Source organism: Pseudomonas sp. BIGb0164 (assembly GCF_024810135.1).
Taxonomy (GTDB): domain Bacteria; phylum Pseudomonadota; class Gammaproteobacteria; order Pseudomonadales; family Pseudomonadaceae; genus Aquipseudomonas.
Genome location: NZ_JANUEA010000002.1, coordinates 687754 through 744463 on the forward strand (window position 1 = coordinate 687754; position 56710 = coordinate 744463).

Genomic DNA, 56710 nt, shown 5'->3' on the forward strand with positions numbered 1-56710 from the left:
TCAATGGGGTGTCGTTCGAACTGGAAGCCGGCAAGACCCTCGCCGTGGTAGGCGAGTCGGGTTGCGGCAAATCCACCCTGGCCCGCGCGCTCACGCTGATTGAAGAGCCGTCGTCGGGCTCCTTGAAAATCGCCGGCCAGGAAGTGGCCGGCGCCGACAAGGCCCAGCGCAAGCAATTGCGCAAAGACGTGCAGATGGTGTTCCAGAGCCCGTACGCCTCGCTGAACCCACGGCAGAAAGTCGGTGATCAACTCGGCGAGCCGCTGCTGATCAACACCAACCTGTCCGCTGCCGAACGCCGCGAAAAAGTGCAGGCAATGATGAAGCAAGTGGGCCTGCGCCCCGAGCATTATCAGCGCTACCCGCACATGTTCTCCGGCGGTCAGCGCCAGCGCATCGCCCTGGCCCGCGCCATGATGCTGCAACCGAAGGTGTTGGTGGCGGATGAGCCGACCTCGGCACTCGATGTGTCGATCCAGGCCCAGGTGCTCAACCTGTTCATGGACCTGCAGCAGGAATTCAACACGGCCTACGTGTTCATCTCCCACAACCTGGCAGTGGTGCAGCACGTTGCCGACGACGTGATGGTGATGTACCTCGGCCGCCCGGTGGAAGTCGGTCCAAAGGAAGACATCTACGCGCGCCCGCTGCACCCGTACACCCAGGCGTTGCTGTCGGCCACCCCGACCATCCACCCGGACCCGAACAAGCCGAAGATCAAGATCGTCGGCGAGCTGCCCAACCCGCTGAACCCGCCGCCTGGCTGCGCCTTCCACAAGCGTTGCCCGTACGCGACCGCGCGTTGCAGCAGCGAAGAGCCGCAGTTGCGCGCTTTGGATAACCGCCAAGTGGCTTGCCACTACGCGGAGCAGTTCGTGGCCTGAACCGCCACAAAAATGCCCCGGGTGTTGAGCCCGGGGCATTGTATGAGTTCTACCGCCCCTCCCGTCGGATTGCGCATCAGTCCGGTAGGTGGGGCTTTTTTATAGCGCCTTATGTATCGCTGTCACCTTCGGTGTCATCGTCATCTGGCGGCGCTTGCTGGTCGTCATCATCCTTTGAGCCGCCCTGGTCTTCGTCACCGGGCTCCGACTCGCTCTTGGCCAGTTGCAAACCACCGGCCTGCGCCGTCTTCGCCGCCACAAAACCCGGCGCCTGGCTCTGCACGGCCGCATTGGCCCATGCAGACGAAACGCCCAGCGATAACATCACCAACACTTTCAGCAACAGCACTACACGTTGAAAGATAGTCATGGTCGATTTCCGTCCAGTCAGTGAATCACGTACGCCGGCATTCCGCCGTCGCTGTGGATTAAGCTAGTTCCGATCCCGGGTTTGCGCCAATCACGCCTCAGGTATCGCCATCATCGTAGGTTTCGCTGTCTTCCCCCTCGTTGTAAGGGTTTTCTGCATCCTCCTTCGGCGCCGGTTGAGCCTGGGGCTGCCAGCTGCCGGAGTTGACCTCGTTTTGTTTACGTTTGGTGACCGGGCCGGTGTCCTTCCACTGAGGGGTGCCTGCACCCGCCAGCGCCCAGGAGGCGGACAACCCCAAGACGCCCAGCAGCACCAGTTGAATGGCGCGTCGAGTTAAACGCATCAGGAACTCCTATTCCGTCGGTGAATCGGTGAAATATGTGAACGCTAGACCGGATGCGCGCTTAGCGCCAATGCTGCGGACTGAATGAAGATCAACATGTGGGAGCGGGCTTGCTCGCGAATAGGCCGTGTCAGTCACTGAATTTGCGCCTGATACACCGCATTCGCGAGCAAGCCCGCTCCCACAGTTTTGGGTTTGTGGTGGGCATGAAAAAGGGCGAAGCCATCACAGCTTCGCCCTTTTCTGTACCGCCCGGACCTTAGTGGTGCTCGCGGGTCGCGCGGAATTTCACATCCGGCCAGCGCTCTTCCATCAGCGCCAGGTTGACCCGGGTTGGCGCCAGGTAGGTCAGGTGACCACCGCCGTCGAGCGCGAGGTTTTCCACGGCCTTGTTGGAGAACTCTTCCAGCTTCTTCTTATCGCTGCACTCGATCCAGCGCGCGGAGTACACGGTGATCGGCTCGTAGGAGCATTCGACCTTGTATTCCTCTTTCAGGCGGCTGGCCACCACATCGAACTGCAGCACACCGACGGCACCGAGGATGATGTCGTTGCTGCGCTCAGGGAAGAACACCTGGGTAGCGCCCTCTTCCGCGAGCTGCTGCAAACCTTGGCGCAACTGCTTGGATTTGAGCGGATCACGCAGGCGTACGCGGCGGAACAGTTCCGGGGCGAAGTGCGGGATACCGGTGAAGCCCAGCGCTTCGCCTTCGGTGAAGGTGTCGCCGATCTGGATGGTGCCGTGGTTGTGCAGGCCGATGATGTCGCCGGCGTAGGCCTCTTCGAGCTGTTCACGCTCGGAAGAGAAGAACGTCAGGGCGTCGCCGATGCGCACGTCCTTGCCGGTGCGCACGTGGCGCATCTTCATGCCTTTTTCGTATTTGCCGGAGCAGATACGCATGAAGGCGATACGGTCGCGGTGCTTGGGGTCCATGTTCGCCTGGATCTTGAACACGAAACCCGAGAACTTCTCTTCCACCGGTTCCACGGTGCGCTCGTTGGCGACACGGGCCAATGGACGCGGCGCCCAGTCCACCACGGCGTCGAGCACGTGGTCGACGCCGAAGTTGCCCAGGGCGGTGCCGAAGAACACTGGAGTCAACTGGCCGTCGAGGAATTCCTGCTGGTTGAACTCATGGCAGGCGCCCTGCACCAGTTCCAGCTGGTCGACGAAACGATCGTACTCGTCACCCAGGTGGGCGCGGGCTTCGTCCGAGTCAAGTTTCTCGATGATCTTGGTTTCGGTGCGCTCGTGACCGTGGCCGGCGGTGTAGACAATGATGTAGTCGTCGGCCAGGTGGTACACGCCTTTGAAGTCGCGGTAGCAACCAATCGGCCAGGTGATCGGCGCGGCCTTGATCTTCAGGACGGCTTCGATTTCATCGAGCAGCTCGATCGGGTCGCGGATGTCGCGGTCGAGTTTGTTGATGAAGCTGACGATCGGCGTGTCACGCAGACGGCACACGTCCATCAGCGCGATGGTCCGTGGCTCGACACCTTTACCGCCGTCGAGGACCATCAATGCCGAGTCAACCGCAGTCAGGGTGCGGTAGGTGTCTTCGGAGAAGTCTTCGTGGCCCGGGGTGTCGAGCAGGTTGACCATGTGGTCGCGATACGGGAACTGCATGACCGACGTGGTAATGGAAATACCCCGTTGCTTTTCCATTTCCATCCAGTCGGAGGTGGCATGGCGGTCGGACTTGCGGGATTTCACCGTGCCGGCCACCGCGATTGCCTTGCCCATCAGCAACAGCTTCTCGGTGATGGTGGTTTTACCGGCATCGGGGTGGGAAATAATGGCGAAAGTGCGGCGTTTCGCGACTTCGGCGGCCTGGTGGGTCATGGGAAATCGCCTGGCAGGTGAGTCAAAAAAGGGCGGCGAGTATAGCGCAAACCCCGGGCGCCGGACCACCGCTCACCCGATTGGGGGTGGCTAAATGCTGCCAAGTATGGAACCTTTTAAAAGGTCGAGACGTCCACTCCCCTGCTACCGCACTCGGAACAGGGGCTGATAAATCAGCAAGTTAGCCTGACGAGGCTGCGCTCATGGCTCGATCGCATACCGCGTTGCCGGTATCGGCGAGCTGCTTTTCGCGAACCTATTCGCCGACAGCCAGGAATGGCATGTGGCGCGTGTGGCGAGTTTTGCGTGCCCAGATTCGAGCGTCAGAAGTTCATAGCCAAGGCGCTGTGACGAGTCATAGCCCGCTATGGCGAGGAACAGCAACGCAGGATATGAGCTTCTGGCGCCGAAGATGGGCGCGCAAAACTCGCCACACGCGCCACCTAGCTCGGGAATGTGTTCGCCGACAAAAGAAAAAAGGAGTCCGCCTGTGGCTATTCGCTATGGCAAAGGGCTGATAGGAGGCGTGGTTGTCGTCGCGCTCCTGGCCCTGCTGGTCCACTGGATCGGCATCAACACGATCGAACTGTACCGCGACGATTTGTTGTTTTACCTGCAAGCTCACCTGATCCTCGTTCTTGTCTCCATGCTGGCTGCCCTCGTTGTAGGGATCCCCGCCGGTATCCTGCTCAGCCGACCGAACATGGTCGGGCGCGCAGAACGCTTCATGCAGATCTTCAACATCGGCAACACCGTCCCTCCCCTGGCCGTACTGGCCATCGCCCTCGGCGTCCTCGGCATCGGCAGTGGCCCGGCCATCTTCGCGCTGTTCCTCGCCTCCCTCCTGCCCATCGTGCGCAACACCTACGAAGGCCTGAAAAACGTCCAGGGCTCCCTCAAAGAAGCCGCCACCGGCATCGGCATGACGCCGCGCCAGGTGCTGTTTCGCGTGGAACTGCCCAACGCCGTGCCGATCATCATCGGCGGTGTGCGCGTGGCCCTGGCGATCAACGTGGGTACCGCCCCCCTGGCGTTCCTGATTGGCGCCAACAGCCTGGGCAGCCTGATCTTCCCCGGCATCGCCCTGAACAATCAGCCGCAATTGCTGCTCGGCGCCGCGTGTACCGCGTTGCTGGCCTTGCTGCTCGACGGTCTGGTGACCCTGGCCAGCCGCCTCTGGCTGGAACGCGGGCTGCGGGCGTCTTAAGGAATCGACATGAAAAAACTGACCTTGATACTGAGCTGCGTCCTGCTGTGTGCAGGCTTTGCGCAAGCCGCTGAAAAACCGCTGATCCGCATCGGCGCCCGGGTGTTCACCGAACAGACCCTGCTGGCCGAAATCACCTCCCAGTACCTGCGTACCAAAGGCTACGACACCCGCGTGACCGGCGGCCTGGGCAGCAACCTGGCGCGCAGTGCCCAGGAAAGCGGGCAGCTGGATTTGATCTGGGAATACACCGGCGTGTCGCTGGTGGCCTACAACCATGTCGACGAGAAACTCGACAGTGAACAGTCTTACGCCCGAGTGAAAGAACTCGACGCGAAAAAAGGCCTGGTCTGGCTCTCTCCGTCGCGCTTCAGCAACACCTACGCCCTGGCGCTGCCGGAGAAGGTTGCCGAAGAGCATCCTGAAATCAGCAGCATCAGCGACCTGACGAAGGCCATGGCGGAAAACACCAAAGAAAACCGCCTGGTGGCGCTGGACACCGAGTTCGCCAACCGTTCCGACGGCCTGGCGGGCATGGTCAAGCTGTACGACATGAACCTGACCCGCAAGAACACCCGGCAGATGGACGCTGGCCTGGTCTACACCGCGCTGCGTAATGGCCAAGTGTTTGCTGGCTTGGTCTACACCACCGACGGTCGCCTGAACGCGTTCAAATTGAAGTTGCTGGAAGACGATAAGCACTACTTCCCGGACTACACCGCCGCGCCCGTGGTGCGTCAGGTGTATCTCGACGCCCACCCGGAATTGGCCGCCGACCTCAAGCCGCTGGCCGCGCTGTTCGATGACGAAACCATGCGTCAGTTGAACGCCCGGGTCGACGTCGACCACGAAAGCCCCTCCGCCGTGGCCGCCGATTTCCTGCGCCAGCATCCGATCAACTAACGAGGAGAAGACATGGAATTCCTGAACGCCTTTTCCCATCTTGATTGGGCCCAAGTCCTGCACCTGACCGGGCAGCACATCACCCTGGTCGGCATTGCCGTGATCCTCGCGATCCTCATCGGCGTGCCCCTGGGCATCCTGATGACGCGCTTCCCGACCTTGGCCGGGCCACTGCAAGCCAGCGCGACGGTGCTGCTGACCGTGCCGTCCATCGCCCTGTTCGGCCTGCTGCTGCCGTTCTACTCCAAGTTCGGCCAGGGCCTGGGGCCGATGCCGGCGATCACCGCCGTGTTCCTCTACTCCTTGTTGCCCATCATGCGTAACACCTACCTGGCCCTCACCGGCGTGGAACCGGGCATTCGCGAAGCCGCACGCGGCATCGGCATGACCTTCGGCCAGCGCCTGCGCATGGTCGAGCTGCCGATTGCCGTGCCGGTGATCCTCGCCGGTGTGCGCACCGCCGTGGTGATGAACATCGGCGTGATGACCATCGCCGCCACCATCGGCGCCGGTGGCCTGGGTGTACTGATTCTGGCTTCCATCAGCCGCAGCGACATGTCGATGCTGATCGTCGGCGCCGTGCTGGTCAGTCTCCTGGCCATCTTCGCCGACCTGCTCCTGCAATGGCTGCAACGCTCGCTGACTCCAAAAGGATTGCTCAAATGATCGAACTTCAAAACCTGTCCAAGACCTTTCAAAGCAACGGCAAGACCATCACCGCCGTCAACGATGTCAGCCTGACCGTCAACGAAGGCGAGATTTGCGTGTTCCTGGGGCCTTCGGGCTGCGGCAAGAGCACCACGCTGAAAATGATCAACCGCCTGATCAAGCCGACCTCGGGCAAGATCTTGATCAACGGCGAAGACACTACCGACCTGGACGAGGTGACCCTGCGTCGCAACATCGGCTACGTGATCCAGCAGATCGGCCTGTTCCCGAACATGACCATCGAGGAAAACATCGTGGTGGTGCCCAAGCTGCTGGGCTGGGACAAACAGAAATGCCACGACCGCGCCCGCGAGCTGATGAGCATGATCAAGCTGGAGCCCAAGCAGTACCTGCACCGCTACCCGCGTGAACTGTCGGGCGGCCAGCAACAGCGTATCGGCGTAATCCGCGCGCTGGCGGCCGATGCGCCGTTGTTGCTGATGGATGAGCCGTTCGGCGCAGTCGACCCGATCAACCGCGAGATGATCCAGAACGAATTCTTCGAGATGCAGCGCGCGCTGAACAAGACCGTGATCATGGTCAGCCACGACATCGACGAAGCCATCAAGCTGGGCGACAAGATTGCGATCTTCCGCGCCGGCAAGCTGCTGCAGATCGACCACCCGGACACGCTGCTGGCGCACCCGGCCGACGAGTTCGTCAGCAACTTCGTGGGCCAGGACAGTACCCTCAAGCGCCTGCTGCTGGTGAAGGCCGAAGACGCGGCGGATAACGCACCGTCGGTGAGCCCTGAGACGCCGGTGGCCGATGCCCTGGAACTGATGGATGAGCATGACCGCCGCTATGTGGTGGTCACGTGCGCAGAGAACAAGGCGCTGGGGTACGTAAGACGTCGCGACCTGCACCGTCAGACCGGCACCTGCGGCCAGTACCTGCGTGAGTTCAACGCCACGGCGGCGTATGACGAGCATTTGCGCATCCTGCTGTCGCGCATGTACGAGTTCAATCGCTCGTGGTTGCCGGTGATGGATGCTGAGCGGGTGTTCCTCGGTGAGGTGACGCAGGAGTCGATTGCCGAGTATTTGAGTTCTGGTAAGTCCCGTGGGGGCAAGACCAGTATTGTGTCGCCTGCTGAGACTGCCCTCGCCTGACCTGAAACCACGCGGTCAAAAATGTGGGAGCGGGCTTGCTCGCGAAAGCGGAGTGTCAGTCACTGAATATGTTGACTGATACACCGCTTTCGCGAGCAAGCCCGCTCCCACATTGGGTCTGTGGTGTATCAGGGAAATTCCATCGATTTACCCCATTCGGGGAACATCAATCCGTCACACCGGTCGGTTACATAAGTAGCTGCACGGGTTCCCGCGACGAACGCGTGCAAAAACGCGACATTTTTAGTTGATCTATGGCCCCTCACGTCCTAAAGTTCGCGCCGAACGTCCATGCTGGAAACGATCCATCCGGCTCAAGTACTGACGACGAGACAGCAAGGCCAAGGGAAGCGGTTGATCCCATGGCCTTTTTGCTTTCGGCGACATGCCTTGGGAAGTAGGCGAACCAAAGTGGGGATACGGAGGACGTTCATTTGCACCCATTGATCAATCTAGTTTGCCCTTAGGAGTTCCCAGCATGTCGATTAACGTCGAAGATTATTTCGCGCGCGCCACTTTTGACAAAATGAAGGCGTTCGCCGACACGCAAGAAACCCCGTTCGTGGTGATCGACACCGCGATGATCAGCCAGGCCTACGATGACCTGCGCGCCGGTTTCGAATTCGCCAAGGTCTATTACGCGGTCAAGGCCAACCCGGCCGTCGAGATCATCGACCTGTTGAAAGACAAAGGTTCGAGCTTCGACATCGCCTCGATCTACGAGCTGGACAAAGTACTGGGCCGTGGCGTCAGCCCGGACCGTATCAGCTACGGCAACACCATCAAGAAATCCAAGGACATCCGCTACTTCTTCGAGAAGGGCGTGCGCCTGTTCTCCACCGACTCCGAAGCCGACCTGCGCAACATCGCCAAGGCCGCGCCGGGCTCGAAAGTGTATGTGCGTATCCTCACCGAAGGCTCGACCACCGCTGACTGGCCTCTGTCGCGCAAATTCGGCTGCCAGACCGACATGGCCATGGACCTGCTGATCCTGGCCCGTGACCTGGGCCTGGTGCCTTACGGCATCTCCTTCCACGTGGGTTCGCAGCAGCGCGACATCAGCGTGTGGGACGCGGCGATCGCCAAGGTCAAAGTGATCTTCGAGCGCCTGAAAGAAGAAGACGGCATCCACCTGAAGCTGATCAACATGGGCGGTGGCTTCCCGGCCAACTACATCACCCGCACCAACAGCCTGGAAACCTACGCTGAAGAAATCATCCGCTTCCTCAAGGAAGACTTCGGCGACGACCTGCCGGAAATCATCCTGGAGCCAGGCCGTTCGTTGATCGCCAACGCCGGTATCCTGGTGAGCGAAGTGGTGCTGGTCGCGCGTAAATCCCGCACAGCAGTAGAACGTTGGGTGTACACGGATGTGGGCAAGTTCTCCGGCCTGATCGAAACCATGGACGAAGCCATCAAGTTCCCGATCTGGACCGAGAAGAAAGGCGAGATGGAAGAAGTGGTCATCGCCGGCCCAACCTGCGACAGCGCCGACATCATGTACGAGAACTACAAGTACGGCCTGCCGCTGAACCTGGCCATTGGTGACCGTCTGTACTGGTTGTCGACCGGTGCGTACACCACCAGCTACAGCGCAGTTGAATTCAACGGCTTCCCGCCGCTGAAATCCTTCTACGTCTGATCGTGTAAAAGCCGGCTCCCTGTGGCGAGGGAGCTTGCTCCCGCTGGAGTGCGCAGCACTCCCAGAAATCTTCGGGCCGCTACGCATCCCGACGGGAGCAAGCTCCCTCGCCACAGCCGGCGCCTACAGGTTTAGGTGTACAGCGCGTTCTTTGTAGGCCTCGGCCATCGCCCTAATCAGCGGATCATTCGCCGCTTCCAACGCCTTTTGCGCCGTACGCAAAAACTTCAGATTCCCGCCCGCCAACGCCTCTCGCAGCCACTCCAACGCCGCATCGATCTGGCCTCTGTCCGCCAGCACCGCCGCATAACTGAACTGCCCGCGAAAATCGCCGCCTTCGGCTGAACGTCGATACCACGCCTCGGCAGCGTCCAGATCCCTTGGGCAACTTTGCCCGTCTTCCAGATAACGCCCCAACAGGTTCATCGACTTGGCGTGCCCCTGCTCTGCGGCCTGGCGATAAAGCGCCAACGCCTGTTGCTGATCCTCGGCGACACCGCGCCCGGTCGCGAGCAAATTGGCAAGGTTGTATTGCGCCCAATCCAGGCCCGCCTCGGCCGCTTGCTGATACGCCCGAGCGGCCGCCGCTTCGTCGGCGGCGCAGCCCCAGCCATGTTCCAGGCAACGACCGGCCATGTTGCGCGCCATCAGGTGGCCGCCCTGTGCCGCGATCTGGAACCAGCGCAGTGCCAAGGCTTCGTCCCGCGCAATGCCACGGCCTTCCAGCAGGATTTGCCCGAGCAGCGCCTGGGCGTCCACCACGCCCTCCTTTGCCGCCACCAGGATCGCCTGGGCCGCACGGACCGGGGAGTCGTCGAGCATCGATTGCAGTTGCTCGACGTTGAGCACTTCTTCACGGCGTAATAAAAAGCCCATGTCAGACCTCGACCCAGCGGCGCAGCAGGTTGTGGTAGGTGCCGGTGAGCTGGATCAGGGCCGGGTGGTCGGGCACATCGCGGGACAGTTGCTGGATCGCGCCGTCCATCTCGAACAGCAAGGTGCGCTGGCTGTCTTCGCGCACCAGGCTTTGGGTCCAGAAGAACGAGGCGTAGCGCGCACCACGGGTCACGGCATTGACTTTGTGCAGGCTGGAGCCCGGGTACAGCACCATGTCGCCGGCTGGCAGCTTGACGCGCTGCAGGCCGAAGGTGTCCTGGATCTCCAGTTCGCCGCCGTCGTATTCGTCGGGGTCGCTGAAGAACAACGTGGAGGACAGGTCGGTGCGCACCCGCTCGTGGCTGCCCCGGGCCTGGCGTACAGCGTTGTCGATATGGAAGTCGAAGCTGCCACCGGCGGTGTAACAGTTGAGCAAGGGCGGGAAGACCTTGTGCGGTAACGCCGCTGACATAAACAGCGGGTTTTTCCACAGCCGCTCAAGCATCGCCGCGCCGATTTCCTTGGCCAGCGGGTGGCCTTCGGGTAGTTGCAGGTTGTGTTTGGCTTTGGCGGATTGGTGCCCGGCGGTGATTTTACCGTCGGCCCATTCGGTGGTTTCCAGGGCCTGGCGAATGCGCTGCACTTCCTCACGAGAGAACAGGCCGGGTATGTGCAGCAGCATGGGACAGTACCTGAAATCAGAGAGGCGCTAATGGTATTGATTCTTATCCGCTCTGTAAAACACAGCAGACGAACGAGTTCGTAAAAACCGTAAGCAAAAAGTGTAAAGAATGTAAATTCAGTGCAATTAGCAATGTATCGCAATTGATAGAAATACTTGTTCACCCTATATTCCGCGGCCTCACATCCTTGGGGAAAGGACACGTCATGCCGCGCACTACTCTAAAAACACCTGCCAGTTCACCACGCATGCTGGCCTCGGCCATCGGCGTTGCCCTCAGCGCCAGCTCTGCCGCCCAATTGGCGCAAGCGGCTGAAGACACCGAACAAAAAGGCGAGCGCAACAGCATCTCCCTCGGCGCCACCAGCATTACCGGCCAGGAGCAGGACAACACCTCCTACCAAGTGGAAAAAGCCTCATCGCAGAAGTACACCGCCCCGCTGGTGGACACCCCGCGCTCCGTCACCGTGGTGCCACAACAAGTGCTCAAAGACACCGCCGCCACCTCATTGCAGGATGCCTTGCGCACGGTGCCGGGCATCACGTTCGGCGCCGGTGAAGGCGGCAACCCTCAAGGCGATCGCCCGTTCATCCGTGGTTTCGACGCGCAGGGCGACACCTACCTGGACGGCGTGCGAGACACCGGTGGCCAGAGCCGTGAGATCTTCGACATCGAATCGATCGAAGTCAGCAAAGGCCCCAACTCCTCGTTCGGCGGGCGTGGCTCGGCCGGCGGCAGCATCAACCTGGTGAGCAAGACGCCACAAGCGCGGGACTTCACCAACGGCGGCTTCACCTACGGTTCCGACCAGACCCGCCGCTACGTGCTCGACGTGAACCGCCAGTTCCTCGACGACAGCGCCGCGTTCCGCCTGAACCTGATGAGCCACGAGCAAAACGTCGCCGGCCGCGACGCAATCGACTACGACCGTTGGGGCGTGGCCCCGTCGCTGACCTTTGGCCTGGGCACCCCGACCCGCGTCAACCTCAGCTACTACCACATGGAAAGCAATGACCTGCCCGACTCCGGGATCCCGTATGGCTACAGCAGCAGCGCCTCAAACGCCGCCCACGTCCACGACAAACCCACCGACGGTGGCGACAGCAACAACTTCTACGGTTTGAAAAGCCGTGACTTCCGCAAGACCCGCGCCGACATCAGCACGTTCTCCATCGAGCACGACCTGAACGACAACATGACGCTGAAAAACACCCTGCGCCATGGCAGTACAGGCCAGGACTACGTGCTCACCCAGCCGGACGACAGCCAGCACAACGTCAACCAGTTCGGCACCGTGTGGCGTCGTGCCAATACCCGCGTTTCCACCACCACGACCACCACCAATCAGACCGACCTGTTTGGCAGCTTCCAGGCCCTGGGCTTCAAGCACAGCTATTCCACCGGCCTGGAATTCACCGGTGAAGAGACCCGTGTCAGCGGCTACACCGTCAGCCCCAACACCAACCCGTCGTGCACCGTCATCAAGGGCTCTGCAAACGGCCAGTGCACCTCCTTGAGCAACCCGACCCCCGACGACGCCTGGACCGGCTCCATCGCACGCAACTATATGGGCACCAACACCAAGGCCACCAGCCGTGCCGCCTACGTGTTCGACACCATCGAACTGGACCCGAAATGGTTGCTGAACGTCGGCCTGCGCTACGACACCTTCGACACCGAAGCCAACACCAACGCCGTACCGACCTCCACCGTCAAGGCGCGCAGCAAGGTCAAGGACGACAGCCAGTTCTTCAACTGGCAGGCGGGCCTGGTCTGGAAGCCGCTGGATAACGGCAGCATCTACACCTCCTACGCGACGTCGGCTTCGCCGGCCGGTGGCCTGGTGGGCGAAGGCGTGGACAGCAACGCGATCCCGACCGGCATCAACACCAGCGACCTGAAGCCGGAAGAAACCGTCAACTACGAGCTGGGCACCAAGTGGGACCTGTTCCACAACCGCCTGTCCCTGTCGGCTGCGGTGTTCCGCACCGAGAAGAAAAACACGCGCATCCTGGTGGACTCCAACACCTACGAGACCGCAGGCGAATCGCGAGTGGACGGCCTGGAACTGTCGGCCAGCGGCAAGATCACCGATCAATGGCAAGTGTTCGCCGGCTACAGCTACCTGAAAGCCGAACTGGTTGACCCAGGCAAGAACGGCAACCGCACGGGTGCCGTCGTCGCGGGCTCCAACAAAGGCAACCAGATGCCTAACACGCCAGAAAACTCATTCAGCCTGTGGACCACGTATGACGTGACACCAAAACTGACCATCGGTGGTGGCGCGTTCTACGTCGATCAGGTCTATGGCGACCCGGCCAACACAGTGTACGTGCCGTCCTACACCCGCTACGACGCCATGGCCAGCTACAAGTTGACCAAGAACGTCGACCTGCAATTGAACGTACAGAACTTGACCGACAAGACCTATTACGACAAAGCCTACGCGGCCCACTTCGCCAACCAGGCAGCCGGTCGCACCGCCCTGTTGTCCACCAGCTTCCACTTCTAAACGCGGGCAACAAACGCGCAAAAGCCCCACGCATCGGATGCGTGGGGCTTTTGCGTGTTAAACAGAATATTTCTCGATAACCCACGGCATAATGCGCGCCGTGACAACAATATCCAGATGAGCGAGGCGGTCCGACGTGTTGAAGAAAACCCTGTTCCAGTTGCACTGGTTCTTCGGCATCACTGCCGGGCTGGTGCTGGCGTTGATGGGGATCACCGGGGCTGCGGTCTCGTTTCAGGATGAAATACTGCTGGCGCTCAACCCGACCGTGTTGAGTGTGCAAAAGCGCGAAGCCGGCGTACTGCCGCCTGCGGAGTTGGTGCGCAAGCTCGAAGCCACCGAAGGCAAGACCGTGTCGATGCTGTGGGTCGAAAGCGAAAGCGGCCACGCCGCGCGCGTGTTCTTCACCCCGCCAGCCGGTGAGCGTCGCGGCCAGATGCGCTACTTCGACCCCTACACCGGCGACTACATGGGCGACGCCGTCGGCCAGGACGTGTTCGGCTTTATCTTGCAGTTGCACCGCTTCCTCGTCATGGGGGATACCGGCCGCCAGATCACCGGTGCCTGCACACTGATCCTGGTGTTCTTCTGCCTGTCGGGCCTGTACCTGCGCTGGCCGCGCCAAGTGACAAGCTGGCGCGCCTGGCTGACCCTGGACTGGCGCAAAAAAGGCCGCAGTTTCAATTGGGACCTGCACTCGGTATTCGGCACCTGGTGCCTGCTGGCCTATCTGTTGGCCGCACTGACCGGCCTGTATTGGTCCTACGATTGGTACAACCAAGGCGTGACGAAGCTCTTGTCGGACGCGCCACAAAATGAACGCATGCGCAAACGCGGTCCTCCGCCCGCAGGCCCGGCGCCGGTGGCCAACTACGACGCCATCTGGAGCAGCATCTACAGCAATGCCGGCCCTGGCTTGAGCGCCTACAACATCCGCATGCCAGCGGTCGCCGGCCAGCCGGCCACCGTCTACTACCTGCTCAAAGACTCGCCCCATGACCGGGCGCTGAACCAGATCAACCTCGACCCGGCCAGCGGCGAGGTCAAATCCCACGACCGCTACGCCAGCAAGTCCCTGGGCTCCCGACTGCTGACCAGCGTCTATGCGCTGCACACCGGCAGCTACTTCGGTTTGATTGGGCGCATCATCCTCACCATCAGCGCGCTGTGCATGCCGCTGTTCTTCATTACCGGCTGGCTGCTCTACCTCGACCGCCGCCGCAAAAAGCGCCAGGTCCGCGATGCCCGCCAAGGCCTCGTCGCCAACAGCAGCGATGCGCCAGCCTGGTTGATCGGCTTCGCCAGCCAGAGCGGCTTTGCCGAGCAACTGGCCTGGCAGACCGCCGGGCAATTGCAGGCCGCCGGGCTACCGGTGAAGGTGCAGCCGTTGGGCAGCGTCAGCCGCGACGACCTGAGCCAGTCGCACCATGCGCTGTTCGTGGTCAGCACCTTCGGCGACGGCGAAGCCCCCGACAGCGCCCGTGGTTTCGAACGCAGCGTGCTCGGCCAGGACCTGTCCCTCAAGGGCCTGAACTACTCGGTACTGGCCCTGGGTGATCGCCAGTACGAACACTTCTGCGGCTTCGCCCGACGCCTGCATTTCTGGCTGACCCACCAAGGCGGCAACGCGTTGTTTGCGCCGGTGGAAGTCGACAGCGGTGACGCCGACGCCCTGCTCACCTGGCAACAGCAACTGGGCCAACTCACCGGCCAGGCGCCCGCCGCGACCTGGCAAGCGGCGCCGTTCGAGAACTGGTCACTGAGCCAGCGCACGCTGCTCAACCGCGACAGTGTGGGTTCGGACATCTACTTGCTGGGCCTCACACCGCCGTCGCCGCAAAACTGGTTGGCGGGTGACCTGGTGGAAGTCCTGCCACGCAACTGTCCGTGGGCCATCGAACACTTCCTCGAAGGCCTCGGCCTGGCGGGCAGTGACGGCGTGGTGATCGACGGGCTGGCGCAGTCCCTCAACCAGGCATTGGCGACCCGGCAACTGCCAGAGAACCGCACCCATCTGGTCGGCCTGCATGCCCAGGCGCTGGTAAACGCGCTGGTGCCGTTGGGCATGCGCGAATACTCCATCGCCTCGATTGCCAGCGACGGCGTGCTGGAGCTGATCGTGCGCCAGGAACGTCACCCCGACGGTAGCCTGGGCGTAGGTTCGGGCTGGCTGACGGAACACGCCGCGATCGGTTCGGGCATCAGCCTGCGCCTGCGCCGCAACAGTGGCTTCCACCTGCCAGAAGCACCGGTGCCGCTGATTCTGCTGGGTAACGGCACTGGCCTGGCGGGCCTGCGCAGCTTGCTCAAGGCGCGCATCGCCGAGGGCCATACACGCAACTGGCTGCTGTTTGGCGAACGCAATATCAAGCACGACTTCCTGTGCCAGGACGAACTGCAAGGCTGGCTGGCCAGCGGTGACCTGGCGCTGCTGGACCTGGCGTTTTCTCGCGACCAGGAAGAAAAAATCTACGTGCAGGACCGCCTGCGCGAGTCGGCTGATGTGTTGCGCAAATGGATTGCCGACGGCGCCGCGATTTATGTGTGTGGCAGTCTGGAGGGGATGGCAACCGGCGTTGACCGGGCGCTGGTGGACATCCTGGGGAGCGAGGCGGTGGAGCGGTTGATCGAGCAAGGCCGTTATCGGCGCGACGTCTACTAATGACTCCCGGACGAAGACGTTCAAATGTGGGAGCTGGCTTGCCTGCGATAGCGATGGTGAATTCACTATCGTCATCGCAGGCAAGCCAGCTCCCACCGTTTTGATCGTATTCCAAGTCAGATGGGTTGCAGTTTTTGTTCGAACACCGAGACCCCATCCAGATCCCGCAATATCACGGTCATCTCCGCCGTCTGCCCATCAATCTGTACCTCGCCGAAAAACTGGAACCCGGCAAACGGTGAACTGTTCTGCACCGCAGGCGCTTTCTGGAACACCACCTCGGGCCCGAAGGTTTTATCCAGCACATTCGGCCCGAAACTCCCGGCGTTCAACGGCCCGGCGACAAACTCCCAGAACGGTTCAAAATCCTGGAAGGCCGCGCGATCCGGGTGGTAATGGTGGGCCGCGCAGTAATGCACATCCGCCGTCAGCCACACGTGGTTACGCACGTTTTGTGCCCTTAAAAAGCCCAGCAGGTCGGCCATTTCCAACTCACGACCTTGGGGTGCGCCCGGGTCGTTATTGGCGATGGCTTCCCAGCGCGGCACGCCCGGGCTGACCTCGCCGTCGGGCACGCCGAGGCCGATGGGCATGTCGGCGGCGATGACTTTCCACTGCGCCTGGGAGCCCTTGAGTTCGCGCTTGAGCCACTCCAATTGCTCACGCCCCATGAAGGGTTTTTCGCCGCCCAGGTTGTCATCGTTGGGCCCGCGATAGCTGCGCATGTCCAGCACGAACACATCCAGCAGCGGGCCATAGCTGAGCTTGCGGTAAATGCGCCCGCCACCGTCGGCGGCCTGCCGGCGCATGGGGGAATATTCCAGCCAGGCCTGGCGCGCACGGCCGACCAGGGTGTTGATGTCCTTGGTCTGGTAGCGCTCGTCCAGTTGCTTGCTCGGCGACCAGTTGTTGACCACCTCATGGTCGTCCCACTGCCAGATCTGCGGCACCTCGGCGTTGAAGCGGCGCACGTTTTCGTCCATCAGGTTGTAGCGATAATTGCCGCGATACTCATCGAGGGTCTCAGCGACCTTGCTCTTGGCTTCGGTAGTGATATTGCGCCAGATGCGCCCGCCTTCCGTGGTGAGCTGCGCGGGCACCGGGCCGTCGGCGTAGATGGTGTCGCCGCTGTGGATAAAGAAGTCCGGCAGACGCAGGCGCATGGCTTCGTAGATGCGCATGCCACCGATATCCGGGTTGATGCCAAAGCCTTGGCCGACGGTGTCGCCGCTCCACACAAAGCGGATGTCGCGACGCTGCTGCGGCACGCTGCGCAGGTGGCCGAACCAGGGTTCGCTGGCGACACCGGTCTGGGCGTCTTCGAAGTGCACGCGATAGAAAATCGCCTGGTCGGCGGGCAAGCCGGTGAGTTCGACACGGGCGGTAAAGTCGGTGCGGGTGTCGGCCAGGGGCGAGATGAACCTGCGCGGGTTGCTGAACACGCTGCGGGTGTCCCACTCCACCACCATCCGCGCCGGGCGGTCGCTGCGGCTCCAGATCATGGCGCGGTCGCCCAGCAGGTCGCCGGACTGCACACCGTCGGTGAGTTGCGGCCGGTCTTTCACCGAAGCGATCACCGCCGGCGCCAGGCCCGGCAGCAACAGGCCAGCGCCGACGGCTTGCATCACGCGGCGGCGACCGAGGTCGAAGTGGCTCATGCAGGTTCCCTCTTGAGCGTCAAAAGGAAACTAAACCACGCGGGGATGAAAACCAGATGACACTTGTAGGAGCCCGCTTGCCGGCGATGGCGGTTAATCAAACAACACTGATGTTGAATGTCAGTCAGTCATCGCAGGCAAGCCAGCTCCCACATTTTTAGACCGTGACCAACAGTGGTTCTGCGTCCGGGCGCTTGATCAGCGCATACACCAAACCGGTCAGCAGGCTACCGGCGACAATCGCCATCAGGTACAGCAGCGCATGGTTCATCGCATTAGGGATGACCAGCACGAATAACCCACCGTGGGGCGCCGCCAGCTTGCAGCCAAAATACATCGACAAGGCGCCGGTCAACGCGCCACCGGCGATGCTGGCCGGGATCACCCGCAACGGGTCCTTGGCCGCAAACGGGATCGCACCCTCGGAGATAAAACACAGCCCGAGAATCATCGCCGCCTTGCCCGCTTCGCGCTCAGTCTGGGCAAACTTGCGTCGCGCCAGGAACGTGGCGATGCCCATGCCGATCGGCGGCACCATGCCTGCGGCCATTGTCGCGGCCATCGGTGCACCGCTCTGTGCCGCCAGCAGGCCGACGGAAAACGCATAGGCCGCCTTGTTGATCGGGCCGCCCAGGTCGACGCACATCATGCCGCCCAACAGGATGCCCAGAAGCACTGCGTTGGTGGTGCCCATGGTGCTGAGGAAATCCGTCAGCCCGGTGAGCATGCGCGCCACCGGTGGGCCCACCAGGTAGATCATCGCGAGGCCAGTGAACAGGCTCGCCAGCAACGGAATAATCAGGATCGGCTTGAGCGCCTCCAGGCTCTGGGGCAATTGCACCGCACGGGTGATCAACTTGACGCAGTAACCGGCCAGGAAACCGGCGAGGATGCCACCGATAAACCCGGCCCCCAACGTCCCCGCCAACAGCCCGCCGATCATGCCGGGGGCAATGCCTGGGCGGTCGGCAATCGAGTAGGCGATGTAGCCTGCCAGCAACGGCACCATCAGCATGAACGCGCGATCACCCACGGTTTTCAGCGCCGCCGCGAGCGTGCCTTCCTGTTCGAAGGCGTGAATACCGAACACGAACGACAACGCGATCAACAAACCGCCCGCCACCACCATCGGCAACATGAACGACACGCCGGTGAGCAGGTGTTTGTACACACCGGTTTTTTCCGACTTGGCCACCGCTGCACTGCCGGTGCTTTCCACCGCGCCTTCGGCCAACGCTTTTTTCAGCGTCGCTTCGGATTGCTTGAGGGCGATGCCCGTGCCGCAACGGTAAATTTTCTTGCCGGCAAACCGCTCGGTGGCCACCTCGATGTCCGCCGCCAACAGCACCACGTCGGCGTCGGTAATCGCTTGCGCGCTCAACGGTGTGCGCGCACCCACCGAACCCTGGGTCTCGACCTGCAGGTCATAGCCCAGGCGCTTGGCGGCTTGCTGCAGGGCTTCGGCGGCCATGAAGGTGTGCGCCACCCCGGTCGGGCAGGCAGTGATCGCGACGATGCGCGGTGCGATCCTGGCAGTTGCTTCAGTGGCGACGTACACCTGCGCCTCTTCGGCGCCCCGCCGCAAGATCGCCTCGACGTCCGCCAGTGCCTGGGCCGGCGTGCTCTGGAACACGCGCTTGCCGACAAACCGCTGCATGTCCACCGGGGTGCTGCTGACCAGCAGCACCCACTCGGCGGCGTCGAGGGTGGCCTGGGACAACTGGCGCTCGGGGCGCTGCCCATCCACCACTTCGACGCTGGTGCTCCAGCCTTGGCGTTGCGCGGCAGCGTCCAACAAGCGGGCGCACAGCACACTGGTGACCATGCCGTTCGGGCAGGCGGTAACAATGGCTAACTTCATCACAAACCCTCTTATTGTTCTGTGAGCGCACGCACGTGGACGCCGCTTTCGAGACGCGCCAACTGCGCGTCATCGTTGATGCCGAAACCGATCTGCGTCACCGCCATTGCGGCAATGGCCGTGGCGCGGCGCAAGGTCTGCTCGGGCGCTTCGCCAGCGAGCAAGCCGTGAAGCATCCCGGCCAACAACGAATCGCCCGCGCCCACGGTACTCGCGACCGTGACCTTTGGTGGCGTGGCATGCAGCGCGGTCTGCGGGCTGTACCAGGTCACGCCCGCCGCACCATCGGAGACCACCACATGCTCCACGCCCTGCTGATGCAGACGATGGATAGCGCCTGTGGCATTGCCAAGAACCTCGGCCAGTTCTTCGGTGTTGGGCTTGACCAGCCACGGGCCCGCTTGCAAGCCGGCGCGCAAGGCTTCGCCACTGGTGTCCAGGGCAACTTTCAACCCCAGGCCTTTCAGGTGTTCGAGCATTTCTTGAAACCATTGCGGACTGACGCCGCGCGGCAAGCTGCCGGCAACCACCACGGCATCGAATTCCGGGCCGATGATCGCGATCATCTTGAGCAATTCCTTTTGCGCCCGCTCACTCACCAGCGGCCCCGGCGCATTGATGTCGGTAACGCGACCCTCCCGCTCGGCAATCTTGATATTGCTGCGTGTCTCACCCGGCACACGAATAAACGCATCGCCAAACCCACGACGGGCAATCAACGCGTCGAAAGCCTGGGGGTTTTCCTCACCGAGAAAGCCGCCCACGCTCACCTGATGGCCTAGATCGGCCAGCACCTGCGCCACGTTCACGCCCTTGCCGGCGGCATGGGTCAGCAGGGTTTCGCTGCGATTGACTTCACCCGGTTCCAGGTGTGCCAAGCGGACAGTAAGGTCCAACGCCGGGTTCAGCGTCAGGGTCAAAATCCTTGCCATTTACACGGCCTCCACAAGGGCACGCACGTCGGCGGGCGAACCCGCAGCCAGTGCCTTTTGTGCCAGGCCCTGGGCCTCGCTCAGACTGAATTCACGTACCCGCGCCTTCACTTCAGGAATGCTGCGGGCCGACACACTCAACTCATCCACCCCCAGGCCCACCAGCACCGGCACCGCCAACGGGTCTGCCGCCAGCTCGCCACACACCCCCACCCATTTGCCATGGGCGTGGGCGGCCCGCACGGTGATGTCGATCAGTTGCAACACCGCCGGGTGCAGGCCATCGGCCTGGGCGGACAAGGTCGGGTGGCCACGGTCGATGGCCAGGGTGTATTGGGTCAGGTCGTTGGTGCCGACGCTGAAAAAGTCGACTTCCTTGGCCAGCACCGGCGCAAGCAAGGCGGCGGACGGCACTTCGATCATGATGCCCAGTTGCAGGTCGGCCACCGGGATTTCCAGGCGCAGGCGCTCGGTCATGTCACGGGCTGCGCGCCACTCGTCCACGCTGCCAACCATGGGGAACATGATACGCAGTGGGCGGTTGTCGGCCGAGCGCAACAGCGCACGCAATTGCGCTTCCATGATCAGGGGGCGCTGCAAGGTCAGGCGAATGCCACGCACGCCGAGGAATGGGTTTTCCTCCTGGGCGATGGGCCAGTAAGGCAGCGGCTTGTCACCGCCGACGTCGAGGGTGCGCACCACCAACGGGCGACCTTCAAGGCCGTCGAGTACGCGGCGGTACTCGGCTTCCTGGGTGGCTTCATCCGGTGCTTGCGGGTGGGCCATGAAAATCAGCTCGGTGCGCAGCAGGCCGATCCCTTCGGCGCCCTGCTCCACGGCACTGGCGACGCCGGCGCTTTCGCCGATGTTGGCGAATACTTCCACGGCGTGGCCGTCGCGGGTCATGGCCGGCTCATGGCGTTGGGCCGAAGCGGCTTGCAAGCGTTGTTCGCGGGTATCGCGCTCGACGGCGGCGCGTTGCAGGGTCGCGGCGTCGGCGTCCACGTGCAGGCGACCGCGTTGGCCATCAAGTAATAAGGGAGTTCCAGGAGCCAGCAGCAATACCGCGGAACCTGCGCCCACCAAAGCAGGAATGCCCAAGGCACGCGCAACGATGGCGCTGTGGGCCGTGGCACCGCCACGGGCCGTGAGAATGCCGGCCACACGGGCCGGGTCCAGGCGCGCAACATCGGACGGGCCGACTTCATCCATCACCAGGATGTAGGGCTGGCTGGGCTCCCGGACGCTTTCGACACCGCACAATTGCGCCAACACACGCCGACCGATGTCACGCAGATCGGCGGCACGCTCGGCGAGCAAGGCATCCTGCAGCGACTCCTGCTGTTTGGCGGCGGCCTCGATCACGCTCATCCAGGCGGCTTCGGCGCTTTCACCCTGCTTGAGACGAGTGTCGACTTCGTCGGTGAGTTCCGGGTCGTCGAGCATCTCTTGGTGCGTGATGAAAATTTCGCGGATGGCTTTGGCTGGGCTGCGTTCGATCAGCCCCTGAATGTCACGGCGCACGTCGGCCAGCGCGTCTTGCAGGCGCTGACGCTCAATGGAGGAAGACTCGCCGCGCAACGGGTAATCGAACACCTGCTGGACCTGGACGTGCGCCGGGCCGATGGCAATGCCCGGCGCGGCGGCGATCGCCTGAATCTGGCTGCCGGACACTGGGGCGCTGATAACGGGCTCGCTATCAACGGTTGCAGGCTGCGCGCTGGCCGTCGGCAACGGCTCGACCTCTTCACCCAACCCCGCTTCAACCGCTGCCAACAGGGCGGGCAACGCATCACCGGCAATCGAGGGTTCGGCAACAAATTCCAGCACCTGGCCGCGACGTGCGCCGAGGCTGAGCAACTTGCTCAGGCTTTTCACCGACACGGCGCCCACCGGGCCATCGATGACGCGCACCCGCAAATCACCGTCAAAATGCTTCGCCAACTGCGCCAGCACCTTCGCCGGCCGAGCATGCAGGCCGTGGGCGTTGGCCAGGGTAATGCGCGCGCTGGGCCAATCGGCAGGCAGCTCGCCCCCGAGTACTTCGAGCACGGCACGGCTGCTGGTGGCGCGGCCCAGTTCCTGGCCGCGACCTTCAATCAGCAAGGCGCACAGGCGTTCAAGCAACGCTTGGTGTGCCTCGCCGAGGCTGGCCAGGCAGAACAACCCATTAAGGGGCTGGCCGAGGTAACGCATGGGTTTGTCGGGGGTGACGAAGGCAAGGCCAGGGCGCTTCACCGTCTGTTCGCTGTGCAGCCACCAGAGGCCGTCCCCCAGGGGCAGGGCGTCGACTTGCTGCAAGACGGCGGCAAAACCATTGCTCACACAATCGGCCTGGCGCAGCAGGCGTGCGCCGCGCCACACCAGTTCTTCGAAATCATCGGCGGACACGCCCAGGCTGATCATCTGTGCATCCAGCGCCAGTTCCTGTGGCGCGCCTTGCAGCAGTTTCAGCAAGGCTTCGGCGGAACCGGCGCGACGCAGCGCCTGGCCCAGGTCGGTTTCACCGAGGGCGCGGGTAAGCAGTTGCAGCAGGCGCAGGTGTTCGTCGGATTTGGCGGCAATGCCGATGGCCAGGTAGACGATCTGGCCGTCACCCCAGTCCACCCCTTCGGGGAACTGAAGCAGGCGCACGCCGGTGGAGAACACCTGGTCGCGGGTTTCGGGGGTACCGTGGGGAATGGCGATGCCTTGGCCGAGAAAGGTCGAGCCTTGGGCTTCACGGGCCTGCAACCCGCTGAGGTAACCCTCGGCGACCAGGCCGTCGGCCACCAGTTTGTCAGCGAGCAGGTGCAAGGCAGCAGATTTATCCACAGCCAGCTGGCCCATGGAAATCTGCTCTACAGTGAGCTCAAGCATGCCGTTCTCCTAGTTAGTGCGAGGGGCGCACTAGGTATTGTTTTGAATAAATCAGCCTACAGGTGTTCAAAAATAACTGACTGAGTGGTCAATTGGCAGTAGCCACTTAGTTACGAACGTCGTAAAAATACGCCAGCTGAAACGTTTAATCTAGAATTTATGGCAGATTACGCGCTAATTGAGCATCCTTGAAGCACCACTCGGCGCTTGAGCCCAGACGTTAGTCGTGTGCAGGAATCGGTTACGATTGGACAAAATGTCGGGGCAAGCTCTAAAAAACAAGGAAATCCCGGTTTGAAACTCAGTGATATCGCACGTCTGGCCGGTGTGTCCGTAACCACCGCCAGCTATGTCATCAATGGCAAGGCCGAACAGCAACGCATCAGCAACGCGACCGTCGAGCGCGTGCGAGCGGTGGTCGAAGCCCATGGCTTTACGCCCAACCCCCAGGCGGCCGGGCTGCGCAGCCGGCACACCCGCACTTTGGGCTTTATCCTGCCGGACCTGGAAAACCCCAGTTACGCACGGATCGCCAAGCTGCTGGAGCAAGGCGCCCGGGCCCGGGGTTATCAACTGCTGATCGCCAGCTCCGACGACGAGGCCGACAGCGAACGCCAATTGCTGCAACTGTTCCGCGCACGGCGCTGCGACGCACTGTTCGTGGCCAGTTGCCTGCCCGCCAGCGATGACAGCTACCGCGAGCTGCAAGCCAAGGGCCTGCCGGTAATCGCCATCGACCGGGTGATGGACACGGGCCAGTTCTGCTCAGTGGTCAGCGACGACCGCCAAGCCTGCCAGCAACTGACCAGCAGCCTGCTGCAACCGCTGCCCAAGCAGATCGTGCTGATCGGTGCGCACCCCGAGCTGAGCATCAGCCAGGAACGCGCCGCCGGTTTTCGCGAGGCACTGCGCGACTTCAAGGGCGAGGTGCTGATCGAACAGGGCGAAGCCTTCAGCCGCGACTGCGGCCGCCAGTTGATGGAACAACTCCTGCAGCGCCTGGGGCATTTGCCGGATGCTCTGGTGACCACTTCCTACGTGCTGCTGCAAGGTGTGTTCGACGCACTGCACGACTTCCCGCTCAAATCGCGCCCGCTGCGCCTGGGTACCTTTGGTGATACGCAGTTATTGGATTTCCTGCCACTGCCGGTCAACGCCATGGCCCAGCAGCATCAACTGATCGCCGACACCGCCCTGCGCCTGGCCCTGGCCGCGATTGAAGAAGAACAGTATCAACCGGGCGTGCACGCCATCAGCCGTACCTTCAAGCAGCGTATTCACGAGGCGTGAACGTGGAGCTGATCGACACCCACACACACCTGGACTTCCCGGACTTCGACAACGATCGCCGGGAAGTCCTCGCCCATAGCCGCCAACTCGGGGTGCGGCGCATGGTGGTCCTGGGGGTGTATCAGCAGAATTGGCAACGCGTGTGGGACCTGGTGCAGGGCGATGACAACCTGTTCGCTGCCTTCGGCCTGCATCCGGTTTACCTCGATGAACATCGCCCAGCCGACCTGACGGAGCTGGGCGACTGGCTCACCCGCCTCCAGGGTCATCGGCAAGTGTGCGCGGTGGGCGAGATCGGCCTGGATTACTTTCTCGAACACCTGGACCGCGAGCGTCAACAAAGCCTGTTTGAAACCCAGCTGAAACTTGCAGTGGACTTGCAACTGCCGGCGCTGTTGCATGTGCGCCGCAGCCACGCCGCCGTGATCGCCACACTCAAGCGTATGCGCGTGCCACGAGGCGGCATCATCCACGCGTTTGCCGGCAGCTACGAAGAAGCCCGTGAGTACATCAAGCTCGGTTTCAAGCTGGGCCTGGGCGGTGCCGCCACCTGGCCCCAGGCCCTGCGCATGCACAAGGTGCTCACGCAATTGCCTTTGGAAGCCGTGGTGCTGGAAACCGACTCGCCGGATATGGCACCCGCCATGTACCCCGGCCAGCGCAACAGCCCGCAACACCTGCCAGACATCTGCACCGCCCTGGCCGAGCGTATGGGTATCAGCCCTTCATGGCTGGCTGAGGCGAGCACACGCAATGCGTGCGAGCTGTTCAATTGGTAACCCGCCAACAGGGTTGGCAGCCTGCAGGTTCAGCGTGATCCGTTGCCGTTGATGGGCATAACGCAGTGCCAGGAAGTGAACCAGCACCACCGCCAGCGAAATATTCAGTTGCCCGACCACACTGAGCAGGCCCACCCACTCGGCGACCAGCGCCACGATCAGCACCATGCAGGTCAGTATCACCATGCTCGGGTGCACCAGGGCCCAATGGTCCAGTGTCCTGAACTGACGCAATTGCTTGGGACAATTCAGTTGCAGGGTTCGCTGGCAGTACGGGCAATCAAAAGGTTCATGGATGGCAATGGCGTTCAATTGCCAAGACTTGAGTTCAAATGTGATGTCGCAATGGGCACAGTGCCCTTTGATGCCGATGGCAATGGTCACCGTGGTGCCCTCCCCTGATCCGTGACTAGCTGAAACAAATTCTCACCCATTCACTCGATCAAAAAATGGATGCCGGGGAAATCAAGACATACACCACGCTCCGCACCGATTATTCCTACCCAAAAGCCTTACACGCGAAATGCCCCGATCAATTGCTTCAACTCGACGACCTGCATCGATAGCTGACGGCTGGCCGCTTCGGTCTGATGCGCACCTTGGGCTGCGTGCTCACCCGCGCGATTGATTTCAACGATGTTCTGGTCAATGTCATGGGCGACTGCAGTCTGCTGCTCCACGGCGGCGGCAATCTGCTGGTTCTGGTCGACGATCATGCCTACCGCGCCAAGGATGTTTTCCAGGGCCTGCTGGACCTTTTCCGATTGCCCTACCGTACCGCTGGCCATCGTATGGCTGGTGCCCATGGCCTTGACCGCGGCCTCCACACCGCTGTGCAGGCGGCCGATCATCTGTTCGATTTCTTCGGTGGAGCGCTGGGTGCGCCGCGCGAGGGTACGCACTTCATCGGCCACCACTGCAAACCCGCGCCCCTGCTCGCCGGCACGTGCTGCCTCGATGGCGGCATTGAGCGCCAGCAGGTTGGTTTGCTCGGCAATGCTCTTGATCACTTCCAGCACACTGCTGATGGCCTGGCTGTCAGTGGCCAACTGGTTGATCACCTGCACTGACGCATCAATCTCCGACGCCAGGCGCGCGATGCTGCCCTGTTGGGACTGCACCAAGCCACGACCGCTGACGGTCTCATCGTTCACGCTATGGGCGCTGCTGACCGCCGCCGCCGCACTGCGCGCCACTTCCTGGGCGGTGGACGACATCTGGTTCATGGCCGTGGCCACGTGTTCGATCTGGGTACGCTGGCCGGAAACCGCCTGGTTGCTCCGGGCCGAAACCGTCTCCACCTGACCGGCTTGCAGTTCGACCTGGCTGACGGTTTGCCCGACGCGCTCGATCAGGTCATGGATCTTGGCGACCGTACCGTTGAACACCTTGCCCAACTCCCCCAACTCATCGCGACTGTGCGCCACAAAGCTTACGGTCATATCCCCCGCCGCCACATTGTCCATCATCACCCCCAGGCGTCGCAGGGTGGTGCGGGTGGACGCGTAAAAGCCGGCATACAGATAGAAAATAAGGGAAAACACCGCTGCCAGGGCACACACCAGCACCACCATGTGCGTGCGGTTCTGCGCCAGGCGCTGTTCCAGTTGCTGCCGGAGGAATGCCAGGGTGGCGTCATCTAGCTGGTAGGTCTTGGCCATCAGTTGGCTGACGCTGTCATAAAACCCTGGCCACGGGGCATCGAGGGTTTCGGCCATCACCACCTGCTCTTCAAACAGTTCGCTGCCTTGCTTGAGGCTGGCCTGGCTGGCCTGCGCCAGTGAATCGAGCGCGCCATGGGCGGCTTTGCTGGCGCCCAGTGCATCCTGGAGCTTCAACGCATATTCGCCTTGCAGCTTTTCCAGTTGCTGCAGCAGTTCGTCAAACCGCGTGCTGGAAGACGAGTTGATAAACCCCTGGCCCAGGGAATAAGCGCCCATTGCTCGCCCTTCGCCAAGGACCTGGGTCACTTGCGGGGTCACGCCGGTCACCAGGTCGCTGAGCTGGCGCAGGTCGCTTTGCGAGTCACGGCTCAAGCCGGATTGGCTGGCGATGATCTGGCTGAACATCTGGGCTTTGTTGAGCAGTTTGCCGATCAGCGCGGTTTTGTTGAGCAGTGAAGTTTCCTGTTGCTGGGCCTTGAACGCGGCGATCAGCTCGTCGCGCTTGCTATCAAAGGCCGCGATTTGCTCGGCGTCGGTGGCCATGGCGCTGAGGCCTTGCAGGCGCGCGAGCACGCTGCTTTCCAGGGTACTGATCTGGCCTTCAAGATCACCCGCCTTGCCGGACTGGCCGAGGGTGGCGTTGATTTGCACTTGGTTGTTGAGGGTTTCCAGGTCACGCCGCAGGGTCAGGCTGCTGCCGAGCAAATCCAGGCTTTGCAGCTCGACACGGGTGCCCTGGAATTCCCGCCAGGAATCACGCACCAGGAAATAGTTGGTCGCCAGCATCGGCAGCAAGAACAGTACGCTGATCAGAGTGAACTTCATGCCGAAGCTCAGGCGGTTCATCAGCGCGACGGCGGGATAGAGCAAGCTCTTCACAGGTGAACTCCCTTTCTTTTATTTTTATTGAGGCGCAGGGCGGCGGCAGATAGCCACCATTTTTGGCGCTCTGTCTGTATAGCTCAATTCGAAAGGGAGTTTTGTAACGTAAGGTTAACGGCAGGGAAGACGGGCGCCTCCCTGCCGGAGGGTGTCAGGGCAATACGGTCCAGATGGCGAACCCGGCATACCACAGCACGGCGGCGCGCAGCAGTAGTTCCCACAGCCGATCCAGGCTGTTGATGCCATCGGCACCGACCACCGGTGGCGGAATTTCTGCCGCCACCAGGCCGACCTTCTCCACCAGTTGAGCGGCGCTGATGTCCCAGCTCAACAGCTCATGGAGCATCACCCGGCTGACCGCGACGAAGTTGCCCACCAGGGCAAAGCTCGCCGCCAGCAGGCGTACCGGCAACCAGTCGAACGCGTGGCGCAGTTGCCCGGCGCGCTCGGCCACCAAAGGGTTCTGGCTGTGTTCGCTGGCCAGCGCCAGCAGCCGATAAGCCAGGGCCGCCACCGGCCCGAGCAGGAAGTACCAGAAAATCACCGCGAAGAAGCTCTGGTACGCCTGCCACAGCAGATGGCCCTGGACCCGTTCGAGCAGTTGCTCGCCGCTGTCGGCGGCAAGTTGCAGGTCACGCTCGACCACGTGTTCGGCCGCCTGCAAGTCACCCCGGCGCCAGGCATCACGAAAAGGCCCGAGCCCGGCCAACAGGTCACCACGCCCCAGGCTGTAGATCACCACCAGCAGGTGCACCGGCAATGCCAACAGGCCATAGGCCACCGGCTCCAGCACCACCAGCAACAAGGCCAGCAAGGCCACCGGCAGCAACACCAGCAATGCCAGGATCAACCAGGGTTGTTTGCCCAGGCGCGGGCTCGCCTCCAGCCTGGCCAGCTCACGCAACCATCCGCCGTCACGCTGCAACCGCTGGCGCAAGGCCGAGAATTTCTCGATCCACACCGCCAGCACCAACACCAGGAAACTCATTGTGCGTGTCCTCCATCCTGCAGGGCGCTGCGAAAGCGCGTCCAATCAAAAGCGGGGCCGGGGTCTGTCTTGCGCCCCGGAGCAATGTCACTGTGGCCGCATATACGCTGGCGGGTGATGCCTGGATAGGCCGCCAGCAACTGGCGCGTCAGGTCGATCAGCGACGCATACTGGGCATCGGTGAACGGCAGGTCATCGGTGCCTTCCAACTCGATCCCCAGGGAATAGTCATTACAGGTGTCCCGCCCTTCGAAGCTGGAAACCCCCGCATGCCATGCGCGGTCCTGGCACGCCACAAACTGCGTGACGGCGCCGTCGCGTTCAATCAGAAAATGCGCAGAGACACGTAAGTGAGCGATCCCCTCATAGTAGGGATGCTCCGTGACATCCAGGCGATTCTGGAAGAACGCCTGGACCTTGCCCGTGGCGAACTGCGCCGGTGGCAAGCTGATGTTATGCACCACCAACAGAGAGATTTCGCCTGCGGGGCGCTCATTGAAGTTGGGCGAGGGGCAATGACGAATGCCCTGGCACCAACCGCTGGCGGGGTCCAACTGCATACGGGTTCCTTGATTGAGACGAGGTGTTACCAGTATGCCGCGTTCAGCCCTGCGGTTGCGATCACTTGCCGCGATTGAGTTGACGCAGGTTATCGATCACACACGCCAGCGCACGTTCGAACAACAACCCTTCGTCCAGGCTACGCAAAGTGCCAGCCTTGAGCGCCATGGCCAGTTGGCCCGCACTTTTCTCCAGCACCTTGAGCCCCATGCGGCTGACAAAAACATACGTATTGGCCGGCGCAACAATCGCCATCAGCTTGCAGCGCACCGTCAGTGCCTCGCTTTCCTGGAACTCGAACCAGCGGCCAACCTGCAATTGCCGGGCCTTGAGCAGGTCGGGATCATCACCGGGCAGGCTGTCGACGGCATCGGGCAAGCCGCTGTCGAGCACGAACGGCTCGCGCACCTCGATCAACACCTCGAGCCCCTCACCGTCAGGCGCCTGCACATGCATGGCCTGCAGGCGCACGAAGAATTCACGGGTGCTGAACGGGTCGAACGCGGCGCTGGTCAACCCGTCCCGCAACGCCTTGAGCAACCCGGGCAGTTGCTCCAGCAGATGTCGACCGGCTTCGGTGTCTTTCTGCAGGCCCACGCTCCAGATCAGTTCGTCCATGGTGCGCAGCCCCGCTTGCCACTGCACCGACTGTTCGCCGTGCTTGAGGCTGGCCAACAACAGCACCTGGCTCCAGGCCTGCTGCAGAAATTGCACCACGGCCTGGGGCAGGGTCTTGCCCAGCAGGCGCCGATTAAGCACGTCGGCCACGCGCTGGCGGGCGGCATCCGTGCGCATGCGCCCCTCTTCGGCATCACGGGTGTGCTGTTCCAGCAGCTCGCAGCGTCGACGCTCCTCGGCAGTGAACGCGCTGAACTCGGCGAGCAACTGGGAGAAAATCGCCGGGTCCTCGACGAACTCATTCAACAAACGCTGCACCACCTGCTCGATGCGCAGGTACAGGCTGTCGCGCAGGTAGTCATCGCTCGGGCTCCAGCCCATGGCGGCGCTGGCAATCTCGTTGAGCAGGCGCCGCGCCGGATGGCTGGCACGGCTGAACAGGCTCTTGTCCTGCACCGCGACTTTGAGCAGCGGCACCTGCAAACGCGCGATCAAGGCCTTGAAGGCGTCCGGCACGGCAGTGTCTTTGAGGATGAACTCAAACAACAGCGCGACCAGGTTGATCACGTCTTCATCAGCGTCCTCCACCACCCGGGACTTGCCACTCTTGACGCTGACCCGGGTCAGCAGTTGTTCTAGGTGGTTGCGCAGGTCGAAATCGTCTTCGACCTCGGGCTCTGGCACGTATTGCTGCAGGTGAGAGAGCAGGCGCAACAGGTCCCGCGAGGCGATGGGTTGCGGTTCGGCGCTGGCCTCGAGGGTAGGCGCCACACGGCCACGCACCACCACCAGCAAGGCCTGCAAGGCCGCGAAGGCTTGCTGGCCATTTTCATCGAGCGGCGGGTCGGCCATCGGCTGCCGATCTTCGTGCTGCCTCTCACGCTCGGCACGCCCGCCTGGGCGACGAGACGGCACCGCTTTGAGCTGCGGCAGCACACCGGTGGCGACCAACAACTGATTGGCCTCGCCATACAATTGGTCGGCGTCGCTGAGCACGTATTTCTCAAACAGTTTGAGCATGATCAGCTTGACGCGGATCTCCACCCCCAGGCTGCGCCCCGCCCGCAGGAAGAACTCGCAGAGCAGCGCCGGGCCCAAGGGGTTTTCGCGGTCGTCCAGGTGCTTGCCCAGCACCGCACTCAAGCGTGCGGTCAGTTGCCCCAACGCCAAGCCATCGCGATGTCGCACGCGACCGAGCATCGCCTCCAGCGCCACGGCCTTTTCCAGTTCATCGCGGGACGTACCAGGCACTGCGTCATACGAGACCACCGGCACCAGGTGCAACTCGCCGCGCCCCGAGTGCCCTAGATGAGCGAAGGCAGCAAACAGGTGCTCCATGAACACGCGCTCGAAATTCTTGCGCTTGAGGCGCAAGTCGCGCATGGCTTCAAAAAAAATGTGATGGTCGGCATTACTGCGGGCCTTGTCGGCCATTTCGAACAGGGTGTCGTCGGCGTTATCGAACAGTTCTTGCAGGCCCTGCTGCAGTTGCTGCGCCGCTTTGTCACGCACCTGCAGCAACACCACCGGCAGGCGCGCGAGCGGCGATGGCGTGGCGTGTGCCTTATTGATAGGCACCACCTTTCCGTCATTGTGCATCCTGGCCTCCTGAAACGGCGGTATTGATGGGCAAATGTTCGGGTGCAGGCCGGGATGAGCGCTGCGAATACCCGGGAATCACCAAGACGTCAAAGCTATGACGCCAATTGCAAGGCGCGAGATTATCTTGCAAACGAGGCCCGTTGCGCCAGCGAACTCTGTCATTTGGTCGTAAATGAGCAGGTCGCTGGGTTCAAACGCACACTGCCCCTATAATCGAGGCACTTTGTTTGTGGAGCCTGTTATGCCGAATCTCCGTCTTGCCGACCTCACCGCCGAAATCGAAGCCAACGTGCGCCGTGCACTGCTGGAAGACATCGGCAGCGGCGACATCACTGCGCAGTTGATCCCGGCCGAACGGCTGGCCAAGGCCACGATCATCACCCGTGATGCGGCCGTGATCGCCGGTACAGCCTGGGTGGATGCGGTATTCCGCCAACTGGACCCGCGTGTGGCGGTGCATTGGCAGGTAGCCGACGGTGAGCGTGTCAGCCCCAACCAGGTGCTGTTCCACCTCGAAGGCCCGGCGCGCTCGCTGCTCAGCGGTGAACGTTGCGCGCTGAATTTCCTGCAGTTGTTGTCGGGCGTGGCTACCCGTGCGCAGTACCTGGCAGATTTTGTCGCCAGCACCCGGGTCAAGCTGCTCGACACCCGCAAGACCCTGCCTGGCCTGCGCCTGGCGCAGAAGTACGCCGTGACCTGCGGCGGCTGTCATAACCATCGCATCGGGTTGTATGACGCGTTTCTGATCAAGGAAAACCATATCGCCGCATGCGGTGGCATTGCCCAGGCCATCACGGCCGCGCACAAGATCGCCCCGGGCAAGCCGGTGGAAATCGAAGTGGAAAGCCTTGAGGAACTGCGCGAAGCACTGGCGGCGGGCGCCGATATCATCATGCTCGACGAACTGAGCCTGGACGACATGCGTGAGGCCGTGCGACTGAACGCCGGCAAGGCCAAGCTGGAAGCCAGCGGCGGGATCAACGAAACCACCCTGCTGCCCATCGCGCAAACCGGGGTGGACTACATTTCCATCGGGGCGATGACCAAGGATGTGAAGGCAGTGGACCTGTCGATGCGCCTCAGTATCTGACGCATTGTAGGCGCCGGCTTGCCGGCGATGAGGCCTGTAGGGTTAAAGGTGATCTTTACGGGCCCTATCGCCGGCAAGCCGGCTCCTACAGGGTCTCAGACGACCAGGTCGTTCATCTCGCAATATTCTTCCCACTCGACACCCAGCACCTCGGCAGCCTCCTTGTGCAAGGCCAGCCGTGCAGCGTCGAACTCTTCCGGTGTGGAGGTGTACTTGAGGGTCAACTCCCAAGGCTGGTAGCCCTGGCTCTCTGCCTCGTCCTCGAATGCCCATTGGATCTGGTCGCGCTGATCATCGGCGCTCAGGTCTTTGATCTCTTCTTTAAGCTGCGGCGTGTCCTCAAGGTATTTCTTGAGGGCTTCTTCGTGCCGAACTTCCTGGGTCATTTCAGTCGTGGTCATGTTGTTCTCTTAGATCGAGGAATGGGGATGCATCTGGGTCATCAAGGTTGCGCAGATACAAAAGAACAGGCACGAATGCCGGCTCGTCTGGCCTTCAGAACCATTCTGGGATCATCTGAAAACGTTGCCTTTGAAGCAGTGTTGCCTTTTTGCCCGAGACAGGAATCGAACCTGCGACCTTCGCGTTACGAGTGCGCTGCTCTACCGGCTGAGCTACACGGGCGGTGGGCTAAAGCTAGCACCGCATTGGGCGTCCGGCAACTTACTGGCGCGGGAAGGCGATCACACCCTGGGCCCAGAAGCGCGGCTGCAGGTGATCGTGGCCGGCACGCAGGTAATCGGCCTGGTCTTCAATGGTGTGGGGCAGATCACGCGCAGCGATAAACAGCAGCAGACCAACGGCCAGCAGAGTGGCCATTTTCCACGCGTCACCCACCCACGGCAGCGCGGTACCCAGCGGGGTTCGCCATGCATGCAGCGCCATCAGCCAACCCACCACCAGCGCCAGCCATACCTGTGAGTTGGGCATCACGATGACGCCATCGACCATTGACTGCACCAAGGCACCGATCAACGCCGCAAACAGGCACAACCGCAGCAAATCCCCAGGGGCCGAGGACGATGCCCGCAAGCGCACGACCCTGCACGTGGCCCAGCCCGCCCGCCACGCCAGGGCGGCAACACACAGGGCTGATGGCACCCCCCATTCACTGGCCCATTGCAGAACCGCCTGGTGCGGGTGCGCCGCTGTTTCGTTGGCGATATCGGCAAAGTGCATGGGCCCGAAGCCCAGCCAGGGCCGCTCGACAATCATCTGCCAGGCCTGCGACCAGATCGGGCCACGCCCCGACAACGTCGTGGTCAGGCGATCGCCCGCACCACTGCCGACTTCAATCCCCAGATAGCCCGCCAAGCACACGAACAACAGCCAATACAGCGCCAGGCCGCCACAGAGTGCCGTCAGTTGCCAGGCCACCCAACGTCGACCCCAAGCCCCCAGCACCGTCAACACCACAGCCGCCAATGCCAGGCCAAGCCAGGTACCGCGCGTACCGCCGCTGATGGCGATTAACCACCAGACACACAGCAACGCAAACACCCCTGCTCGCAAGGCGCGGGCAACACCCGGTAGAAGCAATGGGAGCGCCAACAGCGGCAAGGTGAAGGTCTGGAACTGACCATAGAAACGTTTGTTGGAAAACCCCGACAGCAGATGATCAAGGTTCAGTACATCGTTGCCGCTGGTAAAGGCCAATGCCGCTGCGTACAGGTACTGGAACGACTTGACCAGGCATAGCAGCATGGCGATCAGGACCAAGGCGCGATCCATCCGCTCGCCACCATGACGACGGAGCAAGGCAAACGCGACGGCGATCGCCCCACCACCGATAAACAGCGCCACTTCGGTGAACGCCCACAACGGCTGGTGGGCCAGCGCCGAAGAAACCAGCCCCAACCCGACAATCGCCACCAGCCCATAGGCACTGGGCCGATCCAGCAACCGCTCGCTCGAACCGGCCGACACCCCATACAGCACCGCGCCTAAGCTCAGGACAATCTGCGTGGTACGTTGCAGGTCATGCCCACTGAACGGCAGGCAAATGCCCACCGCCAACAGGCACGCCACCGCTACCAGGAATACATTGCCTCGCTGCTGCATGGACAACGACATGGGCCACCTTTACTTCCGTGTTGAGAGGCTGGGCGATCAGGCACCGCAACCCTTGGTGACGTACTGCGCATCCGCCGTGGTTGCGCACGTCCAGCCCGTGGTGGCGCTGCGCGTCAGGGTGATGGTCTTGCCCAGCACAGGCGCTGGGGCGTCAAGTATCTCGCAACGGATGGAGCCTGCCCCCGTGGCGACATCCCCGGTCACATCGATCTTGCAGTTGGCTGTAGGGCTGGTGCCGCCAATCAAGGCCAGGGTCGGTACGGTGCCTTGATTGAGGGTGTCTTCATAGCCGGCCTTCAACGCGGAGATTTCTGCCAGCCCCGCCGTGAACTTGGCCTTGGCTTGGTGCTTGGTATACATGGGCAAGCCGATGGTGGCCAAGATGCCGATGATTGCCACGACGATCAATAACTCGATCAAGGTAAAGCCTTTCTGACGCATCACATTCACTCTCCAGGATAGAACTCATGACAAGGCGCGTCCTGCGCCTCGTGTTGTACAGCCGCGCCAGTGTACTCATCCGCAGGGGGTCAATCGCGCACAAGACGCACATTCTGACATTTTATCGTGCAACACCCGCCGGCCCGAATCCGTCATCTGACTAAGCTATAAATCTTCCACTTCCTCTGTGCGCAAACAAGACATGAACGACACTTCGACGATCTACGCGTGGGAAGGCATCAACCGCAAGGGGCGCAGGGTTTCCGGGCAAACCGCTGGCCACGATGTGGCGCTGGTCAAGGCACAACTGCGCCGCCAGGGCATCTGCCCCGAACGCGTGCGCAAGCGATCTCCCGGCATGCCCAACCTGGTTACACCGATCAAGCCCGCAGACATCGCCCTGTTCACCCGCCAACTGGCGACGTTGCTGAAGGCCGGCATTCCTCTTTTGCAAGCCTTCGACATCATCGGCGAGGGCTTCGAGAACCGGCAGGTGCGCGAACTGGTAAAGGGCCTGAAACACGCGATCGCGACCGGCAACAGCCTGGCGACAGCACTGCGCAAGCACCCGCGCCATTTCGATGAACTGTATTGCAACCTGGTGGCCGCCGGGGAGCTGGCGGGTGCTTTGGAAACGCTGCTGGAACGCATAGCCCTCCATCTGGAGAAAAGCCAACAGCTCAAGGCCCGCATCAAGAAAGCCATGACCTACCCCATCGCAGTGCTGGTGGTCGCCAGCGTGGTCAGTACAGTGCTGCTGATCCATGTGGTGCCGCAATTCCAGAGCCTGTTCGCGGGTGTCGACAGCCAGTTGCCCGGTTTTACCCTGCAGGTCATTGGCTTGTCCGAGTTCCTGCAACAGGCCTGGTGGGGCGTGGCGCTCGGCCTGGGCGTGGCGATTGTCGGGCTGCGCCAGGCCTATCAGGTATCCCCGGGGTTTCGCTACAGGGTGGATGCCGGTTTGTTGAACACGCCCCTGGCAGGCACACTGCTGAAAAAATCCGCCGTCGCCCGTTACGCCCGCACACTCTCCACGACTTTTGCAGCCGGCGTACCCCTGGTGCAAGCACTGGGCTCCGTGGCGGGCGCCGTGGGCAACGGCCCATTCAAACAGGCAATCGAACATATGCGTCACGACGTCTCCACCGGCATGCCGTTGAATCAATCCATGGCCGCCAGCAACCTGTTCCCTGGCATGGCGATCCAGATGACCGCAATAGGTGAAGAGTCCGGCACCCTGGACCACATGCTGGAAAAGGTCGCCAGCCACTACGAGGCCGACGTGGAACACCTGGTCGATAACCTGACCAGCCTGATGGAGCCGTTGATCATGGTGCTGCTGGGCGGCATTGTCGGCGCGCTGGTCGTCGCCATGTACCTGCCCGTCTTCCAGCTCGGTGCGGCATTTTGAACCTGCTGTTGAGTGAACATCCGTGGGCGTTTACCGCGATGGCGCTGGTGCTTGGCCTGATCGTCGGCAGCTTCCTCAATGTGGTGGTGTGGCGCCTGCCGAAAATGCTCGAACGGGAATGGCGCATCCAGGCCCAGGAAGTGCTCGGGTTACCCGTTGACCCTATCGGCCCCACCTACAACCTGATGCGCCCCAACTCCTGCTGCCCGCACTGCAACCAACCGATTCGCCCCTGGGAAAACATCCCACTGCTCAGCTACCTGATGCTCAAGGGGCGCTGCGCCCATTGCCAAACGCCCATCAGTGCCCGCTACCCCTTCACCGAGCTGGCGTGCGGGCTGCTCTCGGCCATGGTTGCCTGGCATTTCGGCTTTGGCTGGCAAGCCTGTGGGGTGCTGCTGCTGAGCTGGGGCCTACTGGCAATGAGCCTGATCGACGTGGACCACCAACTGTTGCCGGATGTGCTGGTGCTGCCCCTGTTGTGGCTGGGGTTGGTCGTCAACAGCTTTGGCCTGTTGGTGGCATTACCCGATGCCGTGTGGGGCGCGGTGATCGGCTACATGAGCCTGTGGTCGGTGTTCTGGTTGTTCAAGCTGGTCACGGGCAAGGACGGCATGGGCCACGGCGATTTCAAGCTGCTCGCGCTGCTCGGCGCCTGGGGCGGCTGGCAGGTGCTGCCCATGACCCTGCTGATGTCATCGCTGGTCGGGGTGTTTGTCGGGCTGATGTTGCTGCGCCTGCGCAAGGCCCAGGCATCGACACCGATGCCGTTTGGTCCGTATCTGGCCATTGCCGGCTGGATTGCATTGCTCTGGGGTGGTCAAATAACCGACTTCTATTTGCAGTCTGTCGGTTTCAGATGACCACTTCTGTCGCAACACCCTGGATTCTTGGCCTCACAGGCGGCATAGGCAGTGGCAAAAGCGCCGCCGCCCAGCACTTCATTGACCTGGGCATTGACCTCGTCGACGCCGACCACGCTGCCCGCTGGGTCGTCGAACCCGGCCGACCGGCGTTGGCCAGCATCGCCGAACACTTTGGTGCGGGTGTGCTGCAACCTGACGGCCAGCTGGACCGCGCCGCGTTGCGCACACTGATCTTTGAAGTGCCCGAAGAACGCCGCTGGCTCGAAGCCCTGCTGCACCCACTGATTGGCGAAGAGATTCGCAGCCACCTGGCCCGCGCCCGCTCACCCTACGCGATCCTCGTGTCGCCGCTGCTGATCGAGTCGGGCCAGTACAGCATGACCCAGCGCATCCTGGTGATCGACGTGCCGCAATCGTTGCAGATTCAGCGTACCCTGCAGCGCGACGGCATCAGCGAGCAACAGGTGCAGGCGATCCTCAAGGCCCAGTCCAGCCGCGAAGACCGCCTGAACCATGCCGATGACGTGCTGGTCAATGACCGAGACCTCGCCTGGCTGCACAGCGAGGTCGAGCGACTGCATCACTTTTACCTTACTTTGCGTGGAGGCCGATCATGAGCCAACCCCTGACCGTCGACTGCCCAACCTGCGGCGCACCCGTGGAATGGAAAGCGACCAACCTCAACCGGCCGTTCTGCTCGGACCGTTGCAAACTCATCGACCTGGGCGCCTGGGCCGCCGAGGAACACAAGATTCCCGTAGCGCCGGATGCCGAAGACGAGCTGTTTTCCGAAGACCTGCCGCCTCGCCATTAAGGGCGCATAAAGGCGTATTCCTGCTGGTCGTCGAGATTTTCTGCAAGGTATTGCAGCTCGTCGGCCAGGTCTTCGAAACTGCGCACGCCTTTGCTCTGCTGCACCACCGCACTGAGCATGGCGCGCAGCGTCAGGCCCGGGTCAAAGCCGATTTCCTGCGCAGCATCCTGGCTTCTACGCAGCTCTTGCCGTGCCCATTCGTACACACTCATGATTCGTGCTCCCACCTTGCCCAGGAAAATTTCGCAGAGCATGGGCCTGCTCGGCTGCGCGGGATTTGATCCAGGTCAACGCTGCGAATCGTCATCCTTCCAGGGCGCCGAGAGATAACGCGTGCGGTTGAAGGTCTCCAGCCATTCAGGGCAGAACACCACCAGGGCGCTGATCACCATGCCGTTGATGAAGGCTTCGGGGAAGATGATCAGCCAGAGGTAGCCGACGAAATCTTCCAGCCATTCCGGCATCGCGAAACGGCCGTCGAACCACAACAGGCCCAGCCCTATCAACAGGCAGAGCAACGCCGACAAAGCAGCAGCAAAAAAGCCGGAGCAGAAGATGTACACGAAGGGGTTCCTGGGTTGCGCCCGCTCGACCAGCAGCGCACAGGTCTCGGTCACCAGCACGGGCAAGCCAATCAACAGCAGACCGTTGACCCCAACCGCCGCCAGATCCTGACGCCCCAACAGCACCAGGCCCATCTGGGCCGCAACACCGCCAACGATTGCCAGCGGCCAGTCGAGCAGCAACGTGACGGCGGTCATGCCAATAAAGTGGTAGGAAACGCCGGTGTCGAAATCCCGCCGCACCAGCCATAGCATGAACAACGCGAACACCGTGCCGAACAACAGGTGCTGACGCCGCCGGTCAGCGAACAACTCAAGCCACGACGAGCGCAGGACCGCCCACATCACCACGGGTGCGAACAACAGCCACCCGACCGTGAGGGTCTCTGGCGCCAGCACCGCGGCACTGATCACGGTGCCACCTGCTCCAACGCCTGACGCAGCTCAGCGGCAGAACCGTATTCACGCTGCGCAACCAGCTTGCCCTTATCCAGTTGCAACCACAGCACTTTATCCACACGCCCCGTGTAGCGCGGCGCGACACGCGCGTCGCGATCCAGCATCACCCGATAGCTGTAGGCCTGCATGGCCGGCACCGCGAACAACTTGGCGATCAGCCGGGGCATGCGCTGGATGTCAGCGACAAACACGGCCTGTCGCGCTTCCAGATACCCCTTGGGTTGGCCTTGCAACGCCGCGTCCACCCGCTTTGCGGCATCCATGCTGCGGGCGACCAACAGAATTTTCGCCTGATCATTCAGGCTGTAGGCCTGGTCGAATTGGTCCAGCAAGGTCCAGGGCGCAAGCCGCTCACCCACTTCAACGGCTTGGGCCCAAAGGGGCAGAAGACTCAAAAACAGCACAACAAAACACTTCACGACGCACTCCCCATACCTGGAAAACCTCTGCACGCCCAGTCTACACCGAGCTTTTGCAGCAGGACTTCCTGCGGTCATCATTTGGGCGCTAAGCTGCAAGCATGGATGACTCAGATTACTTGCGCCTGCTCACCGTAGCGGCCGAACAAGCCAATGCGTTCTTGTCCAATGCCCGCAAATGGGAGCGTGAGCGTTGGGTCTGCCAGCGCCTGCTGCAAGGCTTGAATGTGCCCTACCGCGCTGAAGAATTTCATGCCGCCGGGCAAGAGCCGCCGGACGTGCTGTTTCGCGACGCCAGTTTCGAAGTGTTTTTCGTCTTGGATGAAGGCCGGCGCCTGAACGACGAATGGCGCGATGAGCTACTCAGGCGGCGCAGCGCTTTCTCCCTGAGCCAACTGGTGCGGCGCGAAGCCAAGCCGCGACGCATCCCCGCCCATGAGTTTCTGCTGCGCCTGGCACCGACGCTGCGCAAAAAAGCCCATAACTATAAAGAACGCGGGATGGACCTGGGCGAGCTGGACCTGATCGCCTTCACCAGTCTCAAGCGTGAGGTGCTGGACCTCAACAGTCACTTTCCGCCGCCCACCGAGTACCTGCGCCAGGGTTGGCGTTCACTGTCGCTGGTGGGGCCGACCTTTGCACGGGTACTGTTCGCCCACCCCGACGCACCGGATTTCTTGCGCAACAACCTGGGGCGCAGCATAGTATTCGACGTGGGCATCAGCCTGTGAGGCGGGCACCGGCTACGCTTGTGGCAATGCCGCCCATTCACAGACTGTAACGTGGCGCCCTTTTGCAACGTCTACCTGACGAGGCCTTTATGACCAGCCGCCTGAACCCCGATGACCAACAGCATGTCGAAGAGTACCTGCAACTCTCCCAGAACAGAGTCGAGCGCAAGCCTTTCAGGCCGTGGCTGCTCCTCGTTGTGGTGCTGGCGGCCGTGATCGGGCTGGGCCTGCTGAGTCGCCTTCTGAGTTACCTGACGCTATGAGCTGCCTGGCGCTCGCGGGGGTAACTGCTCCGATTTCTTTTAGCCTTGCGAGATATCCCCATGACCCATCGTATTATTATCGTCGGCGGCGGCGCCGGCGGCCTGGAGTTGGCTACCCGCCTGGGTAAGACTCTGGGCAAGCGCGGCACGGCCAGCATCACGCTGGTGGACGCCAACCTCACCCACATCTGGAAGCCTCTGTTGCACGAGGTGGCTGCCGGCTCCCTGAACTCATCGGAAGACGAACTCAATTATGTCGCCCAGGCGAAATGGAACCACTTCGAGTTCCAGCTGGGGCGCATGAGCGGGCTTGACCGTGAGCAGAAGAAAATCCAGCTGGCCGCCACCCTCGATGAAGAAGGCCGTGAACTGGTACCTGCACGCGTGCTGAGCTACGACAGCCTGGTGATCGCGGTCGGCAGCACCACCAACGACTTCGGCACCGAAGGCGCGGCGCAGCACTGCCTGTTCCTCGACACGCGCAAACAGGCCGAGCGCTTCCACCAACAACTGCTCAACCACTACCTGCGCGCCCATGCCGGGCAAACCGACGTGGAAGAGAAAATCAGTGTCGCCATCGTCGGCGCCGGTGCAACCGGTGTTGAACTGGCCGCCGAGCTGCACAACGCCGCGCACGAACTGGCCGCCTATGGCCTGGACCGCATCAAGCCGGAAAACATGCACATCACCCTGATCGAAGCCGGCCCACGGGTGCTGCCTGCCCTGCCGGAACGTATCGGCGGGCCTGTGCATAAAACCCTGGAAAAGCTTGGCGTGACCGTGCTGACCAACTCGGCGGTCAGTGAAGTGACGGCTGACGCCCTGATCACCAGCAGCGGCCAGGTCATTCCCGCCAGCCTCAAGGTATGGGCGGCCGGCATTCGTGCACCGGGGTTCCTCAAGGACATCGACGGCCTGGAAACCAACCGCATCAACCAACTGCAAGTGTTGCCGACCCTGCAGACCACTCGCGACGAAAACATCTTTGCCTTTGGGGACTGCGCCGCCTGCCCGCAACCGGGCACCGACCGCAATGTTCCACCACGCGCCCAGGCGGCTCACCAGCAGGCATCGTTGCTGGCCAAGTCCCTGAAACTGCGCATCGAGGGCAAGGACCTGCCGACTTACAAGTACACCGACTACGGCTCGCTGATCTCGCTGTCGCGGTTCTCGGCGGTGGGTAACCTGATGGGCAACCTCACCGGCAGCGTGATGCTGGAGGGCTGGCTGGCGCGGATGTTCTACGTGTCGTTGTACCGCATGCACCAAATGGCACTGTACGGATTCTTCCGCACGGCCATGCTGATGCTGGGCAGCAAGATTGGGCGCGGGACCGAGCCACGCCTGAAACTCCACTAACAGCGCAAACCAGTGTGGGAGCGGGCTTGCTCGCGAAAGCAGTGTGTCAGGCAGTACATCTGTCACTGATCCGCCGCATTCGCGAGCAAGCCCGCTCCCACATTTGCCCAGCAGTCAGTTCAGAAATCGTGAGCAAAAAAAATCCCCGTATCTTTCGATACGAGGATTTTTAATATGGTCGGGGTAAGGGGATTCGAACTCCTGACATCCTGCTCCCAAAGCAGGCGCGCTACCGGACTGCGCTATACCCCGGTAAAAAAAAGGCGACCTTTCAGTCGCCTTCTTCGATCAGCGCTTTTGGCCTCTGATCTTAAGATTCGATTCCAGCGTTAACTGGTTTCAAAAATGGTGGGTCGTGTGGGATTCGAACCTACGACCAATTGGTTAAAAGCCAACTGCTCTACCAACTGAGCTAACGACCCAAATATGGTCGGGGTAGGGGGATTCGAACTCCCGACATCCTGCTCCCAAAGCAGGCGCGCTACCGGACTGCGCTATACCCCGATTTTGAAATTGGCTCCGTGACCAGGACTCGAACCTGGGACCCAATGATTAACAGTCATTTGCTCTACCGACTGAGCTATCACGGAACTACATATTTCAAATTACTGCGTTACTGCTTACTACCTTCTCTTCGACTTGCCCGTATCGCTACGTTCATGTCTCTGAGGCGCGCTATTCTACAATCTTAAAAACCCCTGTCAACCCTTTAAATTGCTTTTAAGACAATGATTTGCGCTTGTTTCTGATTTCTTCTTGGGGAGAAGAAACCCGTGGGCTGACGTTGCTGCGGGGCGCACTTTACAAGCCTTTGCCTTACAGTTCAACGCCCTATCGAAAAAAAAGGCCCCGCAATGCGGGGCCTTCTCTTATTTGCCTGCAAACCGGGCTCAGTGGAAGACGATCTCGTCGTTTTCCACGGTTGCCTCGACGCTGGTGCCCGGCATGAAGCTGCCCGACAGGATCAACTGGGCCAGCGGGTTTTCGATCCAACGTTGAATCGCACGTTTCAAAGGCCGTGCGCCATACACCGGGTCGTAGCCCACCGCGATCAGCTTGTCCAACGCCTCGCTGCTGAGCACCAGGTCCAGCTCGCGCTCCGCCAGCCGGCCACGCAGGCGACCCAGCTGGATCTCGGTGATGCCCGCGATCTGATCCCGCGCCAACGGTTCGAAGATCACCACTTCATCGACCCGGTTGATGAATTCCGGACGGAAGTGACTGGTCAGCGCGTCCATCACGGCCGCACGCTGGCCTTCACGATCACCCACCAGCTCCTGGATCTGCGCGGAGCCCAGGTTGGAGGTCATCACGATCACCGTATTGCGAAAGTCCACAGTACGCCCGTGGCTGTCCGTCAGGCGACCATCTTCCAGCACTTGCAGCAGGATGTTGAACACATCAGGATGCGCCTTCTCGACCTCATCCAGCAAGATCACCGAGTAAGGCTTGCGCCGCACGGCTTCGGTCAGGTAACCGCCCTCTTCATAGCCCACATAGCCTGGTGGTGCGCCGATCAGGCGAGCCACCGAGTGTTTCTCCATGAATTCGGACATGTCGATCCGTACCATGGCCTCTTCTGTATCAAAGAGGAACTCGGCGAGGGCCTTGCACAGCTCGGTCTTGCCCACGCCGGTCGGGCCGAGGAACATGAACGAGCCGCTTGGCCGGTTCGGGTCGGACAAGCCGGCCCGGGAACGCCGCACCGCGTTGGCCACCGCCACCACGGCCTCTTCCTGGCCGATCACGCGTTGGTGCAACAGGCTTTCCATCTTCAGCAGCTTGTCGCGCTCGCCTTCAAGCATTTTCGACACAGGAATGCCGGTCCACTTCGAGACAACTTCGGCGATTTCTTCTTCGGTCACCTTGCTGCGCAGCAGTTGGTTCTCGCTTTGACCGTGCTGGTCGACCATCTGCAGGCTGCGCTCCAGGTCCGGGATCACCCCGTACTGCAACTCGGCCATGCGGTTCAGGTCGCCTTTACGGCGTGCGGCTTCCAGCTCCTGGCGGGACTGCTCGATTTTCTGCTGGATCTGCGCAGAGCCCTGCACTTCGGCTTTTTCCGAGGTCCAGATTTCTTCCAGGTCCGAATACTCACGTTCCAGGCGCACGATTTCTTCCTGGAGTTTTTCCAGGCGTTTCTTCGCCGCCTCGTCCTCTTCTTTCTTCAGGGCCTGGGACTCAACTTTCAGTTGAATCAGGCGCCGATCCAGACGGTCGAGCACTTCCGGCTTGGAGTCGATCTCCATGCGGATACGGCTGGCCGCTTCGTCGATCAGGTCGATGGCCTTGTCGGGCAACTGACGGTCAGTGATGTAGCGGTGGCTCAATTTGGCCGCCGCAATGATCGCACCGTCGGTGATCGCCACCTTGTGGTGGACCTCATACCGCTCTTTCAGGCCACGCAGGATCGCGATGGTGTCTTCTTCGCTCGGCTCTTCCACCAGCACTTTCTGGAAGCGACGCTCAAGGGCCGCATCCTTTTCAATGTACTGACGGTACTCGTTGAGCGTCGTAGCACCCACGCAGTGCAACTCGCCCCGCGCCAGCGCCGGCTTGAGCATGTTGCCCGCATCCATGGAGCCTTCGCCTTTACCGGCGCCGACCATGGTGTGCAGCTCGTCGATAAACAGAATGATCTGCCCTTCTTGCTTTGACAGCTCATTAAGCAGGGATTTGAGCCGCTCTTCGAACTCACCACGGAACTTGGCACCCGCGATCAACGCCCCCATGTCCAGGGACAGCAGGCGCTTGCCTTTAAGGCCGTCCGGCACTTCACCATTGATGATGCGCTGGGCCAGGCCTTCGGCAATTGCGGTTTTACCCACGCCTGGCTCACCGATCAGCACCGGGTTGTTCTTGGTGCGCCGTTGCAGTACCTGGATGGTGCGACGAATTTCATCGTCACGGCCGATCACCGGGTCGAGCTTGCCCTCTTCGGCACGCTTGGTCAGGTCGACGGTGTATTTGTCGAGGGCCTGGCGCGACTCCTCATGGTTAGGGTCGTTTACCGCGTCGCCGCCACGCAGGTTGTTGATGGCATTTTCCAGGGCTTTCTTGCTCACGCCCTGGCCCAGCAACAATTTGCCGAGCTTGCTGTTCTCGTCCATGGCGGCGAGCAGCACCAGTTCGCTGGAAATGAACTGGTCACCTTTCTGCTGCGCCAGGCGATCGGCCTGGTTGAGCAGGCGCGCCAATTCCTGCGACATATTCACGTCGCCGGTCGGATTTTGGATTTTCGGCAGTTGGTCGAGCTCTTTGCTCAACTCCTTGCGCAGGCTGTTGACGTCGAAGCCCACCTGCATCAACAAGGGCTTGATAGAACCACCTTGCTGCTCCAGGAGCGCCTGCATCAAGTGCGCAGGCTCGATGGCCGGGTGGTCGAGGCCCACCGCCAAGGATTGAGAGTCAGACAGTGCCAACTGCAATTTGCTGGTTAAACGATCAATACGCATTAGTCACCTTCCTTTTGAGCAGGCCGGAGCTATAAAACATCCTGAATGAAGAAACCTGCCAGATACCCTTATAGATGGGGTGGATTCTGGGAGTTTCAAGCGACAGACAGTTGACGCAGATCAGATGAGTCTAGCGTTCCAGCCAGACAAGGGAGGCAAACCGACCGGTGCGAGGGCTGCGGCGGTAAGAAAAGAAGCGCGGGTCGGTCACGGTGCAGAAGCCGCCGCCATACACCGCCGTGACGCCGTGTGCGGCAAGGCGCAGGCGAGCCAGTTGATAGATGTCGGCCATGAACTTGCCGGGGTTGCGGCTGGGCACGAAGGCCTCAGCGGTAATTGGCAGTTGCTGCATGAAGGCCTCACGCACTTCCGGACCCACTTCAAAGGCTTGCGGGCCAATGGCCGGGCCGAGCCAGACCAGCACTTCGCCGGGTTCAGCCACCAGGCTGTCGAAAGCGGCTTCCAGCACGCCTGCCGCCAGGCCACGCCAACCGGCGTGAGCCGCCGCTACGCGGGTGCCCGCGCGGTTGCAGAACAACGCGGGCAGGCAATCGGCAGTCATCGATGCGCAGGCAACGCCTGGGGTGCTGGTCCAACTGGCATCGGCTTCGACGGTGCGAGCCGGGTCTGCCTCAACCACGTTCACGCCGTGAACCTGGCGCAGCCAGGCCGGCTGGATATCGAAGGCATCACTGAGACGACGGCGGTTCTCAAGGACAGCCTCAAGGTCATCCTCGACATGATCACCCAGGTTAAGGCTGTCGAACGGCGCCAGGCTGACGCCGCCCGCACGGGTAGTGACGCAGGCTTTCACCCGAGCCGGCGCGGGCCAGTCAGGAATCAGCCAGTCACTCATCCGATAAACGCCTCGCGATCCTGCTTGAGCAACGACAGCAACCAGACCAGATCGTCTGGCAAAGGCGATTCCCAGCTCATGCGCTTACCGCTCGTCGGATGGTCCAGTTCCAGGAAGCGTGCATGCAGTGCCTGGCGCGGGAAGTTTTTCAGCGATTCAACCATGGTCGCACTGGCCGCTGGCGGAATACGGAAGCGGCCACCGTAGGCCGGGTCCCCCACCAGCGGGAAGTTGATGTGGGCCATGTGCACGCGAATCTGGTGGGTACGGCCGGTTTCCAGCTTGACCCTCACGTGAGTGTGGGAGCGGAAGCGTTCGAGCACGCGGTAGTGGCTCACGGCCTGCTTGCCGCCTTCCATCACCGCCATACGCTGGCGCTGCTGGCCGTGGCGACCGATCGGGGCGTTGATCTTGCCACCCGCCACCACTACGCCGATCACGATGCACTCGTAGATCCGGCTGACGCTGCGGCTCTGCAATTGTGTGACCAACTGCGTCTGCGCCTGGATGGTCTTGGCCACCACCATCAAACCGGTGGTGTCCTTGTCCAGGCGGTGCACGATGCCGCAACGCGGTACGTTGATGATGTCCGGCACGTGGTGCAACAGGGCATTGAGCAAGGTGCCATCAGCGTGCCCGGCTGCCGGGTGAACCACCAGGCCTGCGGGTTTGTTGATGACCAGGATGTCGTCGTCTTCATAGACGATATCCAGCTCGATGTCCTGGGCAACCCATTCTCCCTGGGCTTCCTGCTCGGCAGTCAGCTCAAGAATCGCACCCCCATGGACTATGTCTCGCGGGCGGATAACCGCTCCATCCACAGTCAGGCGGCCGTCTTTGATCCAGGCGGAAAGGCGCGAGCGCGAGTGCTCAGCGAATAATTGTGCGGCGACTTGATCGAGGCGTTGGCCGCCCAATTCGGACGGCACCTCTGCGCGAAGTTCAATTTTATCGGACATGCTCAGACTAGGCGTGGCACAGCCTTTGGTTTCGGCTGCGCGCTTGTGGTTAAATACGGCGTCTTTTGCCCCGAGGCTTTCAACGGGGCGCTCATCATAACAGGACGGCCCCGCCCAAGACAGCGGCCGTCATAGGGACGCAAGCCGCCATGCAAGTGAAACACCTGCTGCTGATCGCCATCCTCGCCATGACTGCTGCTTGCTCGTCAACAAAGGAAGTCGTCGACGAAAACCTGAGCGAAGTCGAGCTGTACCAACTGGCTCAAAAAGACTTGGACAATAATAGCTACACCAGCGCCACAGCCAAGCTGAAGGCCCTGGAGTCGCGCTATCCGTTCGGGCGCTACGCCGACCAGGCCCAGCTCGAGCTGATCTACGCCAACTACAAGAACGCCGAGCCGGAAGCTGCCAAGTCCGCCGCCGAGCGTTTCATCCGCCTGCACCCTCAGCACCCGAACGTGGACTACGCCTACTACATGAAGGGCCTGACCTCGTTCGACCAGGACGTTGGCCTGCTGGCGCGCTTCCTGCCGCTGGACATGACCAAGCGTGACCCGGGTGCCGCCCGCGACTCCTACAACGAGTTCGCCCAGCTGACCAGCCGCTACCCGAACAGCCGCTACGCGCCAGACGCCAAGCAGCGCATGATCTACCTGCGCAACCTGCTGGCTTCCTACGAAATCCACGTAGCCCACTACTACCTGACCCGCCAGGCCTATGTCGCTGCCGCCAACCGTGGCCGTTATGTCGTGGAAAACTTCCAGGAAACCCCTTCCGTGGGTGATGGCCTGGCCGTGATGACCGAGGCTTACCAGCGCCTGCACCTGGACGCCCTGGCGGCCACCAGCCTGGAAACCCTCAAACTCAACTACCCGGATCACCCAAGCCTGAAAGACGGCCAATTCGTGCCTCAGGTTGCCGAAGCGGACAACCGTTCGTGGCTGAGCAAATACACCCTGGGCCTGATCGAGTCCCGTCCACCGCTGCCGCCGGGCGAAACCCGCGCCAACCAGGACGTGATGAAGCAGTTCCAGGACGCCAAGGATGCAATCCCTTCGGACCTCAAGCCGCATGATGAAAATGGCGACGTGATTGAAGAAGAGACGCCGCAGGCCCTGGGCAACAACGAGGACCGTTCGTGGTTCAGCTACATGACCTTCGGTGTGTTCGACTGATACGTCGGCGCAACGCAAAAGGGAGCCCTTAGGGGCTCCCTTTTTAATGGGCAAGCATTATTGCGCTGTGCGCCTGCCACGTCCTTGGCTAAACTGGCGCATTCCCTGTCGAGAAACTGCCCATCATGGTTCGTCTACTGTTCTGGATTGCCGTTATTGCTGCCGCGGTATGGTTCTGGCGCAAATTCAAAAGCCCGGCCGCCAAGCAGCAAAGAGCCAGCGAACCCGACGCAGCCCTGATGGTGCGCTGCGCCCACTGCGGCGTGCACCTGCCGCAGGACCGCGCCCTGAGCTCACGCCAGGAGTGGTACTGCACCCAGGCGCATCTTGAGCAAGGCCCGAAGTCTATCCAGCGCTGAGCCGGCCTTCTGGTGCATAAGGCGCCGGATCAATGATTGGCGCACGCTCCAGCAACAAATCAGCAAACAGCTGGCAGGACGCGGGGGCAAGCACCAGGCCATTGCGGTAATGCCCGCAGTTGAGCCATAACCCTTCGAAACCGGGCACTTTGCCGATGTAGGGGATGCCTTCGGGCGAGCCAGGACGCAATCCGGCCCAATGCCCCACCACTTCGGCATTCGCCAGCGCGGGAATCAACTCAACCGCTGAAGCCTTGAGGCTCTCAAGCGCCACGTCGGTCGGGGTCTTGTCGAACCCTTCATGCTCCAGCGTACTGCCGATCAGAATATGCCCGTCGCGCCGAGGGATCGCGTAGCGCCCCTTGGCCAGGACCATGCTCGACAGGAAGTCCGAAGCGCACTTGTACAGGATCATCTGGCCCTTGACCGGCTCAACGGGCAGCGACAGGCCCAGCTTGCCCAGCAACTCGCCACTCCAGGCCCCTGCCGCCAGCACGACCTGATCGCCAAGAACCGGCCCCGTCGCCGTTTCCACCCCCACTACCCTGCCGCCTTCCAGGACAAAACCCGCCACTTCGCACTGCTCATGCACCGTAACACCGGGCAGCGCCAACAGCGCCGCCTTCAGGGATTTGACCAGGCGCGGGTTGCGTACGTTAGCGACGTCAGCCATGTAGATCGCCTGCGAGTAACCGCCACCCAGCACCGGAACCGCGTCATGGGCCTCCGACACATCCACCTTGCTCAATGGCCGGCCTTCACGGGCTGCCCACGCCAGGGCATCCGCTTCATCATCCAGGTCGAGCCAGTAAAGGCCCGTGGTGTGAACCTCGGGGTCAATGCCCGTGGCGGCAAACAGCCGTTGCGCCAACTGTGGATAAAAGTCCTGGGACCAATGGGCCAACGCGGTGACTGCCGGGCTGTAGCGCCACGGATACAGCGGAGAAACAATGCCGCCCCCTGCCCATGACGATTCCTGCCCAAGGCCACAGCGCTCCAGCAATACCACCGCCTGCCCCTGGCTGGCCAGGTTGAACGCCGTCAACAACCCGATCACGCCACCGCCGACAATCACCACTTGTTGTTGCTTAGCCATCATTTGATCCAGCCGAAAAAAAGGGAAAAGCGCCCCAGGCGCCCACGCATGCCGTACGCTCATCATTGCCCCCAGCACGCCTTACGCGATTGCCCGGATGCTGCGCCAGGGTTGCTTCGCTCCCCCGTACTGGTCAGCTGGAACGCTGCGCAGGAATCACCCGCCATGACAGCATCGGCGACAGGTATGGCTACCAGGTTGAAATCCTGAGGGTTCAATACAGCGTCGATTCTATAGCGATCATTACCTGCACTGATGCCGTTTGCATCAATAAAAGTGCCGTTTCTCGTATAAAACCGCTCAAGGTGATGGGCCTGCTCGATGAGCAACGCAACGATTTCTGCGCGATAGACCTTTTTTACATGGCGGGTATACCCGGGGTAAGCGATAGCGGCCAACAACGCGATAATCGTCACCGCCACCAATAACTCGAACAGGGTAAACCCTTGGCAATCCTTGCCCATTTAAACACTCCTTATTGAAGTTGCCGCCACAAAACCCGCCTGAAGCGCGGGCTCGCGCCCTCGTCGAAACGGGCAAACACCGACTCCAGCACCGTGCGCGACTGACCACTGAATCCCACTGCTGTCACGCGGAACAGCGCAGCAGGCGTCAGTGGCGGCAAACGCGCCAGCCCCACGCCCACCCCTATCGATTGAACGCCGTAAAGCCCTCCGCTCACCGCCACCCAGGAGACCGCTGAAACCGGATTCGTCCCCGCCCCCACCACCGAGACGGACTCGCTCGGCGGCGCGCAGGTGATGATCGAGTGGCAGAGCGGCAACGTGCCCCCTGCCCGCTGGACAATCGACTCACCCACCCACAGGCCGCTTTCCGCACTTTGAAACGATTGATTGCGGTGCCAGGCACTGCCCGCCATTTTCTGCTGGGACATCGCCCCCCGCATCGATGACAAACCGACCAGGGACAACAACAGTAAAAACACCAGGCTGATCAGCAACACCAGGCCCGCCTGCCGCGAATAAAAGCCGCCACTCCCCCTCATGATCGCCCTACCCCAACCGGTTACGCAGCGCCGCCACGACGCTGTAGGTTTGATCCTTTACACGCCCCGTCGGATCTCGCAGCGTGAGGAGCAGCCGAACACTGCGTATCAGCGATTCGTCGGCCGGGCTGGCGTCATAGCGCACCACGGGCAAAGAATCCTGGCTGGCTGCCAGACCAAAACTCATGTCGAAGGCCAGCACGTTATCCACCAGCACCGCCTTGGCCGGCGCCGCAGGTGTGCTGACCTTCAACTGTCCGCCCTCAAAGGTGTAAGTCAGCTGGCGCATGGCAAACCGGATCTGCCCGGGCGCCGGGGTTGGCGCCGCCCCGACATAGGCCTGGGCAGTCCCGGTACAATCGGAGAGCACCGTCCAATCGGGCTTGCCACCGCCCTCCCCGACATCGGCGGTGACCACCGTCAATGACCTTGCATTGCCCGCTGCACTCCAACTGACAGGGTGATCGAACGCCGGCGGGACGTTATCGATAAAGGCTGGCGCGAGGCAGCCGAACATGCCGGCAAGTCGAATATCCTGAACCATCTTGCCCAGGACAAACCGCGCATCATCCTGAAGCACCATGGCCGCCTGCTGGCTGGCCTGGGTAGCCCGGGCGCTGATCATCACCTGGCTTATCCCCAGCACCATCACCAGCCCGACGGCCAGGGCGATCAGCAACTCCACCAGGCTGAATCCCCTGGCCGAACCGCTCATGGCGCCACCCGCGGTTCGCTGCCAATGCGACTGGTCAAGGTGAAGGTCTCCCGTGCTCCAGGGCGGTGAGTACCGCGACTATCCTCCCAAGTGATACTGACGGTCACTTCATTGGCGTTGATCGTTACCGAACCTTTCGCACTTTTGCCGGCAAAGCCGAGGATATTGGCTTCGAAATCGTGCAGGTCCACATCACGTACGTTGGCCCCAGCGATGCTCGCCGGAGCACGCTCGTCCTGGCCCCAGGCGTAATCGGCCCCCGCATTTGCACGAATACGATCCAGCATGTCATAGGCGATGAAACTGGCTTGGCTGGTCATCCTTGAGCTGTCGGTGTACTTGAGCGCATTGAGTTGCATGACCGCAGCCCCCAGCAGGCCGATAGCGAGTATCAGCACCGCCACGAGCACCTCGATCAACGTCATGCCGGCTTGGCGCCGGGGCAAAATGCTTGGAAACAATAGGTTCGGGCAGGTAAGCATTACCGTCGTCGTCCATGTCGAAGGCCAAAAAAAGCAGGGCATTCCTGCTGTGCGGGCCAAGACTAGCGCCGGTTTTTGCCTGGCGCTGCTCCCGGAACAAAGGGAAATACTTTGGACATAAAGGCCATCACTTACCCCCCAATACCCGGGGCTATACCTACCTCTGCAACGTTAACGTTCGTCGCGTCCATGGAGGGACGGCACATGACCCAACGAGGTTTTTCCCTGATCGAACTGCTGCTCAGTCTGGTCCTGAGCGGCCTTCTGGCGCACCTTGCCGTGCCTGGTTTCAAAGGTTTGCTTGAGTCGCAACAACGACAAAGCGCCGCGCACTCCTTGACTGCCGGGCTGCGCTACGCGCGCACCGAGGCCATTTCACGCAATCACGCGGTGATCATTCACGCACGGGAAGAGGACTGGAGCCGGGGTTGGCGGGTCATTCTGGATGTCAGCGGGCGCGGGCAACTGGACGATGACAACCCGGTACTGCTGGAACAGCAGGACGATGGTCGAGTGCCCATCGTGGGAAATGGGCCAGTCAAGCACGAGGTCCGCTTCAACGGGCTGGGCGAACCGGTATTTTCAGGCGGCGGGTTTCGAGCCGGTACTGTGCACGTATGCGCCGCCGACCAGGCGCAGAGCCTGTATCAGGTAGTGCTGGCACCCAGTGGGCGCATCAGCCTGCGCAGCGAAGCCGCCGAGCAGGCGCTGTGCCGGAGCAGCTCCGACATCCTGGCACTCAGAGCAGCGAGCGAACCCGCAGCTCCTTGGGCATGGAGAAGGTGATGTTCTCTTCGCGCCCGGCCAGTTCATCGGCACCAGTGGCGCCCCATGCGTGCAACTGCTGGATGACACCACGCACCAGCACTTCCGGCGCCGAGGCGCCGGCGGTGATGCCGATACGCTCGACACCCTCGAACCAGCTGCGTTGCAGGTCTTCGGCACCGTCGATCAGATACGCCGGTGTTGCCATGCGTTCAGCCAGCTCACGTAGGCGGTTGGAGTTGGAGCTGTTGGGGCTACCCACCACCAGGACCACGTCGCACTCATTGGCCAGTTGCTTGACCGCGTCCTGGCGGTTTTGCGTGGCGTAGCAGATGTCGTCCTTGCGCGGCCCACCGATAGCCGGGAAACGACTGCGCAGCGCATCGATCACGCGACTGGTGTCGTCCATGGACAAGGTGGTCTGGGTCACGAACGCCAGGCGCTCGGGGTTATGCACCTGGAGGTTGGCGACGTCTTTTTCGTCTTCCACCAGATAGATAGCGCCGCCATTGCTGGCATCGTACTGGCCCATGGTGCCTTCGACTTCCGGGTGGCCGGCGTGACCGATCAGAATGCACTCGCGGCCATCACGGCTGTAGCGCGCGACTTCGATGTGCACCTTGGTGACCAATGGGCAGGTGGCATCGAAGACTTTCAGGCCACGGCCTGCCGCTTCGGTACGCACCGCCTGGGAAACGCCGTGGGCGCTGAAAATGACGATCACGTCGTCCGGCACCTGGTCCAACTCTTCGACAAAGATGGCGCCGCGTGCGCGCAGGTCTTCGACCACGAATTTGTTGTGGACGACTTCATGGCGCACATAGATCGGCGGCCCGAAGACTTCCAGGGCGCGGTTGACGATTTCGATCGCCCGGTCCACGCCGGCGCAGAAGCCACGGGGGTTGGCGAGTTTGATTTGCATGCTGTGCCTCGTGTCTTGCTGGGCAAGAAGTTGGATCAATTCGGGCCCCTGCGAGCGCCGAATCCTGTAGGAGCCGGCTTGCCGGCGATACCATCACCGCGGTGAAACCTATACACCGGGGCGTCTGCATCGCCGGCAAGCCGGCTCCTACACAGGCCAGCCCCCACAGGAGCTGGTTTCGTCAGTCAGATCGCTTTAACGTCGATGATTTCAACGTCAAAGGTCAAGGTTTTACCGGCCAACGGGTGGTTGAAATCGACGGTCACTTGCGCGTCATCGAAGGTTTTCACCACGCCCGGCAGTTCGGTGTTCGCTGCATCGTTGAAGATCACCAGCAGGCCTTCCGACAGGTCCATGTCCTGGAACTGCGAACGCGGGATGATCTGCACGTTTTGCGGGTTCGGCTGGCCAAAGGCGTTTTCCGGCAGGATCTGCAGGGTACGCTTGTCGCCGGCCTTGAAACCGAAGAGGGCCGCTTCGAAACCCGGTAGCAGGTTGCCGTCGCCGACCTTGAAGGTCGCCGGGGTCTTGTCGAACGTGCTGTCGACCGTGTCGCCGTTTTCCAGGCGCAGTGCGAAATGCAAAGTGACTTCCGTGTTCTGGCCGATGCGTTGTTCAGCCAATACCTGATCAGTCATTGACGGTCTCTCCGGTTTTCTTGCTTTTGAACATATCCAACGCCAGCATGATTGCACCGACGGTGATGGCGCTGTCGGCAAAGTTGAACGCCGGGAAGTACCAGCGGTTCTGCCAATGCACCAGAATGAAGTCGATCACATGGCCCAGGGCAATGCGGTCGTACAGGTTGCCCAGCGCGCCGCCCAGCACCAAGGCCAGGGCGATGGCGAGCCAGGTGTCATCACGGCCCAGGCGCTTGAGCCACACCACCAGCACCGCACTGACCACCACGGCGATCACGGCGAACAGCCAGCGCTGCCAGCCGGAGCTGTCAGCCAGGAAGCTGAAGGCAGCGCCGGTGTTGTAGGCCAGGGTCCAGCTGAAGTAGTCGGGAATGACCACGATCTGCTGGTACATCTGCAAGGCGCCTTCGAAGTGAGCCTTGCTGACCTGGTCGATGACCAGGACCAGCACGCTCAGTACGAGCCAACCCAGACGTCCAAAACGACTGGCTTTAGGCATAGTGGCGAACCTCGCCAGTACCCGAGATGTTGTCGACGCAACGGCCGCAGATTTCCGGATGCTCAGGATTCACGCCGACGTCTTCACGGCAGTGCCAGCAACGGGCGCACTTGGCGAAAGCCGACTTGACCACTTTGAGCTTGAGGCCCGGCACTTCGGTGGCCACGGCGTCTGCCGGTGCCTGGGCAAACGGCGCCAGGCTGGCGGTCGAAGTGATCAGTACGAAGCGCAGTTCGTTGCTCAGCTTGGCCAGGTCGGCGGTCAGGCCTTCCTCGGCAAACAGGGTGACTTCGGCTTGCAGGTTGCCACCGACGGCCTTGGCCGCACGCTGCACTTCCAGCTCCTTGTTTACCGCGACCTTGACGGCCATTACGCCTTCCCAGTACTCGCGGCCCAGTTCGAAGTCGGCCGGCAGTTCGGTCAGGCCTTCGTACCAGGTGTTGAGCATCACGGACTCGTTGCGCTCGCCCGGCAGGTATTCCCACAGTTCGTCGGCGGTGAAGGCCAGGATCGGTGCGATCCAGCGCACCAGCGCTTCAGAGATGTGGAACAGCGCGGTCTGCGCCGAACGGCGCGCCTTGCTGTTGGCGCCGGTGGTGTACTGGCGGTCCTTGATGATGTCGAGGTAGAAACCACCCAGCTCCTGGACGCAGAAGTTGTGGATCTTCGAGTACACGTTCCAGAAGCGGTATTCGCCGTAGTTTTCCTGCAGTTCGCGTTGCAGCAACAGGGTACGGTCGACGGCCCAACGGTCGAGGGCAAGCATGTCCTCGGCCGGCAGGATGTCGGTGGCCGGGTTGAAACCGGTCAGGTTCGACAGCAGGAAGCGTGCGGTATTGCGGATACGGCGGTAGGCATCGGCGCTGCGGGCCAGGATCTGGTCCGACACGGCGATCTCGCCCGAGTAGTCGGTCGACGCTACCCACAGACGCATGATGTCGGCGCCCAGGGTGTCGTTGATCTTTTTCGGCTCGATCACGTTCTTCAGCGACTTGGACATCTTGCGACCCGTCTCATCGACGGTGAAGCCGTGGGTCAGCAGTTCGCGGTACGGTGCGTGGTTGTCGATGGCGCAACCGGTGAGCAACGACGAGTGGAACCAGCCACGGTGTTGGTCCGAGCCTTCCAGGTACAGGTCGGCACGCGGGCCGGTCTCGTGGCCCATCGGGTGCGAGCCGCGCAGGACGTGCCAGTGGGTGGTGCCCGAGTCGAACCAGACGTCGAGGGTGTCGCTGATCTTGTCGTACTGCGGCGCTTCGTCGCCCAGCAGTTCGGCAGCGTCCAGCTTGAACCAGGCTTCGATGCCTTCCTGCTCAACGCGCTGGGCCACTTCTTCCATCAGTTCGACGGTACGTGGATGCAGCTCGCCGCTTTCCTTGTTCAGGAAGAACGGGATCGGCACGCCCCAGTTACGCTGGCGGGAGATGCACCAGTCGGGACGATTGGCGATCATCGAGTGCAGGCGCGCCTGGCCCCAGGCCGGAACAAACTTGGTGTCTTCGATGGCTTTGAGCGAGCGCACACGCAGGGTGTCGCCGCTGGTGGGCGCTTTGTCCATCCCGATGAACCACTGCGCAGTCGCGCGGTAGATCAGCGGAGTCTTGTGACGCCAGCAATGCATATAGCTGTGCTGGATGGTGGCGGTTTGCATCAGCGCACCGACTTCACGCAGTTTTTCGATGATCGGCTGGTCGGCCTTGAAGATGAACTGGCCGCCGAAGAACTCCAGCGACGGCACATACACGCCGTTGCTTTGCACCGGGTTGATGATGTCATCGTTGACCAGGCCGTACTTCTTGCAGATCACGAAGTCGTCCACGCCATAGGCGGGCGAGCAGTGAACGATGCCAGT

Annotated in this window: 53 protein-coding genes, 5 tRNA genes and 1 pseudogene (2 of these 59 running past the window's edge); 21 read left to right on the top strand and 38 right to left on the bottom strand. The window is 61.6% G+C overall.

Annotated features, from left to right (window positions below; all coding sequences use genetic code 11):
- Positions 1-884 carry the 3' portion of a peptide ABC transporter ATP-binding protein gene (locus M2394_RS07065; RefSeq protein ID WP_016971590.1) on the top strand. Its footprint begins 88 nt before the window's first position, so the window shows 884 of its 972 coding nt (coding positions 89-972); the start codon falls outside the window, past its left edge; the stop codon is at positions 882-884.
- Between the two features lie 109 nt (positions 885-993).
- Here M2394_RS07065 and M2394_RS07070 read toward each other — a convergent pair whose 3' ends face one another.
- The 3 genes from M2394_RS07070 to M2394_RS07080 form a co-directional block, all read right to left on the bottom strand.
- The gene (locus tag M2394_RS07070) at positions 994-1254 is read right to left on the bottom strand and encodes a hypothetical protein (RefSeq protein WP_178919105.1); all 261 of its coding nucleotides are present in this window, start codon (positions 1252-1254) and stop codon (positions 994-996) included.
- Between the two features lie 97 nt (positions 1255-1351).
- Positions 1352-1597, bottom strand: coding sequence for a hypothetical protein (locus M2394_RS07075; RefSeq protein WP_176995123.1), 246 nt, complete (start codon positions 1595-1597; stop codon positions 1352-1354).
- Positions 1598-1856: 259 nt separating this feature from the next.
- On the bottom strand, positions 1857-3440 hold the full coding sequence (locus M2394_RS07080; RefSeq protein ID WP_025856262.1) for a peptide chain release factor 3: 1584 nt from the start codon (positions 3438-3440) through the stop codon (positions 1857-1859).
- Positions 3441-3894: 454 nt separating this feature from the next.
- Between M2394_RS07080 and M2394_RS07085 the strand changes: the two genes are divergently transcribed.
- The 5 genes from M2394_RS07085 (at position 3895) to M2394_RS07105 (ending at position 9012) form a co-directional block, all read left to right on the top strand.
- Complete coding sequence (locus M2394_RS07085; protein WP_256349799.1) at positions 3895-4647, top strand: ABC transporter permease; 753 nt, start codon at positions 3895-3897, stop codon at positions 4645-4647.
- Positions 4648-4656: 9 nt separating this feature from the next.
- Positions 4657-5550 (top strand): glycine betaine ABC transporter substrate-binding protein, encoded by an 894-nt coding sequence (locus M2394_RS07090; protein ID WP_178919107.1) that lies wholly within the window; start codon positions 4657-4659, stop codon positions 5548-5550.
- Between the two features lie 12 nt (positions 5551-5562).
- A complete protein-coding gene (locus M2394_RS07095) occupies positions 5563-6216 on the top strand; it encodes an ABC transporter permease (RefSeq protein ID WP_016971596.1) in 654 nt (217 codons plus the stop codon).
- Complete coding sequence (locus tag M2394_RS07100; protein ID WP_135307767.1) at positions 6213-7370, top strand: betaine/proline/choline family ABC transporter ATP-binding protein; 1158 nt, start codon at positions 6213-6215, stop codon at positions 7368-7370. Before M2394_RS07095 ends, M2394_RS07100 begins: the two co-directional genes overlap by 4 nt.
- 478 nt (positions 7371-7848) lie before the next feature.
- Positions 7849-9012: a type III PLP-dependent enzyme gene (locus M2394_RS07105; RefSeq protein ID WP_176995125.1), complete on the top strand. Its 1164-nt coding sequence runs from the start codon at positions 7849-7851 to the stop codon at positions 9010-9012.
- A gap of 123 nt (positions 9013-9135) precedes the next feature.
- Here the strand turns inward: M2394_RS07105 and M2394_RS07110 are convergent, their stop codons facing one another.
- Positions 9136-9888, bottom strand: coding sequence for a tetratricopeptide repeat protein (locus M2394_RS07110; RefSeq protein ID WP_259171961.1), 753 nt, complete (start codon positions 9886-9888; stop codon positions 9136-9138).
- Position 9889: 1 nt separating this feature from the next.
- Positions 9890-10570 carry a Fe2+-dependent dioxygenase gene (locus M2394_RS07115; RefSeq protein WP_176995127.1) on the bottom strand — a complete coding sequence of 227 codons (681 nt, stop codon included), beginning with the start codon at positions 10568-10570 and terminating at the stop codon, positions 9890-9892.
- A 206-nt stretch (positions 10571-10776) separates the two neighbouring features.
- Here M2394_RS07115 and M2394_RS07120 point away from each other — a divergent pair, with 206 nt between their 5' ends.
- Complete coding sequence (locus M2394_RS07120; protein WP_178919111.1) at positions 10777-13083, top strand: TonB-dependent siderophore receptor; 2307 nt, start codon at positions 10777-10779, stop codon at positions 13081-13083.
- Between the two features lie 136 nt (positions 13084-13219).
- Positions 13220-15745: a sulfite reductase flavoprotein subunit alpha gene (locus tag M2394_RS07125; RefSeq protein WP_259171962.1), complete on the top strand. Its 2526-nt coding sequence runs from the start codon at positions 13220-13222 to the stop codon at positions 15743-15745.
- A gap of 116 nt (positions 15746-15861) precedes the next feature.
- Here the strand turns inward: M2394_RS07125 and M2394_RS07130 are convergent, their stop codons facing one another.
- From M2394_RS07130 to ptsP, 4 genes are all read right to left on the bottom strand, one after another.
- Positions 15862-17403, bottom strand: coding sequence for an alkaline phosphatase (locus tag M2394_RS07130; protein WP_259171963.1), 1542 nt, complete (start codon positions 17401-17403; stop codon positions 15862-15864).
- A 157-nt stretch (positions 17404-17560) separates the two neighbouring features.
- Positions 17561-19264: a PTS fructose-like transporter subunit IIB gene (locus M2394_RS07135; RefSeq protein WP_259171964.1), complete on the bottom strand. Its 1704-nt coding sequence runs from the start codon at positions 19262-19264 to the stop codon at positions 17561-17563.
- 11 nt (positions 19265-19275) lie between these two features.
- The gene (gene pfkB / locus M2394_RS07140; protein WP_259171965.1) at positions 19276-20196 is read right to left on the bottom strand and encodes a 1-phosphofructokinase; all 921 of its coding nucleotides are present in this window, start codon (positions 20194-20196) and stop codon (positions 19276-19278) included.
- Entirely contained in the window at positions 20197-23055 is a 2859-nt protein-coding gene (ptsP, locus tag M2394_RS07145; RefSeq protein ID WP_259171966.1) for a phosphoenolpyruvate--protein phosphotransferase, read from the bottom strand. It abuts the gene before it with no gap.
- 294 nt (positions 23056-23349) lie between these two features.
- Between ptsP and cra the strand changes: the two genes are divergently transcribed.
- Both cra and M2394_RS07155 read left to right on the top strand, forming a co-directional pair.
- Complete coding sequence (cra, locus tag M2394_RS07150) at positions 23350-24345, top strand: catabolite repressor/activator (RefSeq protein WP_178919123.1); 996 nt, start codon at positions 23350-23352, stop codon at positions 24343-24345.
- A 2-nt stretch (positions 24346-24347) separates the two neighbouring features.
- The gene (locus tag M2394_RS07155; RefSeq protein ID WP_259171967.1) at positions 24348-25124 is read left to right on the top strand and encodes a TatD family hydrolase; all 777 of its coding nucleotides are present in this window, start codon (positions 24348-24350) and stop codon (positions 25122-25124) included.
- Here the strand turns inward: M2394_RS07155 and M2394_RS07160 are convergent.
- The 6 genes and pseudogenes from M2394_RS07160 to M2394_RS07180 all read right to left on the bottom strand — a co-directional run bounded on the left by M2394_RS07160 (position 25071) and on the right by M2394_RS07180 (position 31436).
- On the bottom strand, positions 25071-25508 hold the full coding sequence (locus M2394_RS07160) for a hypothetical protein (RefSeq protein ID WP_178919127.1): 438 nt from the start codon (positions 25506-25508) through the stop codon (positions 25071-25073). The two genes, M2394_RS07155 and M2394_RS07160, sit on opposite strands and share 54 nt — an antisense overlap.
- A 128-nt stretch (positions 25509-25636) precedes the next feature.
- On the bottom strand, positions 25637-26566 hold the full coding sequence (locus M2394_RS30445) for a methyl-accepting chemotaxis protein (protein WP_372339891.1): 930 nt from the start codon (positions 26564-26566) through the stop codon (positions 25637-25639).
- A pseudogene (locus M2394_RS30450) lies at positions 26543-27634 on the bottom strand (methyl-accepting chemotaxis protein); the annotation flags it as partial. The pseudogene M2394_RS30450 and the gene M2394_RS30445, both read right to left, overlap by 24 nt.
- A 187-nt stretch (positions 27635-27821) precedes the next feature.
- A complete protein-coding gene (ampE, locus tag M2394_RS07170; protein ID WP_259171969.1) occupies positions 27822-28658 on the bottom strand; it encodes a regulatory signaling modulator protein AmpE in 837 nt (278 codons plus the stop codon).
- A complete protein-coding gene (ampD, locus tag M2394_RS07175; RefSeq protein ID WP_178919132.1) occupies positions 28655-29218 on the bottom strand; it encodes a 1,6-anhydro-N-acetylmuramyl-L-alanine amidase AmpD in 564 nt (187 codons plus the stop codon). The genes ampE and ampD overlap by 4 nt, the downstream gene beginning before the upstream one ends.
- A 61-nt stretch (positions 29219-29279) precedes the next feature.
- Complete coding sequence (locus M2394_RS07180; protein WP_259171970.1) at positions 29280-31436, bottom strand: DUF1631 domain-containing protein; 2157 nt, start codon at positions 31434-31436, stop codon at positions 29280-29282.
- 244 nt (positions 31437-31680) lie between these two features.
- Here M2394_RS07180 and nadC point away from each other — a divergent pair, with 244 nt between their 5' ends.
- On the top strand, positions 31681-32529 hold the full coding sequence (gene nadC / locus M2394_RS07185; RefSeq protein ID WP_259171971.1) for a carboxylating nicotinate-nucleotide diphosphorylase: 849 nt from the start codon (positions 31681-31683) through the stop codon (positions 32527-32529).
- Positions 32530-32624: 95 nt separating this feature from the next.
- Here nadC and M2394_RS07190 read toward each other — a convergent pair whose 3' ends face one another.
- From M2394_RS07190 to M2394_RS07205, 4 genes are all read right to left on the bottom strand, one after another.
- A complete protein-coding gene (locus M2394_RS07190) occupies positions 32625-32930 on the bottom strand; it encodes a DUF6388 family protein (RefSeq protein WP_259171972.1) in 306 nt (101 codons plus the stop codon).
- Positions 32931-33080: 150 nt separating this feature from the next.
- A tRNA-Thr gene (locus M2394_RS07195) sits at positions 33081-33153 on the bottom strand.
- Positions 33154-33192: 39 nt separating this feature from the next.
- Positions 33193-34602, bottom strand: a complete 1410-nt coding sequence (locus M2394_RS07200; protein WP_259171973.1) for an O-antigen ligase — start codon at positions 34600-34602, stop codon at positions 33193-33195.
- Positions 34603-34638: 36 nt separating this feature from the next.
- A complete protein-coding gene (locus tag M2394_RS07205; protein ID WP_178919295.1) occupies positions 34639-35043 on the bottom strand; it encodes a pilin in 405 nt (134 codons plus the stop codon).
- Between the two features lie 202 nt (positions 35044-35245).
- Between M2394_RS07205 and M2394_RS07210 the strand changes: the two genes are divergently transcribed.
- The 4 genes from M2394_RS07210 to yacG are packed head-to-tail and all read left to right on the top strand — an operon-like array spanning position 35246 to position 38134.
- On the top strand, positions 35246-36454 hold the full coding sequence (locus tag M2394_RS07210; RefSeq protein WP_259171975.1) for a type II secretion system F family protein: 1209 nt from the start codon (positions 35246-35248) through the stop codon (positions 36452-36454).
- Entirely contained in the window at positions 36451-37317 is an 867-nt protein-coding gene (locus tag M2394_RS07215) for an A24 family peptidase (protein WP_259171976.1), read from the top strand. Before M2394_RS07210 ends, M2394_RS07215 begins: the two co-directional genes overlap by 4 nt.
- Complete coding sequence (coaE, locus tag M2394_RS07220; RefSeq protein WP_178919144.1) at positions 37314-37937, top strand: dephospho-CoA kinase; 624 nt, start codon at positions 37314-37316, stop codon at positions 37935-37937. The genes M2394_RS07215 and coaE overlap by 4 nt, the downstream gene beginning before the upstream one ends.
- Positions 37934-38134 (top strand): DNA gyrase inhibitor YacG, encoded by a 201-nt coding sequence (gene yacG, locus M2394_RS07225; protein ID WP_003188437.1) that lies wholly within the window; start codon positions 37934-37936, stop codon positions 38132-38134. Before coaE ends, yacG begins: the two co-directional genes overlap by 4 nt.
- On the opposite strand, the gene M2394_RS07230 is transcribed toward yacG, so the two are convergent.
- The 3 genes from M2394_RS07230 to M2394_RS07240 all read right to left on the bottom strand — a co-directional run bounded on the left by M2394_RS07230 (position 38131) and on the right by M2394_RS07240 (position 39575).
- Entirely contained in the window at positions 38131-38346 is a 216-nt protein-coding gene (locus tag M2394_RS07230) for a hypothetical protein (RefSeq protein WP_003171680.1), read from the bottom strand. The two genes, yacG and M2394_RS07230, sit on opposite strands and share 4 nt — an antisense overlap.
- Positions 38347-38421: 75 nt before the next feature.
- Positions 38422-39111 carry an energy-coupling factor ABC transporter permease gene (locus M2394_RS07235; protein ID WP_178919146.1) on the bottom strand — a complete coding sequence of 230 codons (690 nt, stop codon included), beginning with the start codon at positions 39109-39111 and terminating at the stop codon, positions 38422-38424.
- Entirely contained in the window at positions 39108-39575 is a 468-nt protein-coding gene (locus tag M2394_RS07240) for an FAD/FMN-containing dehydrogenase (protein WP_259171977.1), read from the bottom strand. The genes M2394_RS07235 and M2394_RS07240 overlap by 4 nt, the downstream gene beginning before the upstream one ends.
- A gap of 101 nt (positions 39576-39676) precedes the next feature.
- Here M2394_RS07240 and M2394_RS07245 point away from each other — a divergent pair, with 101 nt between their 5' ends.
- From M2394_RS07245 to M2394_RS07255, 3 genes are all read left to right on the top strand, one after another.
- Positions 39677-40306, top strand: coding sequence for a DUF1780 domain-containing protein (locus M2394_RS07245; RefSeq protein ID WP_083360208.1), 630 nt, complete (start codon positions 39677-39679; stop codon positions 40304-40306).
- An 89-nt stretch (positions 40307-40395) separates the two neighbouring features.
- Positions 40396-40569 carry a DUF3094 family protein gene (locus M2394_RS07250; RefSeq protein ID WP_176995149.1) on the top strand — a complete coding sequence of 58 codons (174 nt, stop codon included), beginning with the start codon at positions 40396-40398 and terminating at the stop codon, positions 40567-40569.
- Positions 40570-40629: 60 nt separating this feature from the next.
- Positions 40630-41928 (top strand): NAD(P)/FAD-dependent oxidoreductase, encoded by a 1299-nt coding sequence (locus M2394_RS07255; protein WP_176995150.1) that lies wholly within the window; start codon positions 40630-40632, stop codon positions 41926-41928.
- 175 nt (positions 41929-42103) lie between these two features.
- On the opposite strand, the gene M2394_RS07260 is transcribed toward M2394_RS07255, so the two are convergent.
- The 7 genes from M2394_RS07260 to rluD form a co-directional block, all read right to left on the bottom strand.
- Positions 42104-42180: transfer RNA gene (locus M2394_RS07260), tRNA-Pro, on the bottom strand.
- A 94-nt stretch (positions 42181-42274) separates the two neighbouring features.
- Positions 42275-42350, bottom strand: a tRNA-Lys gene (locus M2394_RS07265).
- 5 nt (positions 42351-42355) lie between these two features.
- Positions 42356-42432 (bottom strand) — tRNA-Pro (locus tag M2394_RS07270).
- Positions 42433-42442: 10 nt separating this feature from the next.
- Positions 42443-42518, bottom strand: a tRNA-Asn gene (locus M2394_RS07275).
- Positions 42519-42818: 300 nt separating this feature from the next.
- A complete protein-coding gene (clpB, locus tag M2394_RS07280) occupies positions 42819-45383 on the bottom strand; it encodes an ATP-dependent chaperone ClpB (protein ID WP_259171978.1) in 2565 nt (854 codons plus the stop codon).
- A gap of 130 nt (positions 45384-45513) precedes the next feature.
- Positions 45514-46239, bottom strand: coding sequence for a peptidoglycan editing factor PgeF (gene pgeF / locus M2394_RS07285; RefSeq protein WP_259171979.1), 726 nt, complete (start codon positions 46237-46239; stop codon positions 45514-45516).
- On the bottom strand, positions 46236-47198 hold the full coding sequence (rluD, locus tag M2394_RS07290; RefSeq protein WP_105697438.1) for a 23S rRNA pseudouridine(1911/1915/1917) synthase RluD: 963 nt from the start codon (positions 47196-47198) through the stop codon (positions 46236-46238). Before rluD ends, pgeF begins: the two co-directional genes overlap by 4 nt.
- 149 nt (positions 47199-47347) lie before the next feature.
- Here rluD and M2394_RS07295 point away from each other — a divergent pair, with 149 nt between their 5' ends.
- Both M2394_RS07295 and M2394_RS07300 read left to right on the top strand, forming a co-directional pair.
- Positions 47348-48373 carry an outer membrane protein assembly factor BamD gene (locus M2394_RS07295; protein WP_178919153.1) on the top strand — a complete coding sequence of 342 codons (1026 nt, stop codon included), beginning with the start codon at positions 47348-47350 and terminating at the stop codon, positions 48371-48373.
- Positions 48374-48498: 125 nt separating this feature from the next.
- Positions 48499-48732: a PP0621 family protein gene (locus tag M2394_RS07300; protein ID WP_178919156.1), complete on the top strand. Its 234-nt coding sequence runs from the start codon at positions 48499-48501 to the stop codon at positions 48730-48732.
- Here the strand turns inward: M2394_RS07300 and thiO are convergent.
- From thiO to pilV, 5 genes are all read right to left on the bottom strand, one after another.
- Positions 48719-49828, bottom strand: a complete 1110-nt coding sequence (gene thiO / locus M2394_RS07305; RefSeq protein WP_259171980.1) for a glycine oxidase ThiO — start codon at positions 49826-49828, stop codon at positions 48719-48721. The two genes, M2394_RS07300 and thiO, sit on opposite strands and share 14 nt — an antisense overlap.
- Before the next feature lie 62 nt (positions 49829-49890).
- Positions 49891-50292, bottom strand: a complete 402-nt coding sequence (locus tag M2394_RS07310) for a type IV pilin protein (protein WP_259171981.1) — start codon at positions 50290-50292, stop codon at positions 49891-49893.
- Positions 50293-50303: 11 nt separating this feature from the next.
- Entirely contained in the window at positions 50304-50834 is a 531-nt protein-coding gene (locus M2394_RS07315) for a PilX N-terminal domain-containing pilus assembly protein (RefSeq protein ID WP_259171982.1), read from the bottom strand.
- A 7-nt stretch (positions 50835-50841) separates the two neighbouring features.
- Positions 50842-51549, bottom strand: coding sequence for a PilW family protein (locus M2394_RS07320; RefSeq protein ID WP_259171983.1), 708 nt, complete (start codon positions 51547-51549; stop codon positions 50842-50844).
- Complete coding sequence (gene pilV / locus M2394_RS07325) at positions 51546-52031, bottom strand: type IV pilus modification protein PilV (protein ID WP_178919165.1); 486 nt, start codon at positions 52029-52031, stop codon at positions 51546-51548. The genes M2394_RS07320 and pilV overlap by 4 nt, the downstream gene beginning before the upstream one ends.
- A gap of 204 nt (positions 52032-52235) precedes the next feature.
- Here pilV and M2394_RS07330 point away from each other — a divergent pair, with 204 nt between their 5' ends.
- Complete coding sequence (locus M2394_RS07330; RefSeq protein WP_178919168.1) at positions 52236-52817, top strand: GspH/FimT family protein; 582 nt, start codon at positions 52236-52238, stop codon at positions 52815-52817.
- Here the strand turns inward: M2394_RS07330 and ispH are convergent.
- The 4 genes from ispH to ileS form a co-directional block, all read right to left on the bottom strand.
- Positions 52771-53718 (bottom strand): 4-hydroxy-3-methylbut-2-enyl diphosphate reductase, encoded by a 948-nt coding sequence (gene ispH, locus M2394_RS07335; RefSeq protein WP_178919169.1) that lies wholly within the window; start codon positions 53716-53718, stop codon positions 52771-52773. The genes M2394_RS07330 and ispH overlap by 47 nt on opposite strands.
- Before the next feature lie 185 nt (positions 53719-53903).
- Positions 53904-54341 carry an FKBP-type peptidyl-prolyl cis-trans isomerase gene (gene fkpB / locus M2394_RS07340; RefSeq protein ID WP_178919297.1) on the bottom strand — a complete coding sequence of 146 codons (438 nt, stop codon included), beginning with the start codon at positions 54339-54341 and terminating at the stop codon, positions 53904-53906.
- A 7-nt stretch (positions 54342-54348) separates the two neighbouring features.
- Positions 54349-54858 (bottom strand): signal peptidase II, encoded by a 510-nt coding sequence (lspA, locus tag M2394_RS07345; protein WP_178919171.1) that lies wholly within the window; start codon positions 54856-54858, stop codon positions 54349-54351.
- On the bottom strand, positions 54851-56710 hold the 3' portion of the coding sequence (gene ileS / locus M2394_RS07350; RefSeq protein ID WP_178919172.1) for an isoleucine--tRNA ligase. 972 nt of this gene lie beyond the right edge of the window; 1860 of the gene's 2832 nt are visible here — the last part of the coding sequence; its start codon lies beyond the right edge, outside the window; it ends in the stop codon at positions 54851-54853. Before ileS ends, lspA begins: the two co-directional genes overlap by 8 nt.

Coding starts and splice junctions, on each gene's coding strand:
- M2394_RS07110 (WP_259171961.1), bottom strand. CDS start 9,888: ATGGGCTTTTTATTACGCCGTGAAGAAGTGCTCAACGTCGAGCAACTG.
- M2394_RS07200 (WP_259171973.1), bottom strand. CDS start 34,602: ATGTCGTTGTCCATGCAGCAGCGAGGCAATGTATTCCTGGTAGCGGTG.
- M2394_RS07130 (WP_259171963.1), bottom strand. CDS start 17,403: ATGAGCCACTTCGACCTCGGTCGCCGCCGCGTGATGCAAGCCGTCGGC.
- M2394_RS07190 (WP_259171972.1), bottom strand. CDS start 32,930: ATGACCACGACTGAAATGACCCAGGAAGTTCGGCACGAAGAAGCCCTC.
- ampD (WP_178919132.1), bottom strand. CDS start 29,218: ATGCAGTTGGACCCCGCCAGCGGTTGGTGCCAGGGCATTCGTCATTGC.
- M2394_RS07100 (WP_135307767.1), top strand. CDS start 6,213: ATGATCGAACTTCAAAACCTGTCCAAGACCTTTCAAAGCAACGGCAAG.
- M2394_RS07300 (WP_178919156.1), top strand. CDS start 48,499: ATGGTTCGTCTACTGTTCTGGATTGCCGTTATTGCTGCCGCGGTATGG.
- ptsP (WP_259171966.1), bottom strand. CDS start 23,055: ATGCTTGAGCTCACTGTAGAGCAGATTTCCATGGGCCAGCTGGCTGTG.
- yacG (WP_003188437.1), top strand. CDS start 37,934: ATGAGCCAACCCCTGACCGTCGACTGCCCAACCTGCGGCGCACCCGTG.
- M2394_RS07295 (WP_178919153.1), top strand. CDS start 47,348: ATGCAAGTGAAACACCTGCTGCTGATCGCCATCCTCGCCATGACTGCT.
- M2394_RS07105 (WP_176995125.1), top strand. CDS start 7,849: ATGTCGATTAACGTCGAAGATTATTTCGCGCGCGCCACTTTTGACAAA.
- lspA (WP_178919171.1), bottom strand. CDS start 54,858: ATGCCTAAAGCCAGTCGTTTTGGACGTCTGGGTTGGCTCGTACTGAGC.
- thiO (WP_259171980.1), bottom strand. CDS start 49,828: ATGGCTAAGCAACAACAAGTGGTGATTGTCGGCGGTGGCGTGATCGGG.
- M2394_RS07330 (WP_178919168.1), top strand. CDS start 52,236: ATGACCCAACGAGGTTTTTCCCTGATCGAACTGCTGCTCAGTCTGGTC.
- M2394_RS30445 (WP_372339891.1), bottom strand. CDS start 26,566: ATGACCGTAAGCTTTGTGGCGCACAGTCGCGATGAGTTGGGGGAGTTG.
- M2394_RS07090 (WP_178919107.1), top strand. CDS start 4,657: ATGAAAAAACTGACCTTGATACTGAGCTGCGTCCTGCTGTGTGCAGGC.
- M2394_RS07310 (WP_259171981.1), bottom strand. CDS start 50,292: ATGGGCAAGGATTGCCAAGGGTTTACCCTGTTCGAGTTATTGGTGGCG.
- M2394_RS07210 (WP_259171975.1), top strand. CDS start 35,246: ATGAACGACACTTCGACGATCTACGCGTGGGAAGGCATCAACCGCAAG.
- M2394_RS07180 (WP_259171970.1), bottom strand. CDS start 31,436: ATGCACAATGACGGAAAGGTGGTGCCTATCAATAAGGCACACGCCACG.
- M2394_RS07080 (WP_025856262.1), bottom strand. CDS start 3,440: ATGACCCACCAGGCCGCCGAAGTCGCGAAACGCCGCACTTTCGCCATT.
- M2394_RS07250 (WP_176995149.1), top strand. CDS start 40,396: ATGACCAGCCGCCTGAACCCCGATGACCAACAGCATGTCGAAGAGTAC.
- M2394_RS07230 (WP_003171680.1), bottom strand. CDS start 38,346: ATGAGTGTGTACGAATGGGCACGGCAAGAGCTGCGTAGAAGCCAGGAT.
- M2394_RS07095 (WP_016971596.1), top strand. CDS start 5,563: ATGGAATTCCTGAACGCCTTTTCCCATCTTGATTGGGCCCAAGTCCTG.
- rluD (WP_105697438.1), bottom strand. CDS start 47,198: ATGTCCGATAAAATTGAACTTCGCGCAGAGGTGCCGTCCGAATTGGGC.
- M2394_RS07205 (WP_178919295.1), bottom strand. CDS start 35,043: ATGCGTCAGAAAGGCTTTACCTTGATCGAGTTATTGATCGTCGTGGCA.
- clpB (WP_259171978.1), bottom strand. CDS start 45,383: ATGCGTATTGATCGTTTAACCAGCAAATTGCAGTTGGCACTGTCTGAC.
- M2394_RS07070 (WP_178919105.1), bottom strand. CDS start 1,254: ATGACTATCTTTCAACGTGTAGTGCTGTTGCTGAAAGTGTTGGTGATG.
- ispH (WP_178919169.1), bottom strand. CDS start 53,718: ATGCAAATCAAACTCGCCAACCCCCGTGGCTTCTGCGCCGGCGTGGAC.
- M2394_RS07245 (WP_083360208.1), top strand. CDS start 39,677: ATGGATGACTCAGATTACTTGCGCCTGCTCACCGTAGCGGCCGAACAA.
- M2394_RS07120 (WP_178919111.1), top strand. CDS start 10,777: ATGCCGCGCACTACTCTAAAAACACCTGCCAGTTCACCACGCATGCTG.
- M2394_RS07320 (WP_259171983.1), bottom strand. CDS start 51,549: ATGAGCGGTTCGGCCAGGGGATTCAGCCTGGTGGAGTTGCTGATCGCC.
- M2394_RS07075 (WP_176995123.1), bottom strand. CDS start 1,597: ATGCGTTTAACTCGACGCGCCATTCAACTGGTGCTGCTGGGCGTCTTG.
- pfkB (WP_259171965.1), bottom strand. CDS start 20,196: ATGGCAAGGATTTTGACCCTGACGCTGAACCCGGCGTTGGACCTTACT.
- nadC (WP_259171971.1), top strand. CDS start 31,681: ATGCCGAATCTCCGTCTTGCCGACCTCACCGCCGAAATCGAAGCCAAC.
- pgeF (WP_259171979.1), bottom strand. CDS start 46,239: ATGAGTGACTGGCTGATTCCTGACTGGCCCGCGCCGGCTCGGGTGAAA.
- M2394_RS07085 (WP_256349799.1), top strand. CDS start 3,895: ATGTGTTCGCCGACAAAAGAAAAAAGGAGTCCGCCTGTGGCTATTCGC.
- M2394_RS07315 (WP_259171982.1), bottom strand. CDS start 50,834: ATGAGGGGGAGTGGCGGCTTTTATTCGCGGCAGGCGGGCCTGGTGTTG.
- M2394_RS07115 (WP_176995127.1), bottom strand. CDS start 10,570: ATGCTGCTGCACATACCCGGCCTGTTCTCTCGTGAGGAAGTGCAGCGC.
- M2394_RS07135 (WP_259171964.1), bottom strand. CDS start 19,264: ATGAAGTTAGCCATTGTTACCGCCTGCCCGAACGGCATGGTCACCAGT.
- M2394_RS07255 (WP_176995150.1), top strand. CDS start 40,630: ATGACCCATCGTATTATTATCGTCGGCGGCGGCGCCGGCGGCCTGGAG.
- ampE (WP_259171969.1), bottom strand. CDS start 28,658: ATGAGTTTCCTGGTGTTGGTGCTGGCGGTGTGGATCGAGAAATTCTCG.
- pilV (WP_178919165.1), bottom strand. CDS start 52,031: ATGCTTACCTGCCCGAACCTATTGTTTCCAAGCATTTTGCCCCGGCGC.
- coaE (WP_178919144.1), top strand. CDS start 37,314: ATGACCACTTCTGTCGCAACACCCTGGATTCTTGGCCTCACAGGCGGC.